Here is a 55,092-nt window from a genome sequence, read left to right on the forward strand (position 1 = left end):
ACTATCGCACGCGCCTCACGCATACCCTCGAGGTCTGCCAGATCTCCCGCGACGTCGCCCGCTCGTGCCGGCTCAACGAGGACCTCACCGAGGCGATCGCGCTCGGCCATGACCTCGGGCATACCCCCTTCGGCCATACCGGGGAGGACGCGCTCGCGCGCGCGATGGCACGGTATCGTGGCATGGACCCTGCGACTGACCAGGGGCGTGCCCTGTTCCGCCACAACGAGCAGAGCGTGCGCGTTGTGGAGCTGGTCGAGAAGGACGGCCAAGGCCTCAACCTCTGCCTCGAGGTCGTCGACGGCATCCTGTGCCATACGGGTCCCAAGGAGGCTGACACGTCCGAGGGCCAGGTGGTGTCCATCTGCGACCGGGTCGCCTATGTCAACCATGACATCGACGACGCCATCAGGGCGGGTCTCCTCTCGGAGACGGACCTTCCGGCTGCGCCATGCTCGCTGCTCGGGCACTCCTCTACCGAACGGATCACCTCTATGGTCACCGACCTCGTCGACACGACCTGTGAGGTCGGGCGGGTCCGCATGAGCGACGTCACCTGGGATGCCATGGAGGAACTCCGCGCGTACCTCTATGCCCATATCTATTCGAAGAGCGACGCCAAGCATGAGGAGCCCAAGGCCAACCGCCTCGTGGAGGAACTCTTCGACTACTACATCGAACACCTCGACCAGGTCCCCTCGGAATATCGCCGGCATGACGCCGACCATCCCGACGTGCAGGTCGCGGACTTCATCTCGTGCATGACGGATAGGTATGCGGTGCGTACCTATGAGGAGCTCAAGGTCCCCCATGCCTGGGGAAGCGTGACCACGTTCTGAGGGAGGGTCACACGGCCCTGAGGTATGCTCGATGTGGTCCTGAAGGCAATCTGCCCGTATTGGAGCGACATGTCTCATCGAGGTTCCCAGGGAAGTGCTCGTGCGATCGTTGCCGTGGTGGTGCTCGTGGTGGGTGTCGCAGCCGTCCTGGGCATGGCTACGGGCCTGATACCGAGCCTCCTGTCCAGGGCAGGCTCCGGGACGTCCCAGAACCAGGCCACGACGCAGGGCTCGATACCCACCACACGGTCAGCCGACTCGTTCTCGGAGTACTCATGGGCCGAGCTCTCCGACATCTCGAGGCAGATCGAGGCCGCTGGGGGAGGGGATGCCTCGGTCGACGTCGCAAGGCGGTATGGCCTCGTGAACCAAGACGGCACCCTGACTGCCGAGCGGCATGCCCTCGAGCTCTCGGATGGCACCACCGTTGAGGTGAGGCTGGCTGGAATCATGCACGACCAGCGCTCGGACGCTTCCGGGGCAGCCGGGCTGACCCTTGTCACATGCGATGCGATCGCCCAACGGCCCATGGAGGACACGGCCACCGTCGATGGCGGCTGGGAGGGGTCCTCGATGAGGACCTGGCTCTCTGCGGACGGGGCTGCGCTCCTTCCGCAGGACCTCTCCTCACGGATCGTCCCCGTCAACAAGCTCACCAACAACGTCGGCAAGGCCTCGGATGCCTCCGTGGTGACCGGTACCTCCGATGCCATCTGGCTCCTCTCGGCTCATGAGGTCTGTGGCGACGTCGACTGGTTCGGGAGCGAGTATGGGTCGGGGTACTCGTTCTATGATGACGTCCTTGATGCCGAGGGCACGCAGTACGAGTGCTTCCAGGAGGCTGGCGTGAGCGCGAAGAGTGCTTCGAGCTCGGTGCTGTCCGCATCTTATGGCGGCAAGGCCACGGCGTGGTCGTACCGTACCCCCGTCCCCGTCGATTGGAACATCGACGCACTCGGTCACTACTTCTTCGGCGCGCTCGACACGGGATATCCCCATGGGCAGAACGACGTCAACGTGGCCACGGGTGTGGTGATCGGGTTCTGCCTCTAGGAGGTCTCGGAACCTCAGATTGTGTGGGAGGCAAGACATGTGGCCTCTCCCTTGCAGGACGAGCCGCGTTCGGGTACCATCTCATCTCGTGTGCAAACCCATGTGCTCGGCGCTGATGCGCGAGCACCTCTGGCCAGAGGATTGAGGAAACAATGGATTACATCCGTGCCATCGAGCGCCAGCAGATTCGCGAGGACATCCCCGCGGTCAAGGTCGGCGACAACGTCAAGGTGCACTACCGCATCAAGGAAGGCGACCGCGAGCGCGAGCAGATCTTCCAGGGCGACGTCATCCGCATGAGCGGTGCCTCCAGCCGTGAGACCTTCACGGTTCGCAAGATCAGCTTCGGCGTCGGCGTCGAGCGTACCTTCCCGCTTCATAGCCCTAAGATCGCGAAGCTCGAGATCATGCGTCACGGTGAGGTCCATCGTGCCAAGCTGTACTTCCTGCGCGACCGCGTCGGCAAGGCGGCTCGTCTGCGCGAGAAGCGCAACTAGCCTCTGCTCATCCGTGTTTGGGAGGGCCGCCTGCGGGCGGCCCTTTTGCTAGACCCGTTCTGGGGTGAGGACTTCTTCTTGGTGGAGGCGGGTTGATGGGTACCACTGGCATGCCTTGTCCGCATACCGCACGAGAGGTGGCGGCCGTGCTGTCCGATGCCACCTACGAGGAGGTCGATGGCCTCATCGCACGCTATTCCGACGACCCGCGTGCGGGCGTGAGGAAGGCCGTCGCGACAGCCCGTCGGAGGCACGACCGCGATCGGGCCGAGCGGTCTCGTGTCGAGGGAATGTACTCGCTCATGAGGGAGCTTGGCGGGGATGGAGTCGTGGTGGGCGTCGACGAGGTCGGCCGCGGTGCCGTTGCGGGGCCCCTCACGGTGGGGGCAGTGGTACTTCCCGATGACCCCATCATATGGGGCATCAACGATTCCAAGCAGCTCACGCCGCAGATGCGCGAGCGTCTTGCCGTCCGCATCAGCGAGGTCGCGATCGCGATAGGCATCTGCCACGTCCCTCCCGAGACGATCGATGCGGTCGGCATGTCGGCTGCCCTTCGCTATGCGATGTCCCATGCCATCGATGACACTGGCGTGGAGCCAGACTGCGTCCTCATCGACGGCAACCCCGTCCATGCCCATCCCCTCGAGCGCACCCTCGTGAAGGGCGACGCACGCATAGCCTGCATCGCCTGTGCCTCCATCGTCGCCAAGGTCACGCGAGATGAGCTCATGGTCTCGTACGATGACGTCTATCCGGGATACCACCTTGCCGAGTCAAAGGGGTATGCCTCCCCTGAGCACATCGCGGCCATTCGTGCCCATGGGCTCACCGACATACATCGTGCATCGTTCTGTGGAAACTTCTTGGAGACCCCCAGCCTCTTCTGATGGGTCCCCGATGCCCCCCGCATGGCTTCTCGGCATCCGCGGCCTGTTGACCTCGGCAGCTCTTCCAACTGTCAAAGTTTGTTGGATTCCTGACTGTTTTTGGACAGTCGGGACCGAATCCCTGTTGGTTTTCCATGCCATTCTCTGAGCCCCACCACGACGGAGGAGGACCCATGGACGAGGAACTGACGAACTGCCTGGACGAGGACCTTGATGCGGCCATCGAAGCGAAGGACGATCCCGACGCGGTCGGTGTCGATGACGGCGCCCCCGACGACGACCTCGATGCGTGTTCGAGGCTCGTACCGTCCTTCAGGCGAATCCCCTACGAGGCCCCGAGGTATAAGGCGCCCGACAAGCCCATCGGCCAATGGACCTCGCGCGAGGTAGGGCGCGAGGGCGAGACCATAGCCGCCCTCTACCTCAGGCGTCGAGGGTACGAGGTCATCGCTCGCAACTGGCGGTGCATCAAGGGCGAGGCCGATATCGTCGCCATCGATGGGGACACGCACGTCCTCGTCGAGGTGAAGACCAGGGTCCAGGTCGGGGAGGAGGACTTCATCCCGGAGCTTGCCGTCGACGGAGCCAAGCAGAGGCGATACCGCGACATCGGCCTCATGTACATGGTCGAGAACCCCGATGTCAGATCGGTTCGATTCGATGTCATCGCCGTGAGCATAGTAGGGGAGCAGTGCGCCCGCCTTCGCCACCTGATGGCCGCGTTCAGCTGGGATGACTGATGGGCAGCAGGGGGTTCTGCGTCCATGGGGCGGTGCTGAGGGGAATCTCGGCGGTCCCCGTGACGGTGGAGGTCGACCTTGCGGGAGGCATCCCCGGGATAACCATCGTGGGGATGCCGGATGCGGCCGTCCTCGAGGCGCGCAGTCGCGTGCGATGTGCCCTGCGCGCCTGCGACTTCGAGATTCCCCGTCTTCATATCACGGTCAACCTTGCCCCGAGCGATGTCCGAAAGCAGGGCACGGGCCTCGACCTTGCGATGGCCACCGCAATCCTTGCGGCGACTGCGCAGATCCCCGCCTCTGGTCTTGACGGAAGCCTCTTCGTGGGCGAGCTCGGGCTGGACGGTGCGGTGAGCCCCGTGCGGGGGGGACGTGGCCTACGCGCTCCTCGCTCGGGACGAGGGACTTGACCTTGCGGGGCACCTCGGATCATGGTGTGCCTCCGAGGTAGGGGTCAAGCTCAGGCGCATCGAGACGCTCTCCCAGCTCAAGGCCGGCCTGGCGCGAGTCGCCGAGGTGGGGTCCCCCAATATGCCGGAGCGCATGACCGACCCTGCTTCCACGACGGACTTCTCCGATGTGATTGACCAGGAGCTCGCGAAGCGCGCCTGCGTCATAGCGAGCGCCGGGCGGCTCGGTCTGCTCATGGTCGGGCCCCCTGGTGCCGGCAAGACCATGCTTGCGCGGAGGATGCCGCAGGTGCTGCCTCCCCTCGTAGGGGAGGAGCGCCTCCAGGCCCTCCTGGTCCATTCGGTCGCGGGGCTTGACGGTTCTGCTCTCATGCGGGGCGAGCGCCCCTTCAGGGCCCCGCACCACTCGGTGTCGACGGCAGGCCTCATAGGGGGCGGCCGCCCGGTGGTTCCCGGCGAGATATCGCTGGCGCATGGAGGGGTCCTTTTCCTTGACGAGATGCCGGAGTTCGGACCTGGCTCGCTCCAGGCCCTCCGGCAGCCGCTCGAGGACGGCGAGGTCCGTATCGTTCGAGTGGATGGCACCTATACGTTCCCCTGCGACTTCCAGCTCGTCGCTGCGGCGAACCCCTGCCCCTGCGGGTACCTCGGGGACCCTGACCATCCCTGCACCTGTGGGGAGGCTGACATCCATCGCTACCGCGGTCGGATCGGGGGGCCGCTCCTTGACCGCATCGACCTCGCCATCGCCATGGCACGCCCCTCCTCCGAGAGGATCATACGGGGCCAGGAGGGTCTTGGCACGCGCGAGATGTGCGAGTTGGTCTCGAGGGCACGTGCATTCGCCGCTGAGCGAGAGCGACATGTGCCCGAGGGGGCGGGCCGGGGGAGCGCAGGCCCGCTCTCGGGGCTCTCCTTCTCACGTTCGGTCCGTGCCACGCTGGAGGGGATGGCCGCGAGGCTCGCGCTCGGTGGCCGTGCCATCGCCCGTGTGGCGCGCGTCGCCCGTACGGTCGGCGACGTCGAATGCCATCCGGAGGTGACCTCAGACGACGTGGCCGAGGCCATGGGGTTCAGGACGGGGGCGATATCATGAGCGACGGAATCCGTGAGATGCCAGATGACGGATGGACGATGGCCCCATCCGACGACTCGTATCCGCCTCTCGCACGCGATGCGCACGAGGGCTCAGGGTTCGAGAGGATCTGGGGCGTGGGCTCTGCCGAGGTCCTCTCGAGGCCATGCGTCTCGGTCGTGGGAGCCCGGAGGGCGACTCCCTATGGGCTCGCGGTCGCCGAGATGGTCGGAAGGGTCGCGGCCGAGAGCGGCATCGTGGTCGTGTCCGGAGGGGCCATGGGGGTCGACCGGGCGGCCGGCTTGGCCGCGGTGGACGCGGGGGGCGCCACGGTCGTCGTCTCCGGATGCGGGGCCGACGTCGTCTACCCACGTTCCTCCGCAGACGTCTTCGATGCCGCGCGCACGCAGGGCGGGGCCGTCATATCACTTGGGAGCTGGGGGACGCAACCCCGCCGGTACGCGTTTCCCAAGAGGAACGTCCTCATAGCGGCCCTCTCGCCGGTGCTCGTGGTCACCGAGGCCGGGCTGCCCTCGGGGACGATGAGCACGGCCGTGAGCGCTGCAGAGCTCGGCAGGTCCGTCTATTGTGCGCCTGGGTCGATCTTCTCGCCCAACTCGCGCGGGACCAACCAGCTCCTCTATGATGGGGCGCGGCCGTTCATAGGCGAGACGACCCTTCAGGACATGCTCGAGGATGACTATCGGCTGCTACGCCTGAGTCCCACGGGTTCGCATTGCCAGGAGCGTGGGCGCATCCTCTCGGCGCTCGTGGCCTCACCGGCACGTCCCGACGACCTCGCATCGCGTCTGGGCGAGGGGCTGCTCACGATCCTGAGGACGTTGTCCGACTACGAGTCCCGAGGCCTTGTGACGAGGCTGGCCGATGGGAGGTATGCAGCCTCCGAGGCCTCGCTCTTGGGGCACAATGGGAGCTGACGGTCGGAAGGCATGGCGTGCCCATGCCAAGGTATGTTTGGGGGATGCATGGCTCAGGTCAGCGTTGTCGGAGGAGGCCTCGCAGGCTCGGAATGCGCGCTCCAACTCGCCTCCCGCGGCGTAGACGTCGTGCTCTTCGAGCAGCGTCCCGTCCATACGACGGCTGCGCACAGGACGGATGGGCTTGCCGAGCTCGTCTGCTCGAACTCACTCAAGTCGTCTCGTCCTGACAGCGCGGCAGGCCTCCTCAAGGAGGAGCTCGCGCTCATGGGCTCGCAACTCCTCGAGGTGGCCCATGAGGCCGCCGTCCCTGCGGGCGGCGCCCTCGCGGTCGACCGTGACGCCTTCTCGCAGGCGGTCACCGCCCGCATTGCCTCTGAGCCTGCCATAACGCTCGTGCGCGAGGAGGTCTCCTCGATCCCCTCAGGTCCCTGTGTGATAGCTGCCGGGCCGCTGTGCTCTGACGCCCTGTTCAAGGCGGTCTCAGGGCTCGTGGGCGGCGAGGCCATGTCGTTCTTCGATGCCGCAGCGCCCATCGTCGACGCCGATACGCTCGATCGCTCGATCGTCTTCGAGCAGTCCCGGTATGACGAGGAAGGCTCGGGCGACTATCTGAACTGCCCCTTCTCGCGGGATGAGTACGAGGCCTTCCACGCGGCCTTGGTCTCGGCCTCGCGCGTCATCGCCCGTGACTTCGAGCAGGGTGACCTGTTCTGTGCCTGCCAGCCAGCCGAGGAGGTCGCACGGACCGGCCTCGACTCGCTGAGGTTCGGCGCCATGAAGCCGGTCGGCCTCGTCGACCCGAGGACGGGGCATCGCCCGTGGGCTGCCGTGCAGCTGAGGAGCGAGAATGCGGCCCGTACGGCCTATAACCTCGTCGGCTTCCAGACCAACCTCACCTGGCCCGAGCAGCGTCGGGTCTTCCGGATGATTCCCGGGCTCTCCCATGCTGAGTTCTTCCGGTATGGCGTCATGCATCGCAACTCCTTCGTGGACGCACCACGCGTGCTCGACCACACCTTCGCGGTCCCTGGGACCCAGGTCCGTCTGGCCGGGCAGATCTGTGGTACCGAAGGGTATACGGAGGCGATTGCATCGGGGCTCCTCGCTGCCCTGAACACCGCCGCCGCGCTTGATGGCAGGCCGGCCGTCTCCCTTCCGCGTACGGGGGCGTTGGGCTCGCTCGTCTCCTATGCGACGGACCCGGCGACGAGTCCCTACCAACCCATGCACGTGAACTTCGGCCTCGTGCCGCCCTTGGAGGGCCCGCGTCTCAAGAAGCGCGAGCGCTACCAGGCCTACGCCGACCGCGCGCGCCGTGACCTCATGGGATATCTGGAGGGTCGTCCCGACCTTGGGATCGACCTCACATGAGCAGGGATCATGAGGTTCCTGTGGCCGTGGGGGAGGGGCCGGATCCCGTCCTCGAGCCCCTCGTGGGACGGTTCCTGTCGTACCTCGGAGATGTCAGGAACCTCTCGCCCAACACCGTGCGTGCATACGGTGCCGACCTCGCATCCTTCCAGGAGTGGGTGGCGAGGTCGGGGGTAGAGCCGCTCCATGTCACCCATCGTCAGCTGAGGCTCTATCTCTCGGAGCAGTCACGGGCGCGGTACTCCACCCACACCATCGATCGCAGGCTCTCGGCCATCCGCTCGTTCTACCGCTGGCTCGTCGACGAGGGGATCACGGACGAGGACGCGGCGGCTGCGTTGGCGACTCCCAAGGCGGCACGCCTGCTTCCGAAGACCTTGACCGACGCCGAGGTCGAGCTCCTCATAGGCTCCGTCGACGGCGATGACGCGTGTTCGGTCCGCGACCGGACCATGCTCGAGCTCCTCTATGCCACGGGCGCGCGCATATCCGAGCTCTCGCACCTTGACGTTGCGGACGTCGACCTCTCGCAGGGGCAGGTGAGCCTCTTCGGGAAGGGGTCCAAGCAGCGGATCGTCCCCATCTATGACCTTGCCGTCGAGCAGGTCCATGCCTATCTGCTCCGGGCAAGGCCCACGCTTGCGCGCAATGGCAAGGAGCCCACGAGCGCCCTGCTCCTCTCGACCAGGGGACGCAGGATGAGCGCCGACGCGCTCCGTACCCGCTTCGAGCATGACGCGCGTGCGGCGGGGCTCGACGCGACCCTCACACCTCACGCCATGCGGCACTCCTATGCCACCGAGCTCCTCTCGGGGGGAGCCGACCTGAGGAGCGTGCAGGAGCTGCTTGGCCATGAGAGCCTCTCGACCACGCAGATCTACACGCATCTCTCGGTCGACCGCCTCAAGGCCGCCACACGACAGGCACATCCCCGTAGCTGAGGTGACGACAAGTCATGCTATACTCTCACTCGCTGTGCAAAAGCACGGCATACATAACACGCGTGGCTACCTGATGGCCATGGTGCCCAGGACTTACAAGCCATGACCTGGGTGGTCCGTCAGGGTCGACCCCACGCGCAAGGCTAACCAGAAGGAGAACGCAATGGCTGTCAAGATCAACATCAACACCCTGCTCGAGGCCGGCTGCCACTATGGTCACCAGACGCGTCGCTGGAACCCCAAGATGAAGCCCTACATCTTCGGTGAGCGCAACGACATCTACATCCTTGACCTCAAGCAGACCATCCTTGATGCCGACAAGGCATACACGTTCCTGCGTGACACCGCCTCCAAGGGCGGCAAGGTCCTCTTCGTGGGTACCAAGAAGCAGGCACAGGACCCCGTGCAGATCCAGGCTGACCGCTGCGGCATGCCCTACATCAACCAGCGCTGGCTCGGCGGCGTCCTCACCAACTTCGTCACCATGCGCTCGCGTATCGACCGCATGGAGGAGCTCGAGGCCATGGTCGAGGACGGCCGCATGGCCCTTCTCCCCAAGAAGGAGCAGGCGCTCCTGGGCAAGGAGCTCGGTAAGCTCCAGCGCAACCTCGGTGGCGTCCGCGACATGAAGGCCACGCCCCAGGCGCTCTTCGTCGTCGACTCGAAGCGTGAGGAGATCGCGGTACGCGAGGCAAACCGCCTGCACATCCCCGTCGTCGCGCTCCTCGACACCAACTCGGACCCTGACGTCATCGACTATGGCATCCCTGCCAACGACGACGCGATCCGCTCCGTCTCGCTCATGTGCGAGCTTGCTGCCGACGCCGTCCTTGCCGGCACCGGCAAGGAGCAGGTCACGGCTGAGGAGATGGCCGCCGCTCCCGCAGCCGCCCCTGTGGCCACCGCTCCCGAGGCAGCGCCTGCAGCTGCCCCCGAGGCCGCGGCGCCTGCAGCTGCCCCCGAGGCCGCACCTGCCAAGTAGCTCGTCCAACCGCTCATCTGAATCCCGAATAGAGGTATCCAATGGCTACTGTTACCGCAGCTCTGGTCAAGCAGCTCCGCGAGATGACCGACTCACCCATGATGGAGTGCAAGAAGGCCCTGGTCGAGGCCGATGGCGACATCGAGAAGGCCGTCGACGTGCTGCGTACCATGGGCATGGCCAAGGCCGTCAAGAAGGCTGGCCGCGAGACCAACGAGGGCACCATCGGCGTCTCCATCTCGGATGACTCCCGCTCGGGCGCGCTCGTCGAGGTCACCTGCGAGACCGACTTCGTGGGCACCAACCCCAAGTTCACCGGGTTCGCCAAGGCCCTGGCTCAGGTCGTCGCCAAGAACGACCCTGCCGACGTCGAGGCGCTGAAGGCATGCCAGTTCGACGAGAAGGACACGGTCGACTCGGCCCTCACCGAGATGATCCACACCATGGGCGAGAACATGAAGATCGCTCGCTTCTCGAGGCTCTCCGTCGAGTCCGGTGCCCTCTCGAGCTACGTCCACCTTGGCGGCAAGCTCGGCGTCATCGTCGAGTTCGCCTTCTCCAAGCCTGAGACTGCTGCCAATGACGAGTTCAAGGCCTTCGCACACGACGTCGCCATGCAGGTGGCCGCTGCCACCCCCATCTGCGCCCGTCGCGAGGACGTCCCTGCTGACACCATCGAGCATGAGAAGTCCATCTATAAGGCGCAGGCCGCCGACTCCGGCAAGCCCGAGGCCATCCAGGAGAAGATCGCCGAGGGGCGTCTCGAGAAGTTCTATCGCGAGAGCGTCCTTACCGAGCAGGTCTTCATCAAGGACTCCGAGACCACGATCTCGGAGCTTGCCAAGAAGGTCGGCTCCACGTGCGGCGACACGATCCAAATCATGAAGTTCGTGCGTTTCACCTTCGGCGAGTAGCCCGAGACCCGATCGATCCTGCAGAGGCCGGCGCCTATGGCGTCGGCCTCTGTCATGTGCAGACCCCCTGCCACATGCCCTGCGTGACCGGTCTGAGGTATCAGCTCTGCTAGAATCATCGAGGTATAACAGCGCCCAGGCGGCGCCAAAGGAAGGGATGTCGCGTGGCGGACCATACGGACTACAAGTACAAGCGCGTGCTCCTCAAGCTCTCAGGCGAGGCCCTCATGGGTAGCGGCCAGGGTAACATCGACCCTGACGTCCTCAACAAGCTCGCTGAGGAGATCCGCGTCATCCACGACGACGGCGTCGAGGTCGGCGTCGTGGTCGGTGGTGGCAACATCTTCAGGGGGATGTCTGGGGCCGCGGCGGGTATGGAGCGCGCTCAGGCTGACTACATCGGCATGCTCGCCACGGTCATGAATGCCCTCGCCATCCAGGATGCCTTCGAGAAGCACGGCCTGACGAGTCGCGTCATGAGCGCCATCGAGATGCATGAGATATGCGAGACCTATATCCGTCGTCGCGCGATCCGTCACCTCGAGAAGGGCCGCGTCTGCATCTTCGCTGCCGGAACGGGCAACCCCTACTTCACCACCGACACGGCAGCGGCCCTGCGGGCCTGCGAGATCGATGCCGACTGTCTCATGAAGGCCACCAAGGTCGATGGCATCTATGACATGGACCCCGCCGTGCACCCCGAGGCCAAGAAGTTCGACGTCATCTCCTACCATGAGGTGCTCATGCGCGACCTCAAGGTCATGGACGCCTCGGCCACGGCCCTGTGCAACGACAACTCCATGCCGATTATCGTCTTCAACATGACCGAGCAAGACGTCTTCAAGCGGGCCCTCATGGGGGAGTCCGTCGGCACCACCGTCATCCGGGAGGAGAACAACCAATGAGCGATATCCAGGACTTCACGCGCGACCACATGGACAAGTGCGTCACATCCCTCAAGGCGAACTTCGCGAAGGTCCGCACCGGACGGGCCAACCCGCACGTCCTCGATTCCATCAGGGTCGACTACTACGGCGTAGCCACGCCCATCACGCAGCTTGCTGCCGTGAAGGTCCCCGAGGCGACCATGCTCGTCGTGGAGCCTTGGGACAAGACAGCCCTGAACGCCATCGAGAAGGCCATCGCCACCTCCGACCTCGGCATCACCCCCGGAAACGATGGCTCTGCCATCAGGCTGCCGTTCCCGAGCCCCACCGAGGAGCGCCGCCGCGAGCTTGCCAAGGAGTGCCGTGCCTATGGCGAGGACGCGCGTGTCGCCGTGCGCAACGTCCGTCGCGAGGCCAACACCAAGCTCGAGCATGATGACGACCTCTCCGACGATGATGTGACACGCGGCAAGCAGCAGGTCCAGAAGGTCACCGATTCGTTCATCGAGAAGATCGACGAACTCGTCAAGGCCAAAGAGGCCGAGGTCATGGAGATCTAGTGCAACGAGACGAGAAAAAGCTCAGGGACTACTTCTGCAATCCCCCTGAGGACATCTCACTCGACTCGGTCGACCTCGACCGCATGCCGCACCACGTCTCCATCATCATGGATGGGAACGGGCGTTGGGCGACGGAACGTGGGCTCGAGCGGGGGGCTGGTCACGAGGCGGGCGTGAAGGCGCTTCGCGAGACCATCACGGCGAGCGTGCGCCTTGGCATCGACGTGCTGTCGGCCTACGCCTTCTCCACCGAGAACTGGAAGAGGCCCCAACATGAGGTCGACCTCCTCATGCACCTCTTTGCCACGACGCTCCTGCGCGAGCTGCCGCTGTTCGATCGCGAGAACGTCCAGCTGCGCTTCCTTGGCGACCTTGCGGGCCTTCCCGCGGCGACCCGAGACGTGTTCCAGGAGGGCCTCGACCGTACGGCGCACCACACCGGTATGGTGCTGGCCCTCGCCGTGAACTACGGCAGCAGGGCAGAGATCGTGAGGGCGTGTCAGATGATCTCTGCGAAGGTCGCCGCAGGCGAGCTCTCCGCTGATGACATCGACGACAAGGTGGTCTCGGATGCCCTCTACACGGAGGGCCTTCCTGACCCCGAGCTGCTCATCCGCACGTCTGGCGAGCTGAGGCTCTCCAACTACCTGCTCTGGCAGCTTGCCTATACCGAGTTCTATGTATGGGACGGTTACTGGCCTGACTTCTCCCGTTGGCAGCTCCTTCGCGCCATCGACTCCTTCCAGCACCGCAACCGCAGGTTCGGCGGGGTGTCTGCCTCATGAGCGACGCCAATGGCCCTGCCAGCCAGGAGTCTGCCTCCCAGCGTGATGACCGGCGTGCGGCCCGTGAGGAGCGTCGCGAGGCCCACGAGAGCCAGCGCGTCGTCGGCGACCTCAAGAGCCAGAAGGTGCGTGGCGGAGCCGAGCGGGTCCTGACCCGTACCACCTCGGGTGCCATCTATGCCATCACCATCCTCGTCTGCCTCTACCTCGGTCCCATTGCCACGGACCTCCTCGTGGCGGCCATGTCGTGGCTCTGCTGCTCCGAGTTCTTCCGCATCATCCGCATGGGCGGCAGGATGCCGAACGAGTTCATCGGACTTGCCTTTGCCGTGGCGTTCCCCGTCTCGGTCCTCCTGCATGGGTCGGTCATGCTGTTCCTCCTGTTCTGCCTGGTGTTCGCTGTAGGCGTCTGGTATGTGGCAACGCCGAGGGCGAGCATCGCCGACGTCGCCGCCACCGTCTTCGGCCCGGTCTATACCGGTCTCATGCTCTCGGCCATCGTCTCCATCCGCGTGTGCGACGCTGGCGGCGAGGGAGCCTTGCTCACCTTTGCCGTCATGGCGTCCGTCTGGATCAACGACGCCGCCGCCTACTTCGTGGGGTCCCGCATCGGACGTCATCCGCTTGCGCCACGCATATCGCCTCACAAGAGCATCGAGGGCCTCGTGGGAGGCATCCTGGGCTCCTTGGTCGTCTGGCTGGCGATCGCCTTCATCGGGGTCCGGTCGGTCTCGCTGCCGCTTGCCGTCTGCGCGGCGCTGCTCTCGGCCGCGGCAAGCGTCATGGGAGACCTCTTCGAGAGCAGGCTCAAGCGAGGGGCCGGGGTCAAGGACTCCGGCAACCTCATGCCTGGGCATGGCGGGCTGCTCGACCGTTCCGACTCCATGATCTTCGGGTGCATGGTCGCCTACTTCGTCCTGTTGATGGGAGGCGTCCTATGAGCATCTTCGAGGACACGGCCCCTTGTTCGCCGCGCCCAGAGGTCCTGCGCGTCGCGATCCTTGGATGCACGGGCTCCATCGGACGTCAGGCCCTTGACGTCTGCCGGCAGCATCCCGACCGGCTCGACGTCGTGGCGCTGGCCGTCAACTCCTCCTGCGCAGGGCTCGTGGCTGCCGCCCGCGAGTTCGGGGCGACCCACCTCGCGGTCGCCGATGCGTCCCGAGCCCATGACCCCGCGCTTGCCGACCTCTCCGATTCCTGCGAGGTCGCCTTCGGCCACGACGCTGTCGAGGACCTCTGTGACCTCGACTGCGTGGATTGCGTCCTCGTGGCTGTGGTGGGGGAGGCTGGCATAGGTGCGAGCTGGCGTACGCTCAAGGCCGACAAGATTCTTGCCTGCGCCAACAAGGAGCCCCTCGTCTCGGGGGGCGACCTCCTCATGCCCCTCGCGCGACCCGGTCGCATGCTTCCCGTCGACTCCGAGCACAGTGCGATCTTCCAGTGCCTGGTGGGGGAGAGGCACGACGAGGTCCACGCCATCTGGCTCACCTGCTCGGGAGGCCCCTTCCGGGGCCGCTCGCGCTCCGAGCTCGCCGACGTGACCGTGGCCGAGGCCCTGGCACATCCCAGCTGGTCGATGGGTCCCAAGATAACCATCGACTCCGCCTCCCTCATGAACAAGGGGCTCGAGGTCATCGAGGCGCATCATCTCTTCGACGTGCCCATCGACGACATCCACGTCGTGGTCCACCCACAGAGCCGGATCCATTCCATGGTCGAGTTCGTAGACGGGTCGGTGAAGGCCCAGCTCGGCCCATCGGACATGCGCCTCCCCATCCAGTACGCATTCTCGTACCCCGAGCGCTGGGACACGCCTGCCGACCGGGTTGACTACTCCTCGGTGGGGGAGCTCTCCTTCTCGAGCCCTGACCTCGGCGCCTTCCGCTGCCTCTCGCTCGCCTTGTCTGCCGGCCGTACCGGGGGGACCCTCCCCTGTGCCATGAACGCGGCCAACGAGGTTGCCAACGCGGCGTTCAGGAAGGGGCTCTGTCGGTTCACTGACATCGATGCCATCGTCGAGAAGGTCATGGAGGCAACCGACGTCGAGCCTGTCGCATCAATCGAGCAACTCGCAGAGGTCGACCGCCTGGCGCGCGCACGTGCCGAGCGGGCCTCGGAGGGGATTCGCCTGTGAGCGGTGCCATGTCTGTCGTCTCGGCTGTGTTCTGGGGCGTCATCATCCTTTCCCTGCTGGTGTTCGTTCACGAGGGAGGCCACTTCCTCCTCGCGCGAGCCTTCGGTGTCCGTGTGACCGAGTTCTTCCTCGGCCTCCCCTGCAGGTTCAAGCTCTCGCATCGGAGCCGTCGCTACGGTACCGAGGTCGGTGTCACCCCGCTCCTGCTTGGCGGGTATAACCGCATCTGCGGCATGGAGGGTGACGACGACGGCACGCTGGCCGGGGTGCTCGCCTGCGTGCAGGCCCACGGCCGCGTGAGCGTGGACGAGGTCGCGACCGAGTGCGCCCTCGACCATGACGTCGCCCTCGCCTCCTTGGTCACGCTGTCGGACTGGGCGAGCGTCGAGGCGTTCTACGACCCCGAGAAGGGTGAGAGGCCCACGCAGCGCTACTATCCGGAGTGCTTCCAGACGGTCCGGCGTGACGGTGCGCTCCTGACTGCCTACGACCGTGACCATGACTTCGAGGCTCCAGGCGTGAGCGATGCAGGCGCTCCTCGTCCCATCGAGGGCGAGCCCGAAGGGTTCCTCTCGGGCGAGCGTTCGCACACCTACCAAGGGCTCGGCTTCTGGAGGCGATTCTGCATCCTGGTGGCCGGCGCGACCGTGAACGTGGTCTGTGGGTTCCTTCTCGTCGTGTGCGTGCTGATGTTCGCGGGCGTCGAGACCACCACGGGCACCAACGTCATCTCTGGTGTCGTGGAGGGGTCCCTCGCACAGGACTCGGGCCTTGCCGCCGGTGACAGCATCACCGTCCGTCGCAGGGAACGCAGACCGATGACTGGGAGGCGCTCGTGGGCGCCCTCAGCGATGCCTTGGGCACCGGTCAGGACTTCGCGATCACCTATACGCATGACGGCCAGGACCTCACCTCCACGGTCCCGGTGGACGGTCGTGACACCTCTCAGTTCGGCATCTATGCCGAGCAGGGGAGGACCTATCTCGGGTTCACTGATTCCTGCGCCTATACCGCCAGCTATATAGGGGTCGTCGCAAGCTATGTTGTGAAGCTCATGATTCCCACGCACACGGCAGAGGTCCTGCAGAGCTCGACCTCGATCGTGGGGATCTCGGTCATGGCGAGCCAGGCGGCGGCTGCCGGCGCGGACCAGCTTGCCCTGTTCGCCGCGGCCATCTCGCTCTCGCTCGGGTTCATGAACCTACTGCCGATCCCGCCGCTCGATGGTGGGAAGATCCTCATCGAGGCGATCCAGGCCATCGCGCATCGCAAGATTCCGGCCAAGGCCAACCTGGTCATCAACTATATCGGCCTGGGCCTGTTCATGCTCCTCTTTGTATACATGCTCAGGCAGGACGTATTCCGCTTCATCCTCGGCTAGGGGGTTCCATGATGGCTGACCTTAGGAGGCCAGAGCTCGCATCCGCTCCGCTCTCACGGTCGCTTACGCGTCCCGTGCACGTGGGTGGCGTCACGGTGGGTGGTGGTGCCCCGGTGGTGGTGCAGTCCATGTGCAACACGGCTACCTCCGACGCGGACGCCTCGCTCGCTCAGATTGAGACGTTGATGCAGGCAGGCTGTGAGCTCATCCGTCTTGCGGTACCGCACGCCTCGGCCCTCGACGGCTTCGCCGAGGTCTGTCGCAGGAGCCCCCTCCCTGTCATCGCGGACATCCACTTCGACCATCGCCTTGCCATCTCGGCCATCGAGGCGGGCGCCTCTGCGGTCCGTATCAATCCTGGCAACGTTGGCGGATGGGACCGCGTGGACGCCGTGGTCGATGCCGCACGCGATGCGGGGGTCCCCCTGAGGATCGGCGTCAACGCAGGCTCGCTCGACCCCGCGCTCGCAGCTCGAGACGACCTCAGCCTCGAGGACAAGATGGTGGCCTCTGCGGTCTCGTATGTGAGCCATATCCATGGGAGGGGGTTCGAGGACCTCGTCCTGTCCGCCAAGGCCCATGACGTCCCCACGATGGTGGCGGTGAACAGGCGCCTCTCGACGGAGCTTCCCGAGGTCCCGCTCCACCTCGGGGTCACCGAGGCAGGCACCCCCCGACAAGGGACCATCAAGAGCTCCTGTGGGCTCGGCATCCTGCTTGCCGAGGGAATCGGTGACACCATCCGCGTGTCGCTCACGGCGCCTCCGGAAGACGAGCTTCCTGTCGCGTGGGGGATACTCCAAGCCCTTGGGATCCGTCGGCGTGGTCCCGAGATCGTGAGTTGTCCCACGTGCGGCCGCACGGAGGTCGACCTCGTCGGTCTTGCTGACCAGGTGACCGAGAGGCTTGCTGGCATCACCGCCCCCATCAGCGTCGCCGTGATGGGGTGCGTGGTGAACGGGCCAGGCGAGGCCAAGGACGCTGACCTCGGCGTGGCCTGCGGGCATGGGCAGGGCCTCCTCTTCGCGAACGGCGAGGTCGTGCGTAAGGTCCCTGAAGAGGCTATCGTCGATGAGCTGATGGCCGAGGTCGCGCGGAGGTATCCAGAGGCCTGACCTGCCTGGCTCCCAAGGGCTATGATGCAACGTGCACGGTACGGCTGCCGGCCGTGCTTCTCGAAAACGAACACCAAGGAGTACCCGTGAAGACCTATTCCAGGATGACCAACCTCTATGCACCCACGCTCAAGGAGGATCCGGCCGAGGCCGAGCTCGCGAGTCATAGGCTGCTGCTCCGCGCGGGCATGATCCGCAAGTGCGCCTCGGGCGTCTACTCCTACCTCCCGCTCGCCTGGGCATCTCTCAAGAAGATCGAGCAGATCGTGCGCGAGGAGATGGACGGCATCGGTGCGCAGGAGTGCCTCCTGCCCATCCTCACGCCCGGCGAGCTCTGGCGCGAGTCGGGGCGTTGGGACGACTACGGCCCCGAGCTCATGCGCATCTCCGACCGCCACGAGCGCGAGTTCTGCCTCGGTCCCACCCACGAGGAGACGGTGACCGACCTCGTGCGCAACGAGCTCCGCAGCTACAAGCAGCTCCCGGTGACGCTCTACCAGATCCAGACCAAGTTCCGCGACGAGATGCGTCCCCGGTTCGGGCTCATGCGCGGACGCGAGTTCATCATGAAGGACGCCTACTCCTTCAGTGCCGACCAGGCCTCGCTCCAGTCGATCTATGACGACATGAAGGGTGCCTACGCCCGTATCTGCGAGCGCTGTGGCCTGAGGGCGCTTCCCGTCGCCGCAGACTGCGGGCAGATCGGTGGCGACACCTCGGTCGAGTACATGGCGCTTGCCGATGCCGGCGAGGCAGCACTGGTGTGGTGCGACTGCGGCTTCGCGGCCGACACCGAGGCGGGCACTGCCACCATCGACGTCATGGAAGGTCCCGGAGACACCTGCGAGCGCGTCCATACGCCCTGCGAGGGGAGCTGCGAGGCCGTGGCCTCGTTCATGGGCGTCGACGTGAGAGCGACCCGGAAGTCCTTGGCCGTGATGACCGAGGGCGGTACGCCCATTCTCGCGATCATCCCAGGCGACCACGAGATGAACGACGTGAAGGCCGAGCATGCCTTCGGCACCTATCGTCTCATGGATGACGACGAGCTGGAGGCCTATGGCCTCGTGAAGGGCTTCATGGGTCCCATCGGCCTGAAGCCAGGCGTGAAGGTGGTCGCTGACGTCTCGCTCAAGGGCTCCATGAGCTGGCTCGTGGGCGGCAACGAGGACGAGACTCACATCAAGGGTGCTCGACCCGGTCGTGACTTCGAGGTCGACGAATGGGTCGACGTGGCGGCCGCACAGGAGGGCGACCTGTGCCCCGCGTGTGGGCGTCCGCTCAAGGGCGCTCGTGGCATAGAGGTCTCGCAGGTGTTCCAACTGGGCACCAAGTACTCCAAGACCCTCGGTGCGACCTTCGCCGACGAGAACGGCGACGAGCAGCCCCTCATCATGGGATGCTATGGCGTGGGCGTCTCTCGCACGCTTGCCGCCGTGGTCGAGCAGCACAACGACGAGCACGGCATCTGCTGGCCCGTCTCGGTCGCCCCGTACGAGGTCGAGGTCATACCCCTCGACGTGGATGGCGACCTCGTCTGGCCGGCAGCTCAGAGGGTCGCTGAGGCGCTCGTGGGCGCTGGCGTCGAGACGATCATGGACGACCGTGCCGAGCGGCCCGGCGTCAAGTTCAACGACGCGGACCTCTATGGGTTCCCCTACCAGGTCGTCTGTGGCAAGCGCGCCGTCAAGGACGGGAACTGCGAAGTCAAGAACAGGCAGACCGGCGAGCGCGAGGTCGTCTCGCTCGACGAGGTCGCGTCGGTCCTCGCCGCACGCGTCGCTGCCGAGCGCGAGCCTGCCTGCGACTGAGGACGAAGTCAGGCGGCATCGCCGTGCGTCCCTCCAACCACCAGCGGGCGAAGGAGCTCATATGACATACGCCGAGATAGCACATGAGGCCCAAGGGAAGATGGGACCCTGCCATGCCTGCCCGGTCTGTGACGGGAGGGCCTGCACGAACCATATCCCCGGTCCAGGGGCCAAGGGCACGGGCAACGTCTCCACGAGGAACTACGAGGCGTGGTGCACGTTCCGCCTCAACATGGACACGCTCCATGCGTCGTTCGTCCCGGACCTCACGACCGAGTTCCTGGGCAGGACGCTCTCGCTCCCCGTCATGGTGGGGCCGGTCGGTGACGTGCAACGCCACTACGGCACCGCGTTCGACGACGTCACCTACAACGAGTGCGTGCTCACTGCTGCCGCCTCCGCAGGCACGGTCGCCTTCACCGGCGACGGCCTCAGGCCCGAGGTGGTCGAAGGGGCGGCTTCGCTCATCGGCAGGTTGGGAGGCGCCGGCATCCCCACGATCAAGCCTTGGGCGGCAGATGTGGTGCGGCAGAAGCTCGACCTGGTACGCGCTGCGGACCCGGTCGCCATCGCCATGGACGTCGATGCCGCCGGGCTCCCGTTCCTCAAGGACCAGGACCCTCCCGCGGGCTTCAAGTCAGTCAAGGAACTTGCCTCGATCATCTCGGACTGCGACCAACCCTTCATCGTGAAGGGCGTCATGAGCGCGTCAGGTGCCGAGAAGGCCGTCAAGGCAGGGGCGGCCGCAGTCGTGGTCTCGAACCATGGAGGTCGTGTGCTCGACGGGGTCCCGTCGACGGCTGAGGTGCTCCCGGACGTGGTGGATGCCGTCGGCGATGACGTCGCGGTCCTCGTGGACGGTGGCATCCGCAGCGGTACGGACGTGTTCAGGGCGCTTGCCCTCGGTGCCGATGCGGTGCTTCTCGCACGCCCGTTCGTCGTGGCGGCCTACGGCAACGGCCAACAGGGTGTCAGGGACCTCATCAGTGTCCTCTCGGACGAGCTCGCTGACGTCATGGGCATGTGCGGCGCCGCATCCATCGACGACATCGACGAGGACATGCTCACCTGGTAGGGCAGGGTATCCGAGAAGGACCTTGGCCCCTCTCCTCCGACCCCTGCACACCAACTGCACGCATCGGAGAGATACACAAAAGAGCAGGCCACGACTTTCTATGCCGTGACCTGCTTGTTTGTTGGTGGGCCCAGTAGGATTCGAACCTACGACCTAGGGATTATGAGTCCCCTGCGCTGACCGCTGCGCCATGGGCCCTTCTCGTCCGATGGGGACGTGGGGGAATCAAAAAAAGGGCGGCGACCTTCGCCGCCGCCCCATTGTTCACATGGTGGAGATAAGGGGGTTCGAACCCCTGACCTCATGACTGCCAGTCATGCGCTCTCCCAGCTGAGCTATATCCCCGTGCCGTTGCGTTGATTACTATACCAAAGCGCGCCGAGCGGTCAAGGGGAGATTTGCTACAGTGGGTCAGGAAGGTTCTTGCCCGAAGAGGCGAAGCAGGGGAGATTATGGCGGCAAGCTCACAGGATGATGCCGAACCCAGGGGGAGAAACTATCTCCAGATCCTTGGGATCCTCTTCCTCGTCTGGCACTCCATCCTCTCGATCGTGCTCGTCCTGGTGTCCCTGGCATCCATCCTGGGTGCCTTCCATGTGCTCAAGCTGCCATACGACCTGCCCGACTCCATAGCGGTCGGTCCCTATCCCGTCGACGTACGGGTGGCCTCCCTCGTCTTCCTCGTATTGTGCCTCGGGGTGGTGGCCCTTGGGTTCTTCCTCGGGATCTATTCGATCAGGGTGTCACGTCATCCCATGCTGGCGAGAAGGGCGTCGCGCCTTGCCATCGTGGTGCTGGTCCTGAGCCTGCTCGGGCTCGTGGGATACCTCTCGCAGCATGACTTCGTCATGGTCCTCGTCTTCCTCTATTCGTCGCTGCTGACCGGCGCCCTTCTGGTGAACCTCGCGACGACGGCCCGGTGCGTCGAGAGCGGGAGCATCAGTGCCGAGGCACCTACGCCGGACCGGGACTCCCTCGAGAGCGCTGGTGCCTTCGGCCCCGGGCAGGCAGACCTCACGCCTGACGCCCGCGGGCTCAGGGGCTTCTCGACTATCATGCTCATCTGGGGGGTCCTCAAGGTCTTCATGGGCCTCATGCTGCTCTTCGGGATGCCTGCGGACGAGGCATTCGGCCATGACCTGCTCTCGTTCCTCGCCTCGGCCTATGGCACCGGGCTGGTGTTCGTGGTCGGCGGTGGCATCGACATGGCCTGTGGTGGCTTCTCGCGGTCGCTCTCGGCGGCTCCCACGTACGCTACGGTCGCGATTGGCCTCGCGACCCTGTGCGTCATCCTGTATGCCGTCGTACTCGTGGGGTGCGGCCTTTCGCGGGCGCTTGGTGTCTCCACTGACAGCCAGCAGGTCTTCACGGCAGCCCTCGACGTGCTCCTGGGCGCGGCTGTGCTCTGGTATGCACGCAGGGTCATCAATGATGGTGCGGCTTCGTCCGCCGAGAGGGGAGACTGAGCCTTGTCTGCTGACCAGAGGCTTCTCAAGATCCTGAGCGTCCTGCTCCTCTGCTGGGCCATCGCCTGTGCCGCGATTGCGGCCTATGACGTCATGGCACTGCTCTCCACGGACTCCTACTCCGAGGGAGGCCTCTTCCTCCTCGTGGTCCTTCTCGCGGATGTCGCGCTCTCGGTCCTGATGGGCGTCACGGGTGTCATCGGGGCAAACAGCCCCCGGCGCGTCGGCGGCTTCCTCGTGTCGACGTATGTGGCCTTGGGTGTCCAGGTAGCGACCCTTGTCGCCAACCTGGTCTTCTCGCGGGTCTTTGCCTCGCAGTCCCTGGAGGCGGTCGCCTCCGGTGCCATCATGCTCGCGGTCTCCGTCGTCGCGCTGGTGCTCGGGCGTAGGGTCAGAGCCCAGGTCGAGGCCTGACGCCTCCTTTCGAGCTCGCATGGGCGGCAGCGTCGTATGCGTGCCGGCGGAGGCGGATGGCAACGTGGGCCTTGGCGGCGCGGGAGTCTGTGCTACAATGACGCTCGCCGTCTCGACGGCAAAGCGGGGCGACTAGCTCAGGGGTAGAGCGCTTCCTTCACACGGAAGAGGTCGCTGGTTCGAAACCAGCGTCGCCCACCATAAGAAAAAACGAGGTCGGACCAGTCAAATGGTTCGGCCTCGTGTCTTTTCGGGCTGTAAGCCAACATGGGTAGCCAACGAAGTGCCCAACAGGATGGGAAGACCCGGGCCCGTGCCATGCTTCGGGAGGCCTCAGCGCTCCCTGAGCCCCGGTTCCAGGAAGACACCGTTCTTGTCGAACCGCTTACGGTACCCCAGGCCCACCACCAGCACGTTGCAGATGGTCGTGGCGGCAGAGATCATGAGGAGCACCACGATCTGGTACTTGGCAGCCATGAGGGGGTCGGCTCCTGCAAGGATCTGGCCGCTCATCATGCCCGGGATGGTCACGAGCCCCGCTGCGCACATCGTGGAGAGCGTCGGTATCATCCCTGACCTGATGGAGGAGGCCATAGAGGCATGTGCTGCCTCTGCCGGTGTGGCCCCCAAGGCCGTGAGCGAGAGGATCTCGTCCGCTCGGGTGTCGAGGTCCGCATAGAGGCGGTCAAGTGCCACGGCGGCGGCGCTCATCGAGTTTCCGAGGACCATGCCCCCGAGCGTGAGTACCGTGCGAGCGTCCCAGAGTGGGTCTGGCCGTACCACGAGGGCCACCACGGCGCAGGTGACCGTGGCGCTTGTCACGAAGAGCGAGATGAAGAGCGTGGGTCCCAGTCCCGACGGCCCGTTCTTCACACGTCCCCTGGCGATGATGGTGGCGCTCACGAGCATCACGAGGAGCAGTGCCCCCACGAGCCAGGGAGTCTGGTACTGGAAGACGTACCCGAGCACGATTCCGAGCGCGATGAGCTGCAGGAACACGCGCAGCGTGGCCACTGCGATGTCTTTGGTGAGCCCCAACCGGAGGCGTCTCGAGGCGATGCCTGCTGCCAGCATGAAGCAGGCCGCGAGGGCGAGCTGCCAGTTCCCTATGGGTACGACGCCGCTCATGAGAGGTCCTCCTCGACGAAGGTGCCGTCGCCAAATGCGAGACGGCGCATCGTGTAGCGGTCCGGGTCGCGGTGGCGGATGCGAAGGCACCCCCGGTGCCCCTCGCCTACGTACCGAGCCGTGAGCTCGCCGATCCTCTCCATGCTCTCGGTGTCGAGCGATGCGTCTGCCTCGTCGAGGAGCAGCACGTCGGGGTCGGTAACGATGGTGCGGACGAGTGCCACGCGAGCCTTCTGGCCGAGCGAGAGCCGGCTCACGTCACGTGTGAGCTCCACATCATCGAGGCCGACGTCATCGAGCAGGGCTCGCATCCTTCCCTCGTCGGGCGCCCCTGACGCGGCACGAACGGACATCGAGTAGGGGAGCAGCAGGTTCTCCGCGACCGTCCCTCGCACGAGTGCGGGGCTCTGGGGGAGCAGGGTGACGCGTGCGCGCCAGTGCTGCGGCGTGAAGGACGAGGAGTCGGTCCCATCGAGCCGCACGCGGCCCGTGGCCCCGGGCTCGAGGAGCGCCAGCGTGCGGAGGAGCGTGGTCTTCCCGCATCCAGAGGGGCCCGTGACGTCGACGACCTCCCCCTCGTCCAGGTGGAACGCGACATCAGAGAAGACGGTCCTCTCGCTGCCGTCCTGTGCGAGCGTGACGGCGAGGTCTGAGGTATCAAGGAGGTGCTTCATATGATCCGATCCTGTTTGAGGGTGACGTTCGAGAACCACCCTGAGTCTAGTGCTTGGCGCAGACCTCGCACCCCACCATGCTTGCCTGGAACGGCGTTCTCGCTGCCCTGCTACAATGTGGCAGGTCATACGTATGGGCGGCAGGAGCCGCAAGGATTGGAGCCACCATGTCCGTCTCAGATCCGGTCGCAGACCTCGGCCTGCGCATCGCGCACATCGGTATCAACGCCGCCTCCGACGCCGAGGCAGAGGCTGTCGCCGCCAAGTTCCAGGCACTCATGGGCCTTCCTCGCAACGCGGTGGCTCCCATCTCCGTGTTCTCGGGCACGCTCGTCGAGACCATGAAGGGATGCGGACGTGGCGAGAAGGGCCATATCGGCTTCCATGTGGATGACATCCCGGCTGCCGAGGAGTACTTCTCGGGCCGTGGCTTCGAGGTCGATGAGGCGTCTCGTAAGCTCAACCCCGATGGCACGACCTTCCTCGTCTACTTCAAGGAGCAGGTCGGTGGCTTCGCGATCCATCTCACGCAAGGCTGAGCTGGCTGTCAGGCGCTGCCTGCCCCACGGCATGCCTCGTGCCGTCACCTTGTCGTGCGCACATTCTTGCCCGTCGTATCCAAATCCCCTCGCAGGGCGTCGCCCTGCCCGTTCACAGGACGTGAGATCTCGCAGTGATCCTCCTTGCAGACAAGATAGCCAAGTCCTTTGGCGGCCAGGTGCTCTATTCCGGCGCCACGCTCCAGCTCAACGCCGGTGAGTCATGGGCCCTCGTCGGGCCCAACGGCGCCGGCAAGACCACGCTCCTCAAGATCATCATGGGCCTTGAGAGTGCCGACGAGGGCACCGTGAGCTTCGCCCGCGGTGCGAGTCTGGGCTACCTCGAGCAGGAGACCAAGCTTGCGGGAAGCAAGTCGGCACTCGGCGAGGTCGTCGACTCCGCGACCGAGATCCGTGACCTCGGGAAGCGGATCCACGAGCTCGAGCGCCTCATCTCGACGACCGAGCCGGGTCCCGAGCTCGACTCCTTCCTCGAGGAGTATGGTCGCGCCCAGGACCGCTTCGAGCACGCCGGTGGCTACGAGCTCGAGAGCCGCGCCCGCGCCATCCTCTGCGGTCTCGGCTTTCCCGTCGAGGACCTCGACAAGTCGGCCTCCGACTTCTCGGGCGGCTGGCAGATGCGCATCGCGCTCTCGAAGCTCCTCCTCAAGCATCCCGACGTGCTTCTTCTGGACGAGCCGACCAACCACCTCGACCTTGAGAGCGTCCAATGGCTCGAGACGTTCCTCTCGGCCTATGACGGGGCGGTCCTGCTCGTCAGCCACGACCGCTCCTTCATGGACGCGTGCGTGACGCACGTGGCCGCCCTCGAGAACCGTCGGCTCACCACCTACACCGGCAACTATTCCGCCTATCTCAAGCAACGTGCCGACAACCTCGAGCAGCTCCGTGCCAAGCGTGCCGCCCAGGAGCGCGACATCTCCCACATGGAGACCTTCATCGAGCGCTTCCGCTACAAGCCCACCAAGGCGCGTCAGGTCCAGGAGCGCGTGAAGAAGCTCGAGCGCGTGCAGAGCGAGCTGGTGATGCTTCCCGAGAACTCCAAGAAGGTGAACTTCTCGTTCCCCGAGCCGCCGCGCACTGGTGACATGGTGATCGACGTCGAGGACGTCGCCAAGTCCTTCGACGAGAACCACGTCTACGATGATGCGACCGTGACACTCTATCGCGGTGACCATGCCGTCCTGGTCGGTCCCAACGGCGCCGGCAAGTCGACCCTCATGAAGCTCGCACTCGGCCTCGAGGAGCCTGACAAGGGGACCGTCGAGCTCGGGCAGAACGTGACCACGGCCTACTATGCCCAGCACCAGCTCGAGTCGCTCGACCCTGCCAACACGGTCATGGCCGAGATGGACGGTGCCGCCCCGGGATGGACCACTTCGCAGGAGCGCAAGCTCCTGGGTGCCTTCCTGTTCCATGGAGACGACGTCGACAAGCGCGTCGCCGTCCTCTCTGGTGGCGAGCGCGCACGGCTGGCCCTCGCCAAGATGCTCGTGGCGCCCGACCCGCTCCTCTGCCTCGACGAGCCGACGAACCATCTGGACATCGACTCGGTCGACGTCCTCGAGCATGCCCTCATAGACTTCAAGGGCACCATCATGCTCATCAGCCACGACGAGCATCTCGTGCGCGCTGTGGCAAACAAGGTCATCGAGGTCCGCGACGGCCAGGTCACCCTCTATGACGGCGACTATGACTACTACCTCTTCAAGCGCGCGGAGCTCGCCTCGCGGGCCGAGGAAGACGCCTCGGCCCCATCCGCGACGCCCGATGCCCCGAGGGCCCCCGAGGCCTCCCAACCTCACGAGGCATCCTCGTCCAAGGGCGCTGGCACTGTCTCGTCAGAGCCCTCGGGTGGGCGGAACGTGAAGACGAAGGAGCAGCGTCGTGCCGAGGCTGAGGCCAGGAACGCCTCCAGCAAGCGCCTGCGTTCCACCAGGAAGCGCCTCAAGCAGGTCGAGGACGCCCTTACTCCCGCACGAGCACGCCTCGCCGAGCTCGTGGACCTCATGGCCGACGAGAACCTCTATGCGGACGCCGACCGCTTCGACGCCTGCCTCAAGGAGTACAACGCGCTGAAGTCCAAGGTCCCCTCGCTCGAGGACGAGTGGCTCGAGCTCTCGACCAAGCTCGAGGAGTCGCAGGATGCCTAGCGGCGGGCATGCGGCCTCGACGGCACTCCGACTGCTAGCCGTCGTCCTCAGGGTCTCCGGCATCCTCATCTCGGCGCTCGTGGTGCTTCTCGGCCTGTCGCCCCGTGTCTCGACCCTCCTGTCCTCGGTCGGCGGTATCATCTCCATGATTCCTGCGGGCGTCTCGGGCATACTCGTGTACGAGACGCCCTTCGAGGGCATCTTCCGGGGCGACCTGGCGATCGTCGCCGCCGGCCTGCTCGTGCTCGACTGGATTCTGACCAAGGCATCTACCTCGCTGCGGTGACGTCGCGAGAGGGGAGCTCATCACATGAACCACTACGTCGGCATCGTGATATCCGTCATACTCGTCATGTTCTCGGCCATCCTGCACGAGGTCGCGCACGGATGGGTCGCCTATCGCTGCGGTGACAACACCGCCAAGGACGCCGGGCGGCTCACCTTGAACCCGCTGGCCCATATCGACCCCTTCGGCTCGGTCATCCTCCCGATCATCATGGGCATCGCAGGCGGCCCCATCTTCGCCTTTGCCAAGCCGTCCCGTACAACCCCTATAACCTGCGTAACCGCCGTCGTGACGAGCTCCTTGTCGCCCTGGCGGGCCCATGTGCCAACCTCCTGCAGGCCATCGTCGGTGCAGCCCTCTTCCAGGCCGCGTTCGGATGGTACTCCTCGTCGGTCTCCGAGGTCGCCTACTACGTCTGCTACATCCTCTCGAGCTATGTCTACGTGAACCTCGTGCTCATGTTCTTCAACCTCATACCGCTGCCGCCGCTCGACGGCTCCTCGATCATCGGGGTGTTCCTCTCGGGCTCGGCCCTCGAGAAGTACTACCAGATACAGCGTTACTCGCTTCCCATCCTTCTCATCGTGCTCTATCTCATCCCTATGGTCACGAGCTTCGACCCGCTCGGAATCTACCTCGACGTGACGGCCGGCAACCTCTACTCCTTGCTCCTGGGGGCCTGAGCCACATGAGCTACCGTGTGCAGACGCAGGTCTACTCGGGCCCGTTCGACCTCCTCCTGCAGCTCGTGAGCCGGCAGAAGGTCGACATCGGTGCCATCTCGATCTCGGAGGTGACCGACCAGTACCTCGCCGAGGTCGAGCGCATGCGTGACATGGACCTCGACGTGGCGAGCGACTTCGTGCTCGTGGCCGCGACGCTCCTCGACATCAAGGCAGCCTCGCTGGTGCCAGACGACCTCGTCCGGGACCTCGCTCACGACGACCTCGACGACGAGGACGACGAGTTCGCCGACCTCTCTGCCTCTGATGCCCGTGAGGTGCTCATCGCCCGACTCATCGCCTACAAGCAGTTCAGGAATGCAGGCGCCGCCCTTGGGAGCCGCATGGAGGCCGAGGCCCATATGCACCCGCGCACGGCAGGCCCCGACCCCGAGTTCCTCGGCATCATGCCCGACTACCTCGAAGGCATCACCCTGCGCGGCCTGGCCGTGATCTGTGCGGACATCGACAGCCGGCAGGAGACCTTCCTGCTCGAGGCGGAGCATATCGCTCCCAAACGTCTGCCGGTCGCCCTCACGGTCGCCTCGGTCGACCGCATGACGATGGCTCGGCACCACCTGACCTTCACCGACCTCCTGGACGGGCAGGCCTCCCCGGAGCAGGTCGTGGTGACCTTCCTGGCCATGCTCGAGCTGTATAAGAAGGGCTCGATCGAGGTCGTGCAGAAGGAGCTCTTCGGAACCATCGACATCGACCGCGTCGAGGGAGCGCCGGCCTACGTGGTCGACGACTCTGCCCTCGAGTACGCGGGGGAGGAGTAACCATGGAGACGCTTGAGACGTTGCCGCCCGACTCGCTCAAAGGGGTGATCGAGGCCCTCCTGCTCGTGTCGGGCGATCCCGTTCCGGCCACCAGCCTGAGCTCGGTGCTCGGGGTCGCCCCCGGTGAGGTCGCCTCGGCGTTGGCCGAGCTGGCAGCCGAGTACTCGGATGCCAACCGTGGCTTCCAGCTCCGGGAGGTCGCCGGCGGTTGGAGGCTCTATACGCATCCCGCCTACCATGACCAGGTCGAGGCCTATGTCATGAGCTGGGACACTCGTCGGCTCTCGCAGGCTGCCCTCGAGACGCTCGCGGTCATTGCCTACCACCAGCCGGTCTCCCGTGAGGGGGTCAAGGCGATTCGAGGGGTCAACTCCGACGGCGTCATCTCGAGCCTTGCCGACAAGGGCCTCGTGCGCGAGGTCGGCCGCGAGGATGCCAGGGGCGGTGCCATCCTCTACGGCACCACTGCCTCGTTCCTCGAGCGTTTCGGCCTCAAGAACCTACGTGACCTTCCTGACCTCGAGGACTTCGCCCCGGACGACGAGTCGAAGAAGTTCATCCGCGAACGCCTCTCGGGTAGGTCCATACAGTCGACCCTCGAGGACGTCTCGGAGGACCTCGACGACGAGCGCGACCTCCTCGATGACGACGAGGTCGATGACGAGGGGACCGATGACGTCGAGCATGACGATGACATCCTGCTCGACGTAGAGGTCGACGACGATGAGGACCTGGGGGATGATGACGAGGATGACGAGTGAGGGGTCGTCCGACGAGCGCGTCGTGCCGATGAGGCTGCAGCGGTTCCTGGCGCGTGCTGGCGTGGCAAGCCGTAGGGGTTCCGAGAACCTCATGTGCGCCGGCCGCGTCCAGGTCAACGGGGCGGTCGTCACCGAGCTGGGGAGCAAGGTCGACCCATCCTGCGACGTCGTCACCGTCGATGGCAAGGTCTGCCGTCTCGAGGACGAGCATTGCTACCTCGTGCTCGACAAGCCCGCTGGGTTCGTGACGACGATGCGTGACCCCCAGGGACGTCCGTGCGTCGCCGACCTCGTCCCGACCGATAAGTACCCCGGCCTGTTCGCGGTCGGCCGTCTGGACCGGGACACGACAGGGGCCCTCCTGTTCACCACGGACGGTGACACCGCACAGGGTCTGCTCCATCCCTCCCATCACGTGAGGAAGCACTACCTCGCCCTCGTGGAGGGGGTCGTACGGGACCATGAGCTCGACGTCCTGAGGCAGGGGATCGAGCTCGACGATGGTCGGTGCCAGCCTGCGGAGGCCGAGGTGCTGCCGGTCCACGACCCGCGGGCATCCCTCGTCGCTGGATCGTGGCCTAGTGGCTCCTCGGTGGTCGGTCTCGCCATCCATGAGGGTAGGAAGCATCAGGTGAAGCGCATGCTCTCAGCCATCGGTCACCCTGTCATAAGCCTCCACCGTGACGCCTTCGGCCCAATCGGGGTCCGTGGGATGCAGGAGGGTACCTGGCGGCTGCTGGACGAGGGCGAGCAGCGGGCCCTCGTCGCGGCGGCACGGGGGGAGGCCGTCTCATGAGCTCCATCACGGGCACCATCCTCTTCCTGCGTCATCCCGAGACGGTCGCCAACGTGGAAGGGTTCCTCTCGGGCAGGAGCGACGTCGCACTGACTCCCAAGGGAGAGGCCCAGCGGGACCGTGCCATAGCCGCTCTTGAGGCGTGGCGCCCTGATCGCGTGCTCACGAGTCCCTTGAGCAGATGCGTATCGATCGCAGACCCCGTGGCGGAGCATGTGGGGTGCGACTTCGACGTCGAGCCTCGGCTTGTCGAGATCGAGTTCGGCGACATCGAGGGCATCACACACGAGGAGATGGTGAAGGCGGGCTACCAGTTCCCGTGGGGCTTCTCGGAGGCGGACGACCTCTCGCAGCCGGCTCCGGGTGCCGAGAGCTTCGAGCACCTCTTCCAGCGTGCCAGATCGCTCCTGCATACCTTGAAAGGTCTTCCGGGACGTACTGCCTGCGTCACCCATGGTGGGTTCACCAGGGCCGTCATGGCGGCCGCCTACAACGGGGACCTCCACGAGTTCTGGCACTATTCCGTAGCGAATGTCTCCTCCCAGGTCTTCTCGACCGATGGCAGGAGGCTCTATCTTGAGGCGTTCGGACTCACCCCCGAGGAGGTCATGCGACGCATGGCCGACCCGGGTCGGATGGGGACCGTCAACGCTCGGGGGGAGTACTGATGATCGTTGCCATCGACGGGCCGGCAGGCTCTGGCAAGTCCACCGTGGCTAAGGCGCTTGCGGCCCGAGACGGGCTCACCTACCTTGACACGGGGGCCATGTACCGTGCCATCACCTGGGGCTGCCTCTCCCGGGGCGTCGACACCGCGGACGGTGATGCCGTGAGCGAGGTCGCGCGCTCGTCGAGCCTCGTTCTCGAGCCTACGCCGCAAGGTACGACGGTGCTTCTCGACGGGGAGGACGTCACGGCCCAGATACGCACCTCCGAGGTTGATGCCTCGGTGAGCGGGGTCGCCGCCATCCCTGCCGTGCGAGAGGTGCTCGTGGGGGCACAGCGAGCCATGGCCGCAGACAAGGACGTCGTCGCAGAGGGCCGGGACATCGGCACGGTCGTCTTCCCCGATGCCGAGGTCAAGGTCTTCCTCACGGCTGACGTCTCAGCGCGCGCCCGTCGCCGTGCCGTCCAGAGGGAAGGCGGGGACGAGTCCCGAGGCAGGCATGTCGACGTCTCCAGGGACGAGGAGGTCGAGGTCGCCTCCGAGCTGCGCCATCGGGACGAGCTCGACTCGAGTCGTGCCGCCTCGCCGCTCGTACCTGCCGTAGATGCCGTGCGCCTCGACTCGACCGACCTGTCGGTCGAAGGGGTCTGCGAGCGCATCGAGTCCCTCATGGAGGCCGCGCGATGAGCGAAGAGAGCTCCAAGACCAGCACGGGTTCGGCACCACGTCGTGCCGAGGACCCCCGTGCCCGCTACTTCGATAACGCGATGAGCACCTTCCCACTGCTCGACCGGGCGCTCTACGACATTGCCGCCGCGGTCGTCCTGGTGCTCTCGAAGCTGATGTGGCGCTGGTCGTTCGAGGGACAGCGCGAGTTCCTCGACCATGTGCGTGGCCATGGGTCGGTGGTCGTCATGAATCATGTGAGCATGGTCGAGCCGATACTCCTCGTCATCATGATGTGGTCCCACCATCTGCGCATCCGCCCCGTGTACAAGGCAGAGTTCGATTCGACGGCGATCTCGCGATGGGTGTTCTCCCGCGTAGGAGGCATCCCGGTCCACAGGGGTACGGCCGACCTGAAGGCAGTCCGGCGGGCGCAGCACGCGCTCGAGCGCGGTGAGTGCATCCTCATATTCCCAGAGGGGACCCGCATCAAGACGGATGACCAGCCCGTCGAGATCCATGGTGGCTTCTCGCTCATGGCCCAGGTCGCAAAGACGGACGTGGTTCCGGGGGCGGTCGTCGGTGCACGTGACGTGACCCCCAAGGGGCATCACGTCCCCCGTCCTCTCACTGTCTACCTGGCCCTTGGCGAGCCCATCACCTTCGATGGCCTCGGTGTCGAGGGGCGCAAGGCACAGCTGAGCGCCATGGAGAGGGTCTCGATGGAGCGCGTCTATGCGCTGCGTGCGCATCTTCGCGAGGAACACCCCGGAAAGGTCTGAGTCCTATGAAGGTCACCATCGCCGAACGTGCCGGCTCCTGCTATGGCGTCGAGCGCGCCCTCACGCTCGTGGGCAAGGCCTTGGATGAGGCGGCCGGCCCGGTGCGGACGCTTGGGCCGCTCATCCATAACCCGCAGGTCGTGGCTGACCTCGAGGGCCGAGGGGTCACCGTGGTCGATGAGGTCCCGAGCGACGCGGGAAGCACCCTCGTGATCCGCTCGCACGGTGTCGTGCCGGGCGTCCTCGACCAGGCACGGAAGAGGGGGCTCGTGGTCGTGGATGCCACCTGTCCCTTCGTGCAGAAGGCCCAGCTTGCTGCCGAGCGTCTGGCGCACGACGGCTGCCAGGTCCTCGTGGTGGGGGAGGCAGGGCATCCTGAGGTCGAGGGGATCGTGGGCCATGCCCCTGGCTCCCTGGTCGTCGCGAGTGCGGATGACGTCGATGGGCTCGACCTCTCCCGCAAGGTGGGTCTGGTGGTGCAGACCACGCAGTCGCAGGCCCTTCTCGACGAGGTCGTATGCGCCATCCTGCCCCGCGTTGACGAGCTCGACTGCGCGAACACCATCTGCTCCGCCACCTCCGAGCGCCAGGCCGCGGCTGCCGAGCTTGCGGACGCGTCTGACGTGATGGTGGTCATCGGGGGGAGGAACTCCGCAAATACCGGGCATCTTGCTGAGATCTGCCAGGGGCGATGCCCCCAGACCCATCATATCGAGTGTGCGGACGAGCTCGACCCGCACTGGTTCGATGGGTGCGACGCATGCGGCATCACGGCGGGAGCCTCCACGCCCCAGGCGCAGATCGCCGAGGTCATCGAACGTATCCATGCCATATGCGACGCAGTCGGGGCGTGATCGCGACCTTGCCCGGGCGTCCGGTCGCACCTGCTGCACCGTCCGCTCGTTGCCGACGGTGCTGGCGGTCGGGCCGACTTTCCTCGTCCCTGTGGTTTCCCTCGGGCTCGCGTTGATGCCACCCCTGCGGCCCTCGTCGCGAGGGCGCGCATGCTAGACTGGCAGGACAGCTAACGCAAGGAGTGCACCCATGACCAAACCCATCGTTGCCGTCGTCGGTCGACCCAACGTCGGAAAGTCAACGCTCGTCAACCGCATATCGCAGTCCCGAGAAGCCATCGTCCATGAGTCGCGTGGCGTCACGCGTGACCGGTCATACCATGACGCGGACTGGAACGGACGGGACTTCGTGATCGTCGACACGGGCGGCATCGAGTCTTCCCGCTCTGACGACCCGTTCGCGAACCCCATCCGCGAGCAGGCGGAGGCTGCCTGTGACCAGGCGAACGTCATCCTCTTCCTGGTTGACGGCTCCGTGGGCGTCACCGAGGAGGACGAGGCCGTGGCCCGCGTCCTGCGCAAGTCCGACAAGCCGGTCTTCCTCCTCGTCAACAAGTGTGACGACCCTGCGCGCGAGGAGGAGGCCCTCTGGGACTTCTACACGCTGGGCGTCGGTGAGCCGAGGGCCCTGTCGGCCCTCCACGGGCATGGTACCGGTGACCTTCTCGATGAGATCATCTCGTACTTTCCCGGCGAGGACGACGAGGTCGAGGAGGACGACGGGCTCGTGAACGTCGCCATCATCGGACGTCCCAACGTGGGCAAGTCGTCGCTCACCAACCGCATCGCGGGTTCCGAGCGCTCCATCGTCTCGGACGTCGCCGGAACGACGCGTGATGCCGTGGATATCCTGGTCGAGCATGACGGGCAGCGGTTCAGGCTCGTCGACACGGCCGGTATGCGCAAGCGCAACGTCGTGCACGAGGACATCGAGTATTACGGGCTCGTGCGTGGCCTTGCCGCCATCGAGCGCGCCGACGTGTGCCTGCTCGTCGTCGACGCGACGGTCGGTGTGACCGAGCAGGACCAGAAGGTCGCCGGACTCGCCATCGAGCGGGGCTGCGCCCTCGTGATCCTGCTCAACAAGTGGGACCTCATGCGCGATGCGGACGAGCGCGAGCACGTCATGCAGTCGCTCGCGCGTCGTATGGCCTTCGCGACCTGGACGCCCGTCCTGAGGATCTCGGCGCTCACGGGCCGCTCGGTCGACCGCATCTGGGAGCTCGTGGAGGCGGCCGCCGCCGCCCATGAGGCCCACATCCCGACCTCCAAGCTCAACGTCATGCTCACACAGATGCGCGAGACGGGGCACACCGTGGTCAAGGGACCCAAGCGGCTCAAGGTGCAATACGCCACCCAGACGGGCACCAAGCCGCCGACCTTCACCTTCTTCTGCAACCTTCCCGAGCTCGTCGATGACAACTACGAGCGCTATGTCGAGAATCGCCTGCGTGAGTCGTTCGACCTCACGGGGACCCCTGTCAGGATGCGCTTCCGTCGGAAGGAGCAGACCTCATGACGCTGACGTCGCCAGCGGTCTGGCTCTGTGCGGTCTGTGTCCTCGTGACCTATCTCGTCTGCGGCATACCCTTCGGCCTCATCATCGCCTCGAGGCGCGCCGGTGTCGACGTGAGGGCTGCCGGCAGCGGCAACATCGGTACGACCAATGTCTCGCGTACCGTGGGGGCCTCGGCAGGTGGCCTCACGCTCCTCTGTGATGCAGGCAAGGGGCTCGTCTGCACCTTCGTCTCATCGCAGCTCCTGGGGTCGGTTGTCTGCTGTGGTGGCGTTGCTGCCGTCATCCCCGGCGGCATATGGTCATGGATGATGGGGCTCGTCTACCTTGCGGCCATCTGTGGCCATGTCTTCTCGCCGTACCTGCACTTCCATGGCGGGAAGGGCATCGCGGTCGGGTTCGGTGCCGCCCTCGGGTTCATGTGGCCCGTGGCCCTGGGGCTGCTGGCGTTCTTCGTACTCTTCGCACTCCCATCGCGCTACGTGTCGCTTGGCTCCGTGGCCGCGGCGATCTCGCTGCCCTTCCTGTGCTGGTTCCTCTATCAGCCCTCCCTCGGGTTCATGGTCCCGATCGTCTGCGTGTCTGCCGTCGTGGTATGGGCGCATAGGGCCAACATCGCCAAGCTCGCCCATGGCACCGAGAAGCGCTTCTCGTTCCATCACGACGAAGCCTCCAAGGAGGGTGACCAGGCATGAGCGAACGGGTCGCCGTCATCGGCGCCGGCTCGTGGGGTACGGCTGTCTGTGGGCTTGTGGCGCCTCGCGCCTCCGGGGTCGTGGCATGGTCGCACTCGCCTGAGGTCGCGGATGGTATCAACACCGGCCATATGAACCCCCGCTACCTTGCGGCCTATCGGCTCCCCGACAACGTGACTGCGACCACCGACCTTGCGTGTGCCCTCGCGGGGGCCACGCGGGTCCTGCTCGCCGTCCCGTCCGCCTTCCTCCGTCAGACGACCCACGAGATGGCACCGTTGGTCTCGGACTGCATGCCGGTCCTCGTCCTTGCCAAGGGCGTGGAGGAGTCCACCGGGCTCACGCTGACGGAGGTCGTGGCATCCGAGCTCGGCGGCCCCGAGCGCGTCGCTGCCCTCTCTGGTCCGAACCATGCGGAGGAGGTCTGCCTCGGCAAGGTCGCCGCCGCGGTCGTGGCCGCACCGGAGGCGGAGCTCGGTAGGACCTTCCAGGACCTGCTGGTCTCGCCGTCGTTCAGGGTCTACGTCTCAGAGGACCTCGTGGGCGTCGAGACCTGCGGTGCCGCCAAGAACGTCATCGCCATCGCCTGCGGCATCTCGGCCGGGCTCGGGTTCGGCGATAACACCCAGGCTTTGCTCATGACGAGGGGGCTTGCCGAGATAAGCCGTCTCGTCGTCGCTCGGGGCGGAGACCCGCTCACGTGCATGGGCCTTGCCGGGATGGGCGACCTCATCGCCACCTGCACGTCAGAGCACTCGCGTAACCGCACCTTCGGTGAGGCCCTGGCAGCGGGGTCGAGCCTCTCCGACTACGAGTCCAAGACCCATATGGTCGTCGAAGGTGCGGCGGCTGCGAGGAGCGTCACCGACCTCGCCACACGCCTCGGTGTCGACATGCCCATCTGCTCCGCCGTGCGCCAGATCCTCTCTGGGCGCGCCACCTATGACCAGGAGATGGAGACCCTCCTCGACCGCCTCCCCGACGTCGAGTTCTATGGCCTCGACCAACGTCAATGAAAGGTCACACCATGCTTGGTCCCATCGAGATAGCCCCGTCCATCCTGTCTGCAGACCAGATGGCAGTGGCTGCCGACCTTGCCACGATCGAGTCCGCGGACCTCGTCCACGTCGACGTGATGGACGGGCACTTCGTGCCACCCATCACCTTCGGGGCCTCCATGGTCTCGTCGTGCCGGCGTGCTACCACGCTCCCGCTCGACGTCCATCTCATGGTCGATGACCCTGACGCCTGCTATGCCGACTACCTCGAGGCTGGTGCCGACATACTCACCTTCCATGTGGAGGCGGCCACACATTCGCATCGCATCGTCGAGGCCATCCATGCCCATGGTTCCAAGGCCGGCGTCGCGCTGTGCCCGGCAACGCCGGTGTCTGCCCTCGAGGAACTCGTCGGCATCGTCGACCAGGTGCTCGTCATGACGGTGGACCCTGGCTACGGCGGACAGCCCTTCATCGAGGCATCGCTCGCGAAGCTCTCGAAGCTCAAGGCCCTCTGCGACCGGCTCCACTGCTCGCCTGTCATCGAGGTCGACGGTGGCATCAATGCCAGGACTGCGGCTGATGTCGTCGCTGCGGGCGCGACGAGGCTCGTGGCCGGCAGCGCGGTCTTTGGTTCCGACTATCGAGAGCAAGCAATTTCCATCCTGCGCGAGTATGCTGCCCGTGGTCTCTCTGTGGAGGCATAGCCCATGCCATCTGATGACCCTCGTTACGTCTATCTCGACTATGCGGCATCTGCGCCCGAGCGGCCCGAGGCCCTCGAGGCCGAGAATGCCTATGCCCGGCTTGCCTGCGCCGGTGCCAACCCGAACTCGCTCCATTCGCTCGGACGCGATGCGGCCCGCGAGCTCGACTCCGCCCGTGCCGTCATCGCCCGGGCCGTCGGTGGTCGTTTCAGGCCGGCCGACGTCGTCCTGACCTCAGGGGGGACGGAGTCGAACAACCTCGCGCTCTATGGCATCGCCGAGGGGATGCGCATGCGCGACCGTGGCCGGACGAAGGTCGTCCTCTCGGCGATTGAGCATGACTCGGTCCTCGACCTGGTGTCACCGCTCAAGGACCGAGGTTTCGAGGTCGAGCTCGCCCGTCCGGCGCGCGACGGGGTCGTCTCTGCCGAGGAGGTTGAACACCATCTTGACGGGCATGTCGCCCTTGTGAGCGTGATGTGCGCCAACAACGAGACCGGTGTGGTTCAGCCTACGGGTGCCATTGGCGATGCCGCGCATTCCGTCGGGGCGGCGTACCATGTCGATGCTGTCCAAGGCTTCGGTCGCATCCCCCTCGACGTCGCCTCTGCCGATGCCGTCAGCATCGCCGCACATAAGATCGGTGGCCCTGTCGGAATCGGTGCCCTGGCCATCAGGGGCCGTTGTGCCTTCAGGCCCCAGACCTTCGGGGGAGGTCAGGAAGCCGGCAGGCGCCCAGGTACCCAGGACGTCCGCGGCGCCATGGCCTTCTCGGCGGCTGTGCGGACCTGCATGGGGGCGCTCGACAGCACGCGAGAGCAGGTCGCGGGATACTCCAACCATGTCTACGAACGGCTCTGCGCCGAGGGTACCGGCATCCTGCCTACCACGGTCGCCCATGTCGACGACACGCGGCTCCCCGGTATGGTGAGCGTCATGGTCCCCGGCATCGACTCCGAGACCCTCATCGTGCGTCTGGACGAGGCAGGGTTCGAGGTCTCTGCGGGGTCGGCCTGCTCATCCGGCTCGCTCGACCCGAGCCATGTCCTCACGGCCATGGGCATCCCCAGGGATGACGCCTTCGGCTCGCTCAGGGTCTCCTTTGACGAGAGGGTCGCACCGGAGGACCTCGATGCCTTCTGCGACAGCCTCCTTGCGATCGTGGCAGACCTGACACGACGGGGACGCACCCGTTGAGGGTCCTCGTGGGCCTCTCGGGAGGTGTCGACTCCTCTGCGGTGGTTGCGCATCTCGTCGAGCAGGGCGACACGGTCATCGCCGCCACGCTCGTGATGCAGCACGACCCCATTGCGGTCCCCGGGCCCGAGGCACTCGAGCGTGCGCGTCAGACCTGCGAATCATTGGGGGTCCCCCTTATCGAGTACGATGCGTCCGAGGCGTTCCGGAAGTATGTCTCCGGACCCTTCTGCGCCGAGTACCTAAAGGGCCTGACACCAAGTCCCTGCATCGGCTGCAACGAGCACGTGAAGTTCGCGACCCTCGTGCGCCTCTCCGACGAGCTGTCCTGCGATGCGGTCGCGACCGGTCATTACGTCGGCAGGACCGAGGGGGCCGATGGGATGTGGCGTCTCGTACGAGGGAGGGACACCCTACGTGACCAGAGCTACTTCATGTGCAGGCTTGGCCCCGACGTCGTGTCCCGTTGCCTGTTCCCTCTCTGCGATGCCACGAAGGCCCAGACGAGGCACTATGCGGCAGAGGAGGAACTACCTGCCTCCGACGCCCATGACTCGCAGGGACTCTGCTTCGCGCCTGGCGGGGACTATCGCACCCTTCTCCCCACTGAGGACCCGATGGCATTCGCACCGGGAGACATCGTGGACGAGCAGGGTAGCGTGCTCGGACATCATGAGGGGACCCCAGGTTATACCATCGGGCAGCGTAAGGGCCTCGGCCTTGCCGGGGGACCGTGGTACGTGCAGCGGATTGACGTCGATGGGCATAGGGTCGTCGTGTCGCGCCTCCATCACCCTACGGAGCCGACGATGACCGTGCGTGACCTTGTCTATCACCCCGATGCATCCAGGCCGGAGGACGAGCTGGTCGTGCAGACGCGTTTCCATGGCCCGATCCGCCACGCCCGGGTCAGGTCACTTGGGACGCATGGTGAGGCTCGTATAGAAATGCTCGACGGCGAAGAGCTCGTGGTACCGGGTCAGACGGCAGCTCTCTATCAAGGTGATGTCGTCGTAGGTGGGGGTATCATAACCTCGTAGGAGCCTTTGGCTGCTAACCATGTATCGAGGGTTGAGGCATTCGATTCCAGGGGTCAAGCGAACACTATATGAGAGCTTGAGGTTAGTATGAATATCGCTGAACTTGCTGGTAGACTGTTTGAATCGTTTCCTCAGGCTCAGGCTGAGGAATGGGATCACCCGGGACTGAGCGTAGGTGACCCTCTAGCAGAGGTTGAGGGAATTGCCACCGCCCTCGACCCGCTACCTGCCACGGTCCTTGCTGCCTCCGCCTCGGGGTGCAACGTCCTCCTCACGCATCATCCGGCCTTCCTCGACGCCCCCTCTCTGGTCACGCCCTCGGCCCTCACCTCGTCGCTCGCGGGAGAGGTCGTGTGGACGGCCGTGCGCTCGGGCGTCTCGCTCGTTGCGATGCACACCAACCTTGACCGGAGCGATACGGCACTCGACCTCTGCGCGTCGTCGGTGGGGCTCGTGCGGTCCGGCCGTATCGTTGAGCCCGATGGGTATGGGGCGCTCCTCGAGGGCGACGGCTCTTCCGTCGCCCTCCTCGCACGACGTCTGGACGTGCGCCTCGGAGGCGAGGCGCGCATCTACGGCGACGCCTCCTCGGTCCCCGGGTCCGTGGGCTTCCTGAGCGGGTCTGCGGGGGACCTCGGGAGGGATGCCGTCGAGCGCGGATGCACGTGTGTCATCGCTGGGGAATGTGGCTACCATCGCGTCCTGGACCTCGTCGCAGCCGGCTGCGCGGTTATACTCGTTGGACATGACATCTCCGAGCTTGCCTACGCGGGCCTGCTCGACCGTACGGTGGCCGCATGTGCGCCTGGGATCAGGCACGTGCGGCTCAAGGACGAACCACGATGGATGACGAGCCAGATGGCTCGAGGACGGGAGAGACCATGACGGAGCCCGAGGCGTTGGTACGACTTCAGGAGATAGACCTCTCGCTCATCCGGTGTCGCAACACGATTGCGGCCCTGCCCCAGCGCAAGAGGATCCTTGCGGTGCGCGCGGCCCGCAAGAAGATCGCCACGGAGGTCACTCGCATCGTCGGGCAGCGCAAGGACCTCGAGATGGAGATCGAGGACAACGGCAAGGAGCGCGCCTCGTTCGAGGCCAAGGTCGAGGAGGCCCAGGTCGAGGCTGCCGAGGGTTCCTCCGAGTTCAGGCATGCCAAGGATCTCGAGGAGCGGCTCTCGCTCTATGCCAAGCGCCTCGAGAAGCTCAGCTACGAGGATGACCAGCTCACCGACGAGCTCGAGAAGATCGAGCGCGCCGAGCGGAACGCCCATGACCTCGACGCCCGTCTCGTCGAGCAGGAGGCTGCCCTCACTGAGACCTTCAGGTCGGATGCGGGCTCCATCCAGGAGGAGGTCGACCAGCTCGAGGCCGAGCGTGACCGGGTCGTCGCCGACCTCACCCCCGAGCTCGTCGCGCGCTACGATAAGGCCTGCAAGCGCTTCTCCGGCATCGCCGTCGAGCACCTCGAGGGGAACAAGCCCTCCGCCTGCCGGGTCACGCTACAGCCGAGCCAGTTCTCTGACCTCGCGCATGGCCCCGTCATCACCGAATGCCCCTACTGCCATCGCATCCTCGTCACTGAGGCTCGCTAGGGGAGGCTGCCGCTGCGGATGGTAGGAAGGAACGATATCTCATGATCGAGAAGCTCCCGGGCATGCGTGCCGACGTCGTGCTCTGCGTCACCGGCGGCATCGCCGCCTATAAGGCCTGCGAGGTCCTGAGGGGGCTCCAGGACGCCTCCTGTGACATCCGCGTCGTCATGACGCAGGACGCCACTCGCTTCGTGTCGCCGGTGACCTTCGAGGCCCTCTCCGGGCATCCGGTCGCCGTCGACCTGTACGGCTATGCGGACTCGCCCATCCCCCACGTGCACCTCGCGGAGTGGGCCGACCTCATCCTCGTCTGCCCTGCCACCGCCAACGTCCTCGCGAAGATGGCGCATGGCATCGCGGACGACTGTCTCACGTCCTGTCTTGTGGCAGCCGACTCCCCGGTCGTCGTGGCGCCTGCCATGAACGTCCATATGTGGCAGAACCCTGCCACCCAGGCCAACGTCGCCGCCCTGCGCTCTCGTGGCGTCGGCATCGTCGGACCCGTCCAGGGCAGGCTCGCATGCGGGACTACGGGGGAGGGGAAGCTCTCCTCGGTCGACGAGGTGGTGCGCTACGCGCTGGTCGCGCTCGGCGGGGTGCCGGGGCAGGAGCTCGCCGGCGTCCGTGCCCTCGTCACCGCCGGTCCCACTCATGAACCCATAGACCCGGTACGCTTCATCGCGAACGCGAGCTCAGGTAAGATGGGCATGGCCCTCGCCCGCGCCCTCGTGCGCCATGGCGCCGAGGTGACCGTCGTGTGCGGTCCCTGCGAGGCGGAACCTCCCGAGGACGTCGAGGTCGTACGCGTCACGACGGCAGCCGAGATGCTCGTGGCGACCGCATCCGCGTTCCAAGGCTGTGGCCTCGCGATCTGCGCAGCCGCCGTCGCCGACTACACTCCCGCAGCGACTGCCGACCACAAGCTCAAGAAGTCGAAGGAACCGCTCGAGAAGGTCGAGCTCGTCGAGAACCCCGACATCCTCAGGGCCCTCTGCCTCGAGAAGGGCAGGCGTGTCGTCGTGGGGTTCGCCGCCGAGACGGACGACCTCGTCGCGTCCGCTCGTACCAAGCTGAGGTCGAAGGGGTGTGACCTCATCGTCGCCAACGACGTGTCGCGCCCAGACTCTACCTTCGGTTCCGACACCGATACGGTGACCCTGGTCGATGCGGACGGCGAGACCAAGCTAGGGTGCCTCTCGAAGGACCTCGTCGCTGAGGCGGTCGTCTGCCGTGCCATCGAGCTTCGAGCCAGGGGCATGGCCGTCGCGGTCGATGCGACCATGGTGATGCCTCGACCCGGTGGTGCGCAGTGCTGACCCTAGGATGTCACCTCTCGTGTGCCAAGGGGTTCGCTGCCATGGGCCTCGACGCCATCGGCATCGGCGCGAACACCTTCGCCTACTTCACCCGTAACCCGCGCGGCGGCTCCGTTCGGGCGTTGGATGCGGCTGACGTTGCAGGGCTCGCCCACGAGATGGACCAGCATGGGTTCGGCATGCTCGTGGCCCACGCCCCCTACACGTTGAACCTCGCCTCAGCCAAGCCGGAGGTCCGCGCCTTCGGCCGTGAGGCCATGGCTGACGACCTCACACGGCTCGACTCGCTGCCATCAAGCTATTACAACTTCCACCCTGGCAGCCATGTGGGCCAGGGGGTCGACGCAGGCATCGAGCTTATTGCACAGGGGCTCGATGAGGCCTTGGAACGTCCGCACCGCGCGCGGGTGCTCCTCGAGACCATGAGCGGCAAGGGCTCTGAGGTCGGGGGCACCTTCGAGGAGCTCCGTGCCATCATGGACGCGTCCTCCCATGGCGACGAGCTTGGCGTGTGCCTCGATACCTGCCATGTGAGCGATGCCGGCTATGACATCATCGGCGACCTTGACGGTGTGCTCGATGAGTTCGACCATGTCATCGGCCTCGACCGTCTCTGCGCCCTGCACGTCAACGACTCAAAGAACCCGCCGGCGTCGCACAAGGACCGTCACGAGCGGATCGGCGAGGGCACGTTGGGCATCGACACCTTCCGCGCGATCGTCACCAACGGCCGGCTCTCCCGGCTCCCCATGATTCTCGAGACCCCGAACGACCTCGACGGTTGGGCTCGTGAGATCGCAATGCTCAGGGGCCTTGCGGACGATGCGCCCTCCAGGGACGAGGCGTAGGCCCATGGGAATCCTCATAGGGTGCGAGCACCTCTCTCACGAGTGGCCTGGCAAGCGGGTCCTTGACGACGAGACCATCGGCATCGAGGAAGGCGACCGCATCGGCATCGTCGGCGCGAACGGCGATGGCAAGTCGACGCTCCTCTCGCTCATAGCGCATACCCTCGAGCCCGATTCCGGGGCGGTCACCTGGAGGGGCGGCATACGGGTGGGGCTGTTGGGCCAGACCGACGAGCTCGCCGACGACGCCACGGTCTCAGGCGTGGTGGTGGGGGAGCGGCCCGAGTACGAGTGGGCGTCAGACCCCCGCACGCGAGAGATCATAGGCTCCCTCCTGGCTGACGTCGACTGGGATGCCGCAGTGGGGACCCTCTCGGGAGGCCAGCGCAGGCGCGTCGACCTCTGCCGCCTGCTCGTGGGCGACTGGGACGTGCTCGCCCTTGACGAGCCCACGAACCACCTCGACATGCGGGCCATCACCTGGCTCGCCGACCACCTGCGGAACCGCTGGCGTGACGGCGAGGGAGCGCTGCTCTGCGTGACCCACGACCGATGGTTCCTCGACGAGGTCTGCCAACGGATGTGGGAGGTCCATGACGGGACCATCGACCCCTTCGAGGGAGGTTACTCCGCCTACATCCAGCAGCGCGTCGAGCGGGCACGTCAGGCCGCGGCACATGAGGAGCGGCGTCAGAACATGCTCAGGCGTGAGCTCGCCTGGCTCTCGCGTGGTGCGCAGGCGCGGTCGAGCAAGCCGAAGTTCCGCATCGCCGAGGCCCAGGCCGCCGTGGCCGACGTACCGGCGCTGCGAGACCCCATCGAGCTCAAGCGTCTTGCGGTCTCCCGTCTCGGCAAGCAGGTGTTCGAGATGAAGGACGTGAGCGTCGGCTTTGGTGACCTCACGGTGCTCGACCACGTCTCCTGGCTCATCGGACCCGGCGACCGTTACGGCATCCTCGGTGAGAACGGGGCCGGCAAGTCCACGTTGCTCAAGGTCATCCAGGGTAGGATCGCGCCCAGCTCGGGCTCCGTCAAGGTGGGGAAGAGCGTCAAGATAGGTACGCTCTCGCAGCATCTCGACCTCCTCTCGGACAAGGCCGACTGGCGGGTCTCCGACCTCCTCGCTCGCTATCACACCCACTACGTCATCGATGGCAAGGAGGTGACCCCGACACAGCTCCTCGAGCGCCTCGGCTTCGGAAAGCGAGAGACCTCCACCCCCATCGGTGACTTCTCGGGAGGCCAACGCCGTCGCCTCGCCCTCATGTGCGTGCTGCTGAGCGAGCCCAACGTCCTCGTCCTCGACGAGCCGGGCAACGACCTCGACACCGACATGCTTGCCGTGATGGAGGACCTTCTCGACGGCTGGCCCGGCACGCTCCTTCTGGTCTCGCACGACCGCTACCTCATGGAACGGGTGACCGATGACCAGTTCGCGCTTCTCGACGGCCATCTTCGCCACGTCCCTGGCGGAGTCGACGAGTACCTTCACCTCCTCGACGAGCGTGATGCCAGGAGGCAGGGGGCTGCCGATGACGACACGGATGCCACCGCCGAGAAGGTCGACCCGCCCCATGCGACCGCGGTGCCCGGTATGAGCAACGCAGAACGTCGCGACCTCAAGCATCGCTTCGATGCCGTGACGCGCAGGCTCGAGAAGCTCTCAGGGGAGCCGGACCGTCTGCGGATTGCGATGGGTGAGGCTGAACCGACCGACTACGTCGGCCTCGAGGCCCTCCAGGACGAGCTTGACCAGACCAATACCGAGAGATCCGAGCTCGAGGACGAATGGCTGGAGCTCTCTGAGACGCTCGGCATAGAATGAGCCGCCCTTCGACATCGTCGAAGGCGGGTTCGGGCATGGTCGGGCTCGCCCGTAGGTTCCTCCCACGCTACCGTCGCTATCTCGTGATAGGCCCGGCGGCCAAGCTCCTCGAGGTCGTCTTCGACCTCTGCGTGCCCATCGTGGTAGCGCGTATGGTCGATGAGGGGGTGGCCCTGCGGGACTCCTCCGTGGTCCTGAGGCTCGGGGCCCTGCTCGGTGTCATGGCCGTGGCCGGCCTCGCGTCGACGCTCGTCTGCCAGAAGATGGCTGCACTCACCTCGCAGGGTGTGGGCACCGACCTGCGGCGCGAGCTCTTCTCACAGGTCAACCGGCTCTCATACGCCGACCTCGACCATCTGGGGTGCGCCTCGCTCGTGACCCGGATCACCAACGACGTCAACCAGCTCCAGGTGGCCGTCGCCATGCTCGTCAGGCAGGTGATCAGGTGGCCCTTCCTCGCCATCGGGTCCATGCTGTGCGCCTTGGCCATAGACGTGCGGCTGGGGCTCATCTTCGTCGTCCTCACCCCAGCCATCGCCCTCGTCTTTCTCCTCGTGATGCGACGCTGCATACCCTACTTCAGGTCCATGCAGGCCAAGCTCGACAGGGTGGCCACGATCTGCCGCGAGGCGCTCTCGGGTGCCCGCGTGATACGGGCATTCGTACGTGAGGATCACGAGGACCGCCGCTTCGAGCGGGCCGCCGCGGACCAGGCGGAGACCGCCATCGCCGCCGGAAGGCTCTCGTCGCTGCTGAACCCAGCCACATTGGCCGTCATGGACCTTGGGGTCGTGGCCATTCTCTGGGTCGGAGGTGCTCGTGTGGACCTTGGCGACCTCACACAAGGCGAGGTCATGGCCTTCGTGAACTACCTGACCCAGATGCTCCTTGCCATCGTCTACGTCGCCAACCTCGTCGTCATCTTCACCAAGGCCTCTGCCTCCGCGTCGCGTGTCTCGGAGGTCCTTGACCTCGAGCCGGGGATGCATGACGGGCCTGGGGTGCGGCTCGGGGCCTCCTCGGACGGGTGCCCTGCGGTAGAGCTCGACCATGTCTCGTTCGGCTTCGCCGGGAGTAAGGCTGACGCGCTCGAGGACGTCTCGGTTCGCGTGCCGCGCGGGGGGACCCTGGGAGTCATCGGTGGGACCGGTTCTGGCAAGTCGTGCCTGGCGAACCTCGTGCCGCGTCTGTATGACGCGTGCGAAGGGTCAGTACGCCTCTTCGGCCACGATGTGAGGGACTATCGCCTCGATGAGCTCAGGTCCTTGGTCGGGGTCGTCCCACAGGACGTCTCGCTGCTGAGTGGGACCGTTCGCTCCAACCTGCTCTGGCGTGACGCCGAGGCCGGCGATTCCGAGCTCTGGGAGGCCCTCGAGACGGCCCAGGCCGCAGACTTCGTCCGCGCACGCCCGGAGGGGCTCGACATGCCGGTCTCGGCGGGAGGGCTCAACCTCTCCGGGGGCCAGCGACAGCGCATCACGATCGCGCGCGCCCTCGTGGGCGGGCCCTCGGTCCTCGTCCTCGACGACGCCTCCTCGGCCCTCGACTTCGCGACCGATGCGGCGCTGAGGCACGCCCTCCGCTCGAGTGCCACGCCCTTCACCTGCGTCATGATCTCACAGCGCATCTCGACGGTGCGCGATGCCGACCTCATCCTCGTGCTCGATGCCGGCAGGGTGTCGGGCTTGGGCTCGCATGATCAGCTCGTCCGTGACTGTCCCGTCTATGCCGAGCTCGCGGCCTCGCAGCTCGGCGTCGGGGAGGTGCGCTGACGATCATGGATGCCTACCAAGGTTCCGGAACGGCGGCCAACCTCGTCGCCTCGGTCTCAGGAGGCGGCACCCACGGGCCCTCTGACCCCACCGAGGGCATGGGCTCTGGTGCCGACATGGGCCCGCTCTCCGTCATACGCCGTCTCGCCCCGGTCATGTCGCCCCATGCCCTCGGGTGCCTCGTGGCCTTCCTCTCGGCCATCGTCACGGTCGTGGCCCAGCTCTATGTGCCCATCCTGATCGGTCGAGCCATCGACCTCATGGTCGGTTCGTCGCAGGTCGATCTCACGGCGCTCATGGCGCTGCTCGTACGGCTTGTCGTGACGGTGGTGGTCGCAGCGGCGTTCCAGTGGCTGCAGGGGTATGCGACGAACCGGCTCTCATATGAGGTCGTTCGTGACCTCAGGGTCCTCTCGTTCGATAAGATCAGGTCGCTGCCGCTCTCGACCATCGACACCCATGCGCACGGGGACCTCATCTCTCGCGTCGTGAACGACGTCGACCAGGTCGGCGACGGCCTCATCCAGGGACTCACCCAACTCTTCGGTGGCACGGTGACCATCGTGGGGACGCTCGTGTTCATGGTGTCGATATCACCGGTCATGGCGCTCGTCGTCGCGCTGGTCACCCCGGTGTCCGTCCTCGTGGCCTCGCTCATAGCGCACCTCTCGCACAAGAGCTTCGCGGAGCAGCAGCGGCTCCAGGGGGACCTCGGCGGATATGCCGAGGAGATGATAACGAACCAGCGGCTCGTCTCAGCCTTCGCCTATTCCTCTCGTGCCGAGAGGGACTTCTCCCGCAGGAACGACGACCTCTATGTGGCGGGGGAGCGAGCACAGTTCACGAGCTCTCTCTCGAACCCCTGCACGCGGTTCGTCAACAACCTCATCTATGCCGTGGTAGCCGTCGTGGGCTTCATGTGCGTCATCACGGGCGTCCCGGCGCCCCTCACGGTCGGCGGCGTGCAGTCGTTCCTCTCGTATGCCAACCAGTACACGAAGCCGTTCAATGAGATCACGGCTGTGCTCACCCAGATCCAGACCGCCTTCGCCTCGGCGCGGAGGCTCATCGCCCTCATCGACGCCCCCGAGGAGGACCCCGATTCCCCTGGGGCCATCTGCCTCGACCACGTCCGTGGTGACATCGAGTTCGAGGACGTCGTGTTCTCGTATGACCCCCCACGACCGCTGCTCAGGGACATCGAATTCCATGTCAGACCCGGCCAGAAGGTCGCACTCGTCGGCAGGACGGGGTGCGGCAAGACGACGCTCGTGAACCTCCTACTCCGCTTCTATGAGGCTGATGCCGGAACCATCAGGATCGACGGCTGCGATGTCGATACCGTGACCCGCGCGAGCCTCAGACGCTCGTTCGGCATGGTGCTCCAGGACACCTGGCTCTTCGAGGGCACGGTCCGCGACAACATCGCGTACGGTCGTCCCGACGCCTCGGACGAGGAGGTCATCGCTGCGGCCCGCGAAGCCATGGCATGGCCCTTCATAGAACGCCTCGAACGGGGCCTCGACACACATGTCGGACCTGCTGGCGGGGGACTCTCGGAGGGGCAGCGCCAGCTGCTCTGCATCTCGCGCGTGATGCTCGAGGACCCTCCGATCCTCCTGCTCGACGAAGCCACGAGCTCGATCGACTCGAGGACGGAGGCCATCGTCCAGGCGGCCTTCGACCGCATGGTCGCCAGTCGCACGAGCCTCGTCGTTGCGCACCGCCTCTCGACCGTCAGGAACGCGGACCTCATCCTCGTGCTCTCCGACGGGGTCATCGCCGAGCAGGGGACGCATGACGAGCTCCTTGCCAGGGATGGCGTGTATGCGGGGATCTACAAGAGCCAGTTCGCTGAGGTGGATGTTCGCTAGCGCGTAGGAGACGGGCCTCGTCATGCTCTCGGCCTGTATCATGGGCGTAGCCAGCCGAACTCGAGTCAGGAGTGACATGACCATCGACCCTTCCAGGACCGCCCTACTCGTCGTTGATGTCCTTGCGGGCGGCGCGGACGACACGGTCTATGACCCAGCCGTCGAGGCATTCGCCGATGCCTGCGCGCGGGTGACGAAGGCCTGTCGCGATGCCGGTGTGCAGGTGATCTGCTGCGACGATGCACACCGTGCCGGCTCGGACCACGAGTTGGCCCTCTGGGGGGAGCACGGCATGGCGGGAACGGAAGCGGCGGCGCCCGCCGACTGCCTCGATGTCGGTCCTGACGACATCGTGATCCCGAAGCGTCGCTACGATGCCTTCTTCGGGACCGACCTCGACATCACCTTGCGCGAGCTTGGCGTATGCGATGTCATCGTCATCGGGTGCGATACCAACATCTGCGTGCTCCAGACGCTCGCAGGTGCGTTCTATCGGTGCTATGGGACCATGCTTGTATCAGAGGCGACACGAACGTTCCTCGTCGGCACGCAGGAGGGTGCGCTGGAGTACTGCCAGCGCTGCTTCGGTACCAGGGTCGTCTCCCTTGACGAGCTTCTCGAGGCGCTTGCCTGATGCGAACAGCTTCAGGAAGCTCCAACTGCCGCGCATATCACTTGGTTGTTCCCTTACAATGATGTTACGCGATGGTTACGGGTCCCTGCCGGCCTGGCTCGAAGGCAGCCCCGCCACCTTGCGGCACATGACTGCTCCTGTCAGCTCGGAGGGGATCCATGAGTAAGGTCCACAAGAAGCAAGACGCCTTCTACACGCTGTTCTCCGAGCTCAGCGCCATGACTGTCGAGGCTGCGGAGCTCTTCCGCGGTATCGTCCGTGAGTACCCGGACTCCGAGTCGCGCGTCCCTGAGATGAAGGAGTACGAGCTCAAGTGCGATGAGAAGGCCAAGCAGCTCTTCGAGGAGCTCGATAACTCCTTCGTCACCCCGTTCGACCGCGAGGACATCGATGCGCTCATCCGCATGATGGATGACATCGTCGACAACATGCAGGGCGTTGCCTTGCGCTACCAGCTCTTTGCCGTGACGAGGTCGATTCCAGCCGCGCTCGAGATGGCCGACCTCATACTCTCTGCGACCCAGGACATCGACAAGCTCTTCCGCAGGCTTCCCAACTACAAGCATGACGACAAGATGACCAAGATCGCGCTCCGCGTCGGGGCCACCGAGGACAAGGGCGACGTCGTCTACCACGATGCCTTGGGCGCCCTCTTCCATGACGAGACCGAGCCGCTCAAGGTCATCAAGTGGAAGACCCTCCTCGACAAGATGGAGGACACCCTCGATTCCTGCAAGGACGTCTCGGTGGTCATCCAAGGCGTGGTCATGAAAAATGCCTAGCGGCTTGCTCATAGGCGTGCTGGTGGCCGCATTCTGCTTCGAGCTCATCAATGGGTTCCACGATACGGCGAACGCGATCGCGCCTATGGTCTTCACGCGGGCGCTGACGGCCTTCCAGGCGATCGCCCTCTGTGCGGTCATGAACTTCGTGGGTGCGCTCACCAACGAGAGCGTTGCCGAGACCATCGCAAAGGGCATCGTGAACGTCGATGTCGACCTGGTCGTCATCCTGGCCGCGCTTCTCGGGGCCACGCTGTGGGACGTCTTCACCTGGTGGCGCCGCATCCCCACGAGCTCGTCCCACGCCCTCATCGGGGGCCTCATCGGTGCGACCATGGCCTACACCGGCACGGTGCAGACCATCCGATGGGACGGTGTCCTGCAGAAGGTCATCATCCCGCTCTTCTCCTCGCCCCTCATGGGAATCGTCCTCGGCTTCGTCGGCATGCGGCTCGTCTTCGAGCTCTTCGCCAACTGGACCCCGCGTCATGCCAACGCGTTCTTCAGCAAGATGCAGATCCTCTCATCGGCATTCATGGCCTATGAGCACGGCAGCAACGACGCACAGAAGACCATGGGCATCATCACGCTCGCCTTGGTCACGGTCGGTCAGCTTGATGCGAATGCCGGCGTCCCGCTCTGGGTCAAGCTGTTCTGTGCGAGCACGATGATGTTGGGCACGGCTGTGGGCGGCAAGCGCATCATGGGCACGGTGGGGGAGGGCGTGACCAAGCTCGAGCCCGCCTCCGGGTTCGTGGCGGAGACCTCGTCGGCCCTGGCGATAGCGGTCATGACGGCCATCGGTGCCCCTGTGAGCACGACCCAGGTGGTCACGGCCTCCGTCATGGGTGCCGGGAGCGCACACAGGCCGGGTGCGGTCAGGTGGGGGACGGTTGGCGGCATCGTGAGGTCTTGGTTCGTGACCCTACCTACCACGATCGCCCTTGGGGCTGTCATCGAGCTCGTGGTGAGGTTGCTAGTCTGACCATATGCAAGCGACCCCTTGACTGGGGGTCAAGGGGTCGCTGGTAGTCAGGGTCGATGCAACCGGTCCGTTACAGGTTCGCGTGCGTCTCTCGCGTCTTGAGGCCTGCCTCGCCGAGAGCCGAGATGATCTCATGCTTGTGCTCGGTCCCGAAGGCCTCGATCGTGATCTTGAGCTCCACGGCCTCGTAGCGGTTCGTGCTATAGAACTGGTCGTGCTCCAGCTTGATGACGTTGCCCTGGTGCTTCGCGATGATGTCGGCGACCTTCACGAGCATGCCAGGCTTGTCCGGGAGGAGCACGGACACCGTGAAGATGCGGTCGCGCAGGATGAGCCCGTTCTGGACCACCGAGGCCATCGTGATCACGTCCATGTTCCCGCCAGACAGGATGCTCACGACCTTCTTGTCCTTGGTCTTGAGATGCTTCAGGGCGGCGACCGAGAGCAGGCCCGAGTTCTCGACGACCATCTTGTGGTTCTCGACCATGTCGAGGAAGGCGGCGATGAGCTCGTCGTCGGCGATGGTGATGATGCCGTCGAGGTTCTTCTGGAGGTAGGGGAACACCTTGTCACCCGGGGTGAGGACCGCCGTGCCATCGGCGATGGTGTTGGCCGAGGGGAGCGTCACCACATGGCCGGCCTTGAGCGAGGCCGTCATGCAGGCGGCCCCCTCGGGCTCGACGCCTATCACATGGATGCTGGGGTTAAGCAGCTTGGCGAGCGTCGAGACGCCCGTCGCGAGTCCGCCGCCGCCGATGGGGACGAGGATGTAGTCCACCACGGGGAGGTCAGCCACGATCTCCATCGCGATCGTGCCTTGGCCCGTGGCGACCGCGAGGTCGTTGAAGGGCGGGATGACGGTATAACCCTTCTCGTCGGCAAGAGAGAGGGCATAGGCGCTCGCCTCGTCATAGACGTCGCCATGGAGAATGACCTCCGCACCGTAGCTCTTGGTGCGCTCGACCTTGATGAGCGGCGTGGTCGAGGGCATGACGATGACGGCATGGGCGCCGCACTTCTGGGCCGCATAGGCCACGCCCTGGGCATGGTTGCCGGCACTCGCCGTGATGAGGCCGCGGGCCTTCTCGGCGTCCGTGAGGGTGCTGATCTTGTAGTAGGCCCCACGCACCTTGTAGGCACCGGTGCGCTGCATGTTCTCGGGCTTGAGGTAGACCTTGTTGCCGCACTCCTGGCTGAAGTAGTCGCTGTAGATGAGCGGGGTCGGAATCGTGGCTTCCTTGACCTTCTCGGCGGCTTCCTCGAACGCCTCCAGGGTGAGCATCTTCTTCGCGGCCATGGCAGCTCCGATCGACGTATCGGTATACAAATGGGGCCGGAGGCAAATGCCCCCGGCCCAGAACTCACATGGTCGGGACGACTGGATTCGAACCAGCGACCCCTTGACCCCCAGTCAAGTGCGCTACCAAACTGCGCCACGTCCCGCGACCGCCGCCTCACGACAGCGAAAGAGACTTTAGCATGCGCGCCGACTCCTTGCAAGCGAGAAGCCATAAGAATCGGGTAGGCTCTGGAGGTGCGTGATGTCAGAAGGCGGCTCGTCGGTGGGAGGTCCGGGACATGAAACGCTCGGGGAACGTCACGACCCTGCAGGTAGGGGAGTGGTGCTGCGAGGTCTGCCGCAAGCGCATCCGTAACCTCTATCTCAAGGTCGGCCCCGACGGGACGCTGTCCGTGTCTGCACCCCTCCATACGTCGGACGCCACGATACGTCGCTTCGTGACCTCGCGAGCCGCCTGGGTCATGCGAAGGATGGCCGCGGTCGAGGCGCATCCGTCTCCAGACACGTCCGGCCTCGTGGATGGGAGCCGCCTGAGCGTGTGGGGGCATGTCTGGACGCTCGAGGTGCGCCAGACCGCCCACTGGTCAGTGGAGCCTCGGTCCTGCCCGCCAGATGTCGCGGCTGCCTGCGGGACGGTCCTGCTGGGCGCGCCGTCGGGGGCTTCCGAGGACGCACGTCGGAAGCGGCTGCTCGGCTGGTATCGATTGCTCCTCGAGCCCGAGGCCGACAGATGCTTCCTCTCCTGGCAGGAGCGCTCGGGGCTTGCGCCCGACTCGTGGCATACGAGGGTGATGAGGAGCCGCTGGGGATCGTGCGCGCCCGGGACTCGACGCATCTCACTCAACGTCCATCTGGCCGAGTACCCACCGGAATGTCTCGACTACGTGGTCGCCCATGAGCTTGCCCACCTCGTGGAGGCCAACCACGGCCCGCGGTTCTATGCGACCCTCGATGGGCTCCTTCCCGATTGGCGGGAGGCGAAGGCCACGCTCGACGGTGGGTGCTGAGAGGCCTGTCTGGTCACCATGAAGGGTGTCCCGCGTTGGGAGACTTCTCGCTCTCATGGGGTACCATGGAACGACAAGCAGACTATGGGGAGGGCTCGTGCCACAAACGCAGGATCATGCAGACGCCGAGGTCATGGACGCACCAGGGACCTCGAACAATCCTACCCACAAGGTCCTCACCGTCGCGAACGTCATCACCGTCGCCCGCTTGGTCCTCACCTTCGTGTTCCTCTGGCTCTTCGTGACCGGTGCCGACCGCACCGTCGCCCTCGTGGTCTATGCGGTCGCTGCCTGCACGGACTGGCTCGATGGCCAGATCGCCCGACGCACCCAGACGGTGAGCTGGTTCGGTAAGGTCCTCGACCCCATCGTCGACCGAGCCCTCCTGTTCACGGGCGTCATCGGCCTCATGCTCCGTGGCGAGCTGCCTGTGTGGGTCTGCGTCCTCGTGGTGGGACGAGACTGCTACCTCGGTCTTGGTTCGCTCTACCTGCGTCGTTTCCGCAAGCGCCCGGTCGACGTCGTCTACATCGGCAAGGTCACCACGGCCCTGCTCATGTTCGGCTTCTGTGACCTGCTCCTGGGGCTTCCCGTCATGCAGGGGTTCGGGATCGTGGGCGCCTCCTGGCTCCCCCTCCTGAACGCCCAAGCCGCTCCCATCGGCATGCTCTTCGTCTATGCCGGATGCATCTGCTCCGTCTGCACGGCGGTCGTCTACACCAAGAAGGGCTACGCCATCCGCAAGGAGGCCCTTCTGGGCGAAGGCGGTGCTCGCTGATGGATGCATCGTCCCCGATAAGGCATGACCGGGCCTTCGGGTCCGTCATCGTGGCGTCCCTTGTGGCCCTCGCGCTCGCCTTCGTGGTCTCGCCGTCATCGGCGCAGGCTGCCGAGTCCAGCCCGACCTTGTCAGAGGCGCAAGGCGCCATCGTCGTAGACGGCTCCGGCAACGAGCTCTGGGGCGTCAACGAGGACGTCGAGTATCCCATGGCCTCCATCACCAAGATCATGACGGCCATGGTCGCCATAGACTCGGGCTACTCCTTCTCGAGCACCGTCACGCTCAGTGACGTCACGCTGTCCGAGAACGCGCAGGTCGCCGGCTACAAGGGTGGGGAGACCTCGTCCTTCGAGGACCTCATGAGGGTCATGCTCGTCTATTCGGCGAACGACGCCGCCGTCGAGGTCGCCCGTGCCGTCGCCGGGAGCGAGGACGCGTTCGTCGAGCGCATGAACGAGAAGGCCGCACAGCTCGGCCTTACCCACACCCATTTCGAGAACGTGCACGGCCTCGATGCGGACGGCCACTACTCGAGCGTCTCTGACCTCGTCAAGATGGGCCGCTATGCCATGCTCAACTATCCCTTCATCAGGAAGATGGTGAGCACGCGCAGCGTGACGGTACCCGTCGGGGACTCCCAGCTCACGTTCGACTCGACGGACGACCTCATGGAGACCTATCAGGGCCTTCTCGGCATCAAGACCGGTTCCTGCGAGGGAGGCACCACGTTCCTCGGATGCTCGTCCCGTGACGGCGTCACGCTCTACACCGCGGTGCTCGGCTGCAGCACGACCCAAGGACGCTTCGATGACACCGCGACCATGATGGACTGGGCCTACGACACCTACGTGACCTACCACCTCGCGGACCCGGACCAGTCGAAGCGCTACGTCCCCTATGCGTACCGCTTCGGGTGGTACTGCGTGCTCTCGGCCGACGCGAAGGTGGACGGACTCGTCTGGCCCTATGGCGGGGACACCACCTACACGACCATCACCACGGGGGGCGGCAAGCTGGCTGTCCCTGACCAGACCTATAGCGTGACGCTCTATCAGCAGGACGGTCGGGTCGTGGCGGCGTGCTCGAGCTCCACGGGCTCCGGGCT

57 protein-coding genes and 4 tRNA genes (2 of these 61 running past the window's edge) are annotated in these 55,092 nt (G+C 65.4%); 55 read left to right on the forward strand and 6 right to left on the reverse strand.

Annotated features, from left to right (window positions below; translation table 11 throughout):
* The 22 genes from LKE50_06625 to LKE50_06730 form a co-directional block, all read left to right on the forward strand.
* On the forward strand, positions 1-839 hold the 3' portion of the coding sequence (locus tag LKE50_06625; GenBank protein MCH3968274.1) for a deoxyguanosinetriphosphate triphosphohydrolase. 217 nt of this gene lie to the left of the window's left edge; the window shows 839 of its 1,056 coding nt (coding positions 218-1,056); the start codon falls outside the window, past its left edge; its stop codon occupies positions 837-839.
* Positions 840-908: 69 nt separating this feature from the next.
* Complete coding sequence (locus LKE50_06630; protein MCH3968275.1) at positions 909-1,892, forward strand: DUF6273 domain-containing protein; 984 nt, start codon at positions 909-911, stop codon at positions 1,890-1,892.
* A 152-nt stretch (positions 1,893-2,044) separates the two neighbouring features.
* Positions 2,045-2,389, forward strand: coding sequence for a 50S ribosomal protein L19 (rplS, locus tag LKE50_06635; protein MCH3968276.1), 345 nt, complete (start codon positions 2,045-2,047; stop codon positions 2,387-2,389).
* 95 nt (positions 2,390-2,484) lie between these two features.
* Positions 2,485-3,279, forward strand: a complete 795-nt coding sequence (locus tag LKE50_06640; protein MCH3968277.1) for a ribonuclease HII — start codon at positions 2,485-2,487, stop codon at positions 3,277-3,279.
* Between the two features lie 173 nt (positions 3,280-3,452).
* Positions 3,453-4,019: a YraN family protein gene (locus LKE50_06645; GenBank protein MCH3968278.1), complete on the forward strand. Its 567-nt coding sequence runs from the start codon at positions 3,453-3,455 to the stop codon at positions 4,017-4,019.
* Positions 4,019-4,429 (forward strand): hypothetical protein, encoded by a 411-nt coding sequence (locus LKE50_06650; GenBank protein ID MCH3968279.1) that lies wholly within the window; start codon positions 4,019-4,021, stop codon positions 4,427-4,429. Before LKE50_06645 ends, LKE50_06650 begins: the two co-directional genes overlap by 1 nt.
* Positions 4,392-5,525, forward strand: coding sequence for an ATP-binding protein (locus LKE50_06655; GenBank protein ID MCH3968280.1), 1,134 nt, complete (start codon positions 4,392-4,394; stop codon positions 5,523-5,525). Before LKE50_06650 ends, LKE50_06655 begins: the two co-directional genes overlap by 38 nt.
* Positions 5,522-6,442, forward strand: coding sequence for a DNA-protecting protein DprA (locus LKE50_06660; protein ID MCH3968281.1), 921 nt, complete (start codon positions 5,522-5,524; stop codon positions 6,440-6,442). The genes LKE50_06655 and LKE50_06660 overlap by 4 nt, the downstream gene beginning before the upstream one ends.
* Positions 6,443-6,490: 48 nt before the next feature.
* Positions 6,491-7,816 (forward strand): methylenetetrahydrofolate--tRNA-(uracil(54)-C(5))-methyltransferase (FADH(2)-oxidizing) TrmFO, encoded by a 1,326-nt coding sequence (trmFO, locus tag LKE50_06665; GenBank protein ID MCH3968282.1) that lies wholly within the window; start codon positions 6,491-6,493, stop codon positions 7,814-7,816.
* Positions 7,813-8,757 carry a tyrosine recombinase XerC gene (locus LKE50_06670; GenBank protein ID MCH3968283.1) on the forward strand — a complete coding sequence of 315 codons (945 nt, stop codon included), beginning with the start codon at positions 7,813-7,815 and terminating at the stop codon, positions 8,755-8,757. Before trmFO ends, LKE50_06670 begins: the two co-directional genes overlap by 4 nt.
* Before the next feature lie 163 nt (positions 8,758-8,920).
* Positions 8,921-9,739, forward strand: coding sequence for a 30S ribosomal protein S2 (rpsB, locus tag LKE50_06675; GenBank protein MCH3968284.1), 819 nt, complete (start codon positions 8,921-8,923; stop codon positions 9,737-9,739).
* A gap of 41 nt (positions 9,740-9,780) precedes the next feature.
* Entirely contained in the window at positions 9,781-10,653 is an 873-nt protein-coding gene (tsf, locus tag LKE50_06680) for a translation elongation factor Ts (GenBank protein MCH3968285.1), read from the forward strand.
* A 227-nt stretch (positions 10,654-10,880) separates the two neighbouring features.
* The gene (gene pyrH / locus LKE50_06685; protein ID MCH3968286.1) at positions 10,881-11,558 is read left to right on the forward strand and encodes a UMP kinase; all 678 of its coding nucleotides are present in this window, start codon (positions 10,881-10,883) and stop codon (positions 11,556-11,558) included.
* Positions 11,555-12,100 (forward strand): ribosome recycling factor, encoded by a 546-nt coding sequence (gene frr, locus LKE50_06690; GenBank protein ID MCH3968287.1) that lies wholly within the window; start codon positions 11,555-11,557, stop codon positions 12,098-12,100. The genes pyrH and frr overlap by 4 nt, the downstream gene beginning before the upstream one ends.
* On the forward strand, positions 12,100-12,885 hold the full coding sequence (locus LKE50_06695) for an isoprenyl transferase (GenBank protein ID MCH3968288.1): 786 nt from the start codon (positions 12,100-12,102) through the stop codon (positions 12,883-12,885). The genes frr and LKE50_06695 overlap by 1 nt, the downstream gene beginning before the upstream one ends.
* Complete coding sequence (locus LKE50_06700) at positions 12,882-13,826, forward strand: phosphatidate cytidylyltransferase (GenBank protein ID MCH3968289.1); 945 nt, start codon at positions 12,882-12,884, stop codon at positions 13,824-13,826. Before LKE50_06695 ends, LKE50_06700 begins: the two co-directional genes overlap by 4 nt.
* Complete coding sequence (gene dxr, locus LKE50_06705) at positions 13,823-15,022, forward strand: 1-deoxy-D-xylulose-5-phosphate reductoisomerase (protein MCH3968290.1); 1,200 nt, start codon at positions 13,823-13,825, stop codon at positions 15,020-15,022. Before LKE50_06700 ends, dxr begins: the two co-directional genes overlap by 4 nt.
* A complete protein-coding gene (locus LKE50_06710; GenBank protein ID MCH3968291.1) occupies positions 15,019-16,047 on the forward strand; it encodes a site-2 protease family protein in 1,029 nt (342 codons plus the stop codon). Before dxr ends, LKE50_06710 begins: the two co-directional genes overlap by 4 nt.
* Positions 15,948-16,403: a site-2 protease family protein gene (locus LKE50_06715; protein MCH3968292.1), complete on the forward strand. Its 456-nt coding sequence runs from the start codon at positions 15,948-15,950 to the stop codon at positions 16,401-16,403. Before LKE50_06710 ends, LKE50_06715 begins: the two co-directional genes overlap by 100 nt.
* An 11-nt stretch (positions 16,404-16,414) precedes the next feature.
* On the forward strand, positions 16,415-17,518 hold the full coding sequence (gene ispG, locus LKE50_06720) for a flavodoxin-dependent (E)-4-hydroxy-3-methylbut-2-enyl-diphosphate synthase (GenBank protein MCH3968293.1): 1,104 nt from the start codon (positions 16,415-16,417) through the stop codon (positions 17,516-17,518).
* 104 nt (positions 17,519-17,622) lie between these two features.
* Positions 17,623-19,329 carry a proline--tRNA ligase gene (locus LKE50_06725; protein ID MCH3968294.1) on the forward strand — a complete coding sequence of 569 codons (1,707 nt, stop codon included), beginning with the start codon at positions 17,623-17,625 and terminating at the stop codon, positions 19,327-19,329.
* Positions 19,330-19,390: 61 nt separating this feature from the next.
* Positions 19,391-20,404, forward strand: a complete 1,014-nt coding sequence (locus tag LKE50_06730) for an alpha-hydroxy-acid oxidizing protein (protein ID MCH3968295.1) — start codon at positions 19,391-19,393, stop codon at positions 20,402-20,404.
* A 122-nt stretch (positions 20,405-20,526) separates the two neighbouring features.
* Here LKE50_06730 and LKE50_06735 read toward each other — a convergent pair.
* Positions 20,527-20,602: transfer RNA gene (locus tag LKE50_06735), tRNA-Ile, on the reverse strand.
* A gap of 71 nt (positions 20,603-20,673) precedes the next feature.
* Positions 20,674-20,749 (reverse strand) — tRNA-Ala (locus LKE50_06740).
* Between the two features lie 107 nt (positions 20,750-20,856).
* Here LKE50_06740 and LKE50_06745 point away from each other — a divergent pair.
* From LKE50_06745 to LKE50_06755, 3 genes are all read left to right on the forward strand, one after another.
* Entirely contained in the window at positions 20,857-21,870 is a 1,014-nt protein-coding gene (locus LKE50_06745) for a hypothetical protein (protein ID MCH3968296.1), read from the forward strand.
* Between the two features lie 3 nt (positions 21,871-21,873).
* A complete protein-coding gene (locus LKE50_06750) occupies positions 21,874-22,284 on the forward strand; it encodes a hypothetical protein (protein MCH3968297.1) in 411 nt (136 codons plus the stop codon).
* A 126-nt stretch (positions 22,285-22,410) separates the two neighbouring features.
* A tRNA-Val gene (locus tag LKE50_06755) sits at positions 22,411-22,485 on the forward strand.
* 132 nt (positions 22,486-22,617) lie between these two features.
* On the opposite strand, the gene fetB is transcribed toward LKE50_06755, so the two are convergent.
* Positions 22,618-23,412: an iron export ABC transporter permease subunit FetB gene (gene fetB / locus LKE50_06760; GenBank protein MCH3968298.1), complete on the reverse strand. Its 795-nt coding sequence runs from the start codon at positions 23,410-23,412 to the stop codon at positions 22,618-22,620.
* Positions 23,409-24,086, reverse strand: a complete 678-nt coding sequence (locus LKE50_06765) for an ATP-binding cassette domain-containing protein (protein ID MCH3968299.1) — start codon at positions 24,084-24,086, stop codon at positions 23,409-23,411. The genes fetB and LKE50_06765 overlap by 4 nt, the downstream gene beginning before the upstream one ends.
* A 167-nt stretch (positions 24,087-24,253) precedes the next feature.
* Between LKE50_06765 and LKE50_06770 the strand changes: the two genes are divergently transcribed.
* From LKE50_06770 to LKE50_06900, 27 genes are all read left to right on the forward strand, one after another.
* On the forward strand, positions 24,254-24,625 hold the full coding sequence (locus tag LKE50_06770) for a VOC family protein (GenBank protein ID MCH3968300.1): 372 nt from the start codon (positions 24,254-24,256) through the stop codon (positions 24,623-24,625).
* A gap of 134 nt (positions 24,626-24,759) precedes the next feature.
* Positions 24,760-26,799: an ATP-binding cassette domain-containing protein gene (locus LKE50_06775; GenBank protein MCH3968301.1), complete on the forward strand. Its 2,040-nt coding sequence runs from the start codon at positions 24,760-24,762 to the stop codon at positions 26,797-26,799.
* A complete protein-coding gene (locus LKE50_06780) occupies positions 26,792-27,085 on the forward strand; it encodes a hypothetical protein (protein MCH3968302.1) in 294 nt (97 codons plus the stop codon). Before LKE50_06775 ends, LKE50_06780 begins: the two co-directional genes overlap by 8 nt.
* 452 nt (positions 27,086-27,537) lie before the next feature.
* Complete coding sequence (locus LKE50_06785; protein ID MCH3968303.1) at positions 27,538-27,768, forward strand: hypothetical protein; 231 nt, start codon at positions 27,538-27,540, stop codon at positions 27,766-27,768.
* A 5-nt stretch (positions 27,769-27,773) separates the two neighbouring features.
* Entirely contained in the window at positions 27,774-28,589 is an 816-nt protein-coding gene (locus tag LKE50_06790; GenBank protein ID MCH3968304.1) for a segregation/condensation protein A, read from the forward strand.
* A gap of 2 nt (positions 28,590-28,591) precedes the next feature.
* Positions 28,592-29,350 (forward strand): SMC-Scp complex subunit ScpB, encoded by a 759-nt coding sequence (gene scpB, locus LKE50_06795; protein MCH3968305.1) that lies wholly within the window; start codon positions 28,592-28,594, stop codon positions 29,348-29,350.
* On the forward strand, positions 29,331-30,146 hold the full coding sequence (locus LKE50_06800; GenBank protein MCH3968306.1) for an rRNA pseudouridine synthase: 816 nt from the start codon (positions 29,331-29,333) through the stop codon (positions 30,144-30,146). The genes scpB and LKE50_06800 overlap by 20 nt, the downstream gene beginning before the upstream one ends.
* Positions 30,143-30,814: a histidine phosphatase family protein gene (locus LKE50_06805; protein MCH3968307.1), complete on the forward strand. Its 672-nt coding sequence runs from the start codon at positions 30,143-30,145 to the stop codon at positions 30,812-30,814. The genes LKE50_06800 and LKE50_06805 overlap by 4 nt, the downstream gene beginning before the upstream one ends.
* Positions 30,814-31,500 (forward strand): (d)CMP kinase, encoded by a 687-nt coding sequence (cmk, locus tag LKE50_06810; protein ID MCH3968308.1) that lies wholly within the window; start codon positions 30,814-30,816, stop codon positions 31,498-31,500. Before LKE50_06805 ends, cmk begins: the two co-directional genes overlap by 1 nt.
* Positions 31,497-32,261 (forward strand): 1-acyl-sn-glycerol-3-phosphate acyltransferase, encoded by a 765-nt coding sequence (locus LKE50_06815; protein ID MCH3968309.1) that lies wholly within the window; start codon positions 31,497-31,499, stop codon positions 32,259-32,261. The genes cmk and LKE50_06815 overlap by 4 nt, the downstream gene beginning before the upstream one ends.
* A 5-nt stretch (positions 32,262-32,266) precedes the next feature.
* On the forward strand, positions 32,267-33,115 hold the full coding sequence (ispH, locus tag LKE50_06820) for a 4-hydroxy-3-methylbut-2-enyl diphosphate reductase (protein MCH3968310.1): 849 nt from the start codon (positions 32,267-32,269) through the stop codon (positions 33,113-33,115).
* Between the two features lie 190 nt (positions 33,116-33,305).
* The gene (gene der, locus LKE50_06825; protein MCH3968311.1) at positions 33,306-34,634 is read left to right on the forward strand and encodes a ribosome biogenesis GTPase Der; all 1,329 of its coding nucleotides are present in this window, start codon (positions 33,306-33,308) and stop codon (positions 34,632-34,634) included.
* Positions 34,631-35,326 carry a glycerol-3-phosphate 1-O-acyltransferase PlsY gene (plsY, locus tag LKE50_06830; protein ID MCH3968312.1) on the forward strand — a complete coding sequence of 232 codons (696 nt, stop codon included), beginning with the start codon at positions 34,631-34,633 and terminating at the stop codon, positions 35,324-35,326. The genes der and plsY overlap by 4 nt, the downstream gene beginning before the upstream one ends.
* Entirely contained in the window at positions 35,323-36,342 is a 1,020-nt protein-coding gene (locus LKE50_06835; GenBank protein MCH3968313.1) for an NAD(P)-dependent glycerol-3-phosphate dehydrogenase, read from the forward strand. Before plsY ends, LKE50_06835 begins: the two co-directional genes overlap by 4 nt.
* An 11-nt stretch (positions 36,343-36,353) precedes the next feature.
* Complete coding sequence (rpe, locus tag LKE50_06840) at positions 36,354-37,031, forward strand: ribulose-phosphate 3-epimerase (GenBank protein ID MCH3968314.1); 678 nt, start codon at positions 36,354-36,356, stop codon at positions 37,029-37,031.
* A 3-nt stretch (positions 37,032-37,034) separates the two neighbouring features.
* Complete coding sequence (locus tag LKE50_06845; protein MCH3968315.1) at positions 37,035-38,228, forward strand: cysteine desulfurase; 1,194 nt, start codon at positions 37,035-37,037, stop codon at positions 38,226-38,228.
* Complete coding sequence (mnmA, locus tag LKE50_06850) at positions 38,225-39,268, forward strand: tRNA 2-thiouridine(34) synthase MnmA (protein MCH3968316.1); 1,044 nt, start codon at positions 38,225-38,227, stop codon at positions 39,266-39,268. Before LKE50_06845 ends, mnmA begins: the two co-directional genes overlap by 4 nt.
* Before the next feature lie 87 nt (positions 39,269-39,355).
* Positions 39,356-40,153 carry a Nif3-like dinuclear metal center hexameric protein gene (locus LKE50_06855; GenBank protein ID MCH3968317.1) on the forward strand — a complete coding sequence of 266 codons (798 nt, stop codon included), beginning with the start codon at positions 39,356-39,358 and terminating at the stop codon, positions 40,151-40,153.
* Positions 40,150-40,863 (forward strand): C4-type zinc ribbon domain-containing protein, encoded by a 714-nt coding sequence (locus tag LKE50_06860; protein ID MCH3968318.1) that lies wholly within the window; start codon positions 40,150-40,152, stop codon positions 40,861-40,863. The genes LKE50_06855 and LKE50_06860 overlap by 4 nt, the downstream gene beginning before the upstream one ends.
* A gap of 41 nt (positions 40,864-40,904) precedes the next feature.
* Positions 40,905-42,179 carry a bifunctional phosphopantothenoylcysteine decarboxylase/phosphopantothenate--cysteine ligase CoaBC gene (gene coaBC / locus LKE50_06865; GenBank protein ID MCH3968319.1) on the forward strand — a complete coding sequence of 425 codons (1,275 nt, stop codon included), beginning with the start codon at positions 40,905-40,907 and terminating at the stop codon, positions 42,177-42,179.
* A complete protein-coding gene (locus LKE50_06870) occupies positions 42,173-43,027 on the forward strand; it encodes a deoxyribonuclease IV (GenBank protein ID MCH3968320.1) in 855 nt (284 codons plus the stop codon). The genes coaBC and LKE50_06870 overlap by 7 nt, the downstream gene beginning before the upstream one ends.
* A 4-nt stretch (positions 43,028-43,031) precedes the next feature.
* Complete coding sequence (locus LKE50_06875; GenBank protein ID MCH3968321.1) at positions 43,032-44,852, forward strand: ABC-F family ATP-binding cassette domain-containing protein; 1,821 nt, start codon at positions 43,032-43,034, stop codon at positions 44,850-44,852.
* Between the two features lie 35 nt (positions 44,853-44,887).
* On the forward strand, positions 44,888-46,624 hold the full coding sequence (locus LKE50_06880; GenBank protein MCH3968322.1) for an ABC transporter ATP-binding protein/permease: 1,737 nt from the start codon (positions 44,888-44,890) through the stop codon (positions 46,622-46,624).
* A 5-nt stretch (positions 46,625-46,629) separates the two neighbouring features.
* Positions 46,630-48,498, forward strand: a complete 1,869-nt coding sequence (locus LKE50_06885; protein MCH3968323.1) for an ABC transporter ATP-binding protein/permease — start codon at positions 46,630-46,632, stop codon at positions 48,496-48,498.
* A 76-nt stretch (positions 48,499-48,574) separates the two neighbouring features.
* Positions 48,575-49,132 (forward strand): cysteine hydrolase, encoded by a 558-nt coding sequence (locus LKE50_06890; protein ID MCH3968324.1) that lies wholly within the window; start codon positions 48,575-48,577, stop codon positions 49,130-49,132.
* 158 nt (positions 49,133-49,290) lie between these two features.
* Positions 49,291-49,914: a DUF47 family protein gene (locus LKE50_06895; protein ID MCH3968325.1), complete on the forward strand. Its 624-nt coding sequence runs from the start codon at positions 49,291-49,293 to the stop codon at positions 49,912-49,914.
* Positions 49,907-50,899 carry an inorganic phosphate transporter gene (locus tag LKE50_06900; protein ID MCH3968326.1) on the forward strand — a complete coding sequence of 331 codons (993 nt, stop codon included), beginning with the start codon at positions 49,907-49,909 and terminating at the stop codon, positions 50,897-50,899. Before LKE50_06895 ends, LKE50_06900 begins: the two co-directional genes overlap by 8 nt.
* A gap of 70 nt (positions 50,900-50,969) precedes the next feature.
* On the opposite strand, the gene ilvA is transcribed toward LKE50_06900, so the two are convergent.
* Positions 50,970-52,196, reverse strand: coding sequence for a threonine ammonia-lyase (ilvA, locus tag LKE50_06905; protein ID MCH3968327.1), 1,227 nt, complete (start codon positions 52,194-52,196; stop codon positions 50,970-50,972).
* A gap of 69 nt (positions 52,197-52,265) precedes the next feature.
* A tRNA-Pro gene (locus tag LKE50_06910) sits at positions 52,266-52,342 on the reverse strand.
* 135 nt (positions 52,343-52,477) lie between these two features.
* Here LKE50_06910 and LKE50_06915 point away from each other — a divergent pair.
* The 3 genes from LKE50_06915 to LKE50_06925 all read left to right on the forward strand — a co-directional run.
* On the forward strand, positions 52,478-53,206 hold the full coding sequence (locus LKE50_06915; protein ID MCH3968328.1) for a M48 family metallopeptidase: 729 nt from the start codon (positions 52,478-52,480) through the stop codon (positions 53,204-53,206).
* 133 nt (positions 53,207-53,339) lie between these two features.
* On the forward strand, positions 53,340-53,984 hold the full coding sequence (locus tag LKE50_06920) for a CDP-alcohol phosphatidyltransferase family protein (protein MCH3968329.1): 645 nt from the start codon (positions 53,340-53,342) through the stop codon (positions 53,982-53,984).
* Positions 53,984-55,092, forward strand: the 5' portion of a protein-coding gene (locus tag LKE50_06925) for a serine hydrolase (GenBank protein MCH3968330.1). The gene runs 55 nt beyond the window's last position; 1,109 of the gene's 1,164 nt are visible here — the first part of the coding sequence; its start codon is at positions 53,984-53,986; its stop codon lies beyond the right edge, outside the window. Before LKE50_06920 ends, LKE50_06925 begins: the two co-directional genes overlap by 1 nt.

Source organism: Atopobiaceae bacterium, from assembly GCA_022483015.1.
Taxonomy (GTDB): Bacteria; Actinomycetota; Coriobacteriia; order Coriobacteriales; family Atopobiaceae; genus JALCUE01.

What these genes read in the sequence shown, in the direction of transcription:
- LKE50_06630 (MCH3968275.1), top strand. Translation starts at nt 909, where the DNA reads ATGTCTCATCGAGGTTCCCAGGGAAGTGCTCGTGCGATCGTTGCCGTG.
- rplS (MCH3968276.1), top strand. Translation starts at nt 2,045, where the DNA reads ATGGATTACATCCGTGCCATCGAGCGCCAGCAGATTCGCGAGGACATC.
- LKE50_06640 (MCH3968277.1), top strand. Translation starts at nt 2,485, where the DNA reads ATGGGTACCACTGGCATGCCTTGTCCGCATACCGCACGAGAGGTGGCG.
- LKE50_06645 (MCH3968278.1), top strand. Translation starts at nt 3,453, where the DNA reads ATGGACGAGGAACTGACGAACTGCCTGGACGAGGACCTTGATGCGGCC.
- LKE50_06650 (MCH3968279.1), top strand. Translation starts at nt 4,019, where the DNA reads ATGGGCAGCAGGGGGTTCTGCGTCCATGGGGCGGTGCTGAGGGGAATC.
- LKE50_06660 (MCH3968281.1), top strand. Translation starts at nt 5,522, where the DNA reads ATGAGCGACGGAATCCGTGAGATGCCAGATGACGGATGGACGATGGCC.
- trmFO (MCH3968282.1), top strand. Translation starts at nt 6,491, where the DNA reads ATGGCTCAGGTCAGCGTTGTCGGAGGAGGCCTCGCAGGCTCGGAATGC.
- LKE50_06670 (MCH3968283.1), top strand. Translation starts at nt 7,813, where the DNA reads ATGAGCAGGGATCATGAGGTTCCTGTGGCCGTGGGGGAGGGGCCGGAT.
- rpsB (MCH3968284.1), top strand. Translation starts at nt 8,921, where the DNA reads ATGGCTGTCAAGATCAACATCAACACCCTGCTCGAGGCCGGCTGCCAC.
- tsf (MCH3968285.1), top strand. Translation starts at nt 9,781, where the DNA reads ATGGCTACTGTTACCGCAGCTCTGGTCAAGCAGCTCCGCGAGATGACC.
- pyrH (MCH3968286.1), top strand. Translation starts at nt 10,881, where the DNA reads ATGGGTAGCGGCCAGGGTAACATCGACCCTGACGTCCTCAACAAGCTC.
- frr (MCH3968287.1), top strand. Translation starts at nt 11,555, where the DNA reads ATGAGCGATATCCAGGACTTCACGCGCGACCACATGGACAAGTGCGTC.
- LKE50_06700 (MCH3968289.1), top strand. Translation starts at nt 12,882, where the DNA reads ATGAGCGACGCCAATGGCCCTGCCAGCCAGGAGTCTGCCTCCCAGCGT.
- dxr (MCH3968290.1), top strand. Translation starts at nt 13,823, where the DNA reads ATGAGCATCTTCGAGGACACGGCCCCTTGTTCGCCGCGCCCAGAGGTC.
- ispG (MCH3968293.1), top strand. Translation starts at nt 16,415, where the DNA reads ATGGCTGACCTTAGGAGGCCAGAGCTCGCATCCGCTCCGCTCTCACGG.
- LKE50_06725 (MCH3968294.1), top strand. Translation starts at nt 17,623, where the DNA reads ATGACCAACCTCTATGCACCCACGCTCAAGGAGGATCCGGCCGAGGCC.
- LKE50_06730 (MCH3968295.1), top strand. Translation starts at nt 19,391, where the DNA reads ATGACATACGCCGAGATAGCACATGAGGCCCAAGGGAAGATGGGACCC.
- LKE50_06745 (MCH3968296.1), top strand. Translation starts at nt 20,857, where the DNA reads ATGGCGGCAAGCTCACAGGATGATGCCGAACCCAGGGGGAGAAACTAT.
- fetB (MCH3968298.1), bottom strand. Translation starts at nt 23,412, where the DNA reads ATGAGCGGCGTCGTACCCATAGGGAACTGGCAGCTCGCCCTCGCGGCC.
- LKE50_06765 (MCH3968299.1), bottom strand. Translation starts at nt 24,086, where the DNA reads ATGAAGCACCTCCTTGATACCTCAGACCTCGCCGTCACGCTCGCACAG.
- LKE50_06770 (MCH3968300.1), top strand. Translation starts at nt 24,254, where the DNA reads ATGTCCGTCTCAGATCCGGTCGCAGACCTCGGCCTGCGCATCGCGCAC.
- LKE50_06780 (MCH3968302.1), top strand. Translation starts at nt 26,792, where the DNA reads ATGCCTAGCGGCGGGCATGCGGCCTCGACGGCACTCCGACTGCTAGCC.
- LKE50_06790 (MCH3968304.1), top strand. Translation starts at nt 27,774, where the DNA reads ATGAGCTACCGTGTGCAGACGCAGGTCTACTCGGGCCCGTTCGACCTC.
- scpB (MCH3968305.1), top strand. Translation starts at nt 28,592, where the DNA reads ATGGAGACGCTTGAGACGTTGCCGCCCGACTCGCTCAAAGGGGTGATC.
- LKE50_06800 (MCH3968306.1), top strand. Translation starts at nt 29,331, where the DNA reads ATGACGAGGATGACGAGTGAGGGGTCGTCCGACGAGCGCGTCGTGCCG.
- LKE50_06805 (MCH3968307.1), top strand. Translation starts at nt 30,143, where the DNA reads ATGAGCTCCATCACGGGCACCATCCTCTTCCTGCGTCATCCCGAGACG.
- cmk (MCH3968308.1), top strand. Translation starts at nt 30,814, where the DNA reads ATGATCGTTGCCATCGACGGGCCGGCAGGCTCTGGCAAGTCCACCGTG.
- LKE50_06815 (MCH3968309.1), top strand. Translation starts at nt 31,497, where the DNA reads ATGAGCGAAGAGAGCTCCAAGACCAGCACGGGTTCGGCACCACGTCGT.
- ispH (MCH3968310.1), top strand. Translation starts at nt 32,267, where the DNA reads ATGAAGGTCACCATCGCCGAACGTGCCGGCTCCTGCTATGGCGTCGAG.
- der (MCH3968311.1), top strand. Translation starts at nt 33,306, where the DNA reads ATGACCAAACCCATCGTTGCCGTCGTCGGTCGACCCAACGTCGGAAAG.
- plsY (MCH3968312.1), top strand. Translation starts at nt 34,631, where the DNA reads ATGACGCTGACGTCGCCAGCGGTCTGGCTCTGTGCGGTCTGTGTCCTC.
- LKE50_06835 (MCH3968313.1), top strand. Translation starts at nt 35,323, where the DNA reads ATGAGCGAACGGGTCGCCGTCATCGGCGCCGGCTCGTGGGGTACGGCT.
- rpe (MCH3968314.1), top strand. Translation starts at nt 36,354, where the DNA reads ATGCTTGGTCCCATCGAGATAGCCCCGTCCATCCTGTCTGCAGACCAG.
- LKE50_06845 (MCH3968315.1), top strand. Translation starts at nt 37,035, where the DNA reads ATGCCATCTGATGACCCTCGTTACGTCTATCTCGACTATGCGGCATCT.
- LKE50_06855 (MCH3968317.1), top strand. Translation starts at nt 39,356, where the DNA reads ATGAATATCGCTGAACTTGCTGGTAGACTGTTTGAATCGTTTCCTCAG.
- LKE50_06860 (MCH3968318.1), top strand. Translation starts at nt 40,150, where the DNA reads ATGACGGAGCCCGAGGCGTTGGTACGACTTCAGGAGATAGACCTCTCG.
- coaBC (MCH3968319.1), top strand. Translation starts at nt 40,905, where the DNA reads ATGATCGAGAAGCTCCCGGGCATGCGTGCCGACGTCGTGCTCTGCGTC.
- LKE50_06875 (MCH3968321.1), top strand. Translation starts at nt 43,032, where the DNA reads ATGGGAATCCTCATAGGGTGCGAGCACCTCTCTCACGAGTGGCCTGGC.
- LKE50_06880 (MCH3968322.1), top strand. Translation starts at nt 44,888, where the DNA reads ATGGTCGGGCTCGCCCGTAGGTTCCTCCCACGCTACCGTCGCTATCTC.
- LKE50_06885 (MCH3968323.1), top strand. Translation starts at nt 46,630, where the DNA reads ATGGATGCCTACCAAGGTTCCGGAACGGCGGCCAACCTCGTCGCCTCG.
- LKE50_06890 (MCH3968324.1), top strand. Translation starts at nt 48,575, where the DNA reads ATGACCATCGACCCTTCCAGGACCGCCCTACTCGTCGTTGATGTCCTT.
- LKE50_06895 (MCH3968325.1), top strand. Translation starts at nt 49,291, where the DNA reads ATGAGTAAGGTCCACAAGAAGCAAGACGCCTTCTACACGCTGTTCTCC.
- LKE50_06900 (MCH3968326.1), top strand. Translation starts at nt 49,907, where the DNA reads ATGCCTAGCGGCTTGCTCATAGGCGTGCTGGTGGCCGCATTCTGCTTC.
- ilvA (MCH3968327.1), bottom strand. Translation starts at nt 52,196, where the DNA reads ATGGCCGCGAAGAAGATGCTCACCCTGGAGGCGTTCGAGGAAGCCGCC.
- LKE50_06915 (MCH3968328.1), top strand. Translation starts at nt 52,478, where the DNA reads ATGAAACGCTCGGGGAACGTCACGACCCTGCAGGTAGGGGAGTGGTGC.
- LKE50_06920 (MCH3968329.1), top strand. Translation starts at nt 53,340, where the DNA reads ATGGACGCACCAGGGACCTCGAACAATCCTACCCACAAGGTCCTCACC.